The sequence below is a fragment of the Streptomyces sp. NPDC050658 genome (assembly GCF_044457025.1).
Lineage (GTDB): Bacteria > Actinomycetota > Actinomycetes > Streptomycetales > Streptomycetaceae > Streptomyces.
The window spans coordinates 475,562-532,289 of the sequence record NZ_JBITGM010000006.1; the positions used below are offsets into that span (position 1 = coordinate 475,562).

46 protein-coding genes, 1 tRNA gene and 1 pseudogene (1 of these 48 only partly in view) are annotated in these 56,728 nt (G+C 70.6%); 30 read left to right on the forward strand and 18 right to left on the reverse strand.

The window, feature by feature from the left end; genetic code table 11:
- Positions 1 to 1,799, reverse strand: the 5' portion of a protein-coding gene (locus ACIBKX_RS23475; protein WP_363273787.1) for a transglycosylase domain-containing protein. The gene continues 454 nt to the left of window position 1, outside the view; the window shows 1,799 of its 2,253 coding nt (coding positions 1–1,799); the start codon lies at positions 1,797 to 1,799; its stop codon lies beyond the left edge, outside the window.
- A gap of 80 nt (positions 1,800 to 1,879) precedes the next feature.
- On the reverse strand, positions 1,880 to 2,149 hold the full coding sequence (locus ACIBKX_RS23480) for a hypothetical protein (RefSeq protein ID WP_363273786.1): 270 nt from the start codon (positions 2,147 to 2,149) through the stop codon (positions 1,880 to 1,882).
- 430 nt (positions 2,150 to 2,579) lie between these two features.
- Here ACIBKX_RS23480 and ACIBKX_RS23485 point away from each other — a divergent pair, with 430 nt between their 5' ends.
- A complete protein-coding gene (locus ACIBKX_RS23485) occupies positions 2,580 to 2,924 on the forward strand; it encodes a WhiB family transcriptional regulator (protein ID WP_167828965.1) in 345 nt (114 codons plus the stop codon).
- 90 nt (positions 2,925 to 3,014) lie between these two features.
- On the opposite strand, the gene ACIBKX_RS23490 is transcribed toward ACIBKX_RS23485, so the two are convergent.
- Together ACIBKX_RS23490 and ACIBKX_RS23495 are read right to left on the reverse strand one after the other, a co-directional pair.
- Positions 3,015 to 4,520 (reverse strand): ArsA family ATPase, encoded by a 1,506-nt coding sequence (locus ACIBKX_RS23490; protein ID WP_363273785.1) that lies wholly within the window; start codon positions 4,518 to 4,520, stop codon positions 3,015 to 3,017.
- Positions 4,517 to 5,497 carry an ArsA-related P-loop ATPase gene (locus tag ACIBKX_RS23495; protein WP_363273784.1) on the reverse strand — a complete coding sequence of 327 codons (981 nt, stop codon included), beginning with the start codon at positions 5,495 to 5,497 and terminating at the stop codon, positions 4,517 to 4,519. Before ACIBKX_RS23495 ends, ACIBKX_RS23490 begins: the two co-directional genes overlap by 4 nt.
- A 103-nt stretch (positions 5,498 to 5,600) precedes the next feature.
- On the opposite strand from ACIBKX_RS23495, the gene ACIBKX_RS23500 reads away from it, so the two are divergent.
- From ACIBKX_RS23500 to ACIBKX_RS23515, 4 genes are all read left to right on the forward strand, one after another.
- Entirely contained in the window at positions 5,601 to 5,759 is a 159-nt protein-coding gene (locus tag ACIBKX_RS23500) for a DUF4177 domain-containing protein (protein WP_009189813.1), read from the forward strand.
- Positions 5,756 to 6,226, forward strand: coding sequence for a RidA family protein (locus tag ACIBKX_RS23505; protein WP_363273783.1), 471 nt, complete (start codon positions 5,756 to 5,758; stop codon positions 6,224 to 6,226). The genes ACIBKX_RS23500 and ACIBKX_RS23505 overlap by 4 nt, the downstream gene beginning before the upstream one ends.
- A 194-nt stretch (positions 6,227 to 6,420) precedes the next feature.
- On the forward strand, positions 6,421 to 7,287 hold the full coding sequence (locus ACIBKX_RS23510) for an NUDIX hydrolase (protein WP_363273782.1): 867 nt from the start codon (positions 6,421 to 6,423) through the stop codon (positions 7,285 to 7,287).
- Positions 7,284 to 8,114: an MBL fold metallo-hydrolase gene (locus ACIBKX_RS23515; RefSeq protein ID WP_363273781.1), complete on the forward strand. Its 831-nt coding sequence runs from the start codon at positions 7,284 to 7,286 to the stop codon at positions 8,112 to 8,114. The genes ACIBKX_RS23510 and ACIBKX_RS23515 overlap by 4 nt, the downstream gene beginning before the upstream one ends.
- Before the next feature lie 84 nt (positions 8,115 to 8,198).
- On the opposite strand, the gene ACIBKX_RS23520 is transcribed toward ACIBKX_RS23515, so the two are convergent.
- Positions 8,199 to 8,873 (reverse strand): Crp/Fnr family transcriptional regulator, encoded by a 675-nt coding sequence (locus tag ACIBKX_RS23520; protein ID WP_016642758.1) that lies wholly within the window; start codon positions 8,871 to 8,873, stop codon positions 8,199 to 8,201.
- A gap of 311 nt (positions 8,874 to 9,184) precedes the next feature.
- On the opposite strand from ACIBKX_RS23520, the gene nth reads away from it, so the two are divergent.
- The 3 genes from nth (at position 9,185) to ACIBKX_RS23535 (ending at position 12,351) form a co-directional block, all read left to right on the forward strand.
- The gene (gene nth / locus ACIBKX_RS23525; protein ID WP_363273780.1) at positions 9,185 to 10,246 is read left to right on the forward strand and encodes an endonuclease III; all 1,062 of its coding nucleotides are present in this window, start codon (positions 9,185 to 9,187) and stop codon (positions 10,244 to 10,246) included.
- Between the two features lie 124 nt (positions 10,247 to 10,370).
- Positions 10,371 to 11,099 (forward strand): CoA pyrophosphatase, encoded by a 729-nt coding sequence (locus tag ACIBKX_RS23530; protein WP_363273779.1) that lies wholly within the window; start codon positions 10,371 to 10,373, stop codon positions 11,097 to 11,099.
- A 49-nt stretch (positions 11,100 to 11,148) separates the two neighbouring features.
- Positions 11,149 to 12,351, forward strand: a complete 1,203-nt coding sequence (locus ACIBKX_RS23535) for a MarP family serine protease (protein WP_363273778.1) — start codon at positions 11,149 to 11,151, stop codon at positions 12,349 to 12,351.
- 100 nt (positions 12,352 to 12,451) lie between these two features.
- Here the strand turns inward: ACIBKX_RS23535 and ACIBKX_RS23540 are convergent, their stop codons facing one another.
- The 6 genes from ACIBKX_RS23540 to ACIBKX_RS23565 form a co-directional block, all read right to left on the reverse strand.
- A complete protein-coding gene (locus ACIBKX_RS23540; protein WP_363273777.1) occupies positions 12,452 to 12,640 on the reverse strand; it encodes a hypothetical protein in 189 nt (62 codons plus the stop codon).
- Positions 12,641 to 12,767: 127 nt separating this feature from the next.
- Positions 12,768 to 13,715: an alpha/beta hydrolase gene (locus ACIBKX_RS23545; protein WP_363273776.1), complete on the reverse strand. Its 948-nt coding sequence runs from the start codon at positions 13,713 to 13,715 to the stop codon at positions 12,768 to 12,770.
- Positions 13,712 to 14,209 carry a phage holin family protein gene (locus ACIBKX_RS23550; protein ID WP_363273775.1) on the reverse strand — a complete coding sequence of 166 codons (498 nt, stop codon included), beginning with the start codon at positions 14,207 to 14,209 and terminating at the stop codon, positions 13,712 to 13,714. The genes ACIBKX_RS23545 and ACIBKX_RS23550 overlap by 4 nt, the downstream gene beginning before the upstream one ends.
- A 127-nt stretch (positions 14,210 to 14,336) precedes the next feature.
- Positions 14,337 to 15,734 carry a Na+/H+ antiporter NhaA gene (gene nhaA / locus ACIBKX_RS23555; RefSeq protein ID WP_363273774.1) on the reverse strand — a complete coding sequence of 466 codons (1,398 nt, stop codon included), beginning with the start codon at positions 15,732 to 15,734 and terminating at the stop codon, positions 14,337 to 14,339.
- Between the two features lie 257 nt (positions 15,735 to 15,991).
- A complete protein-coding gene (gene acs, locus ACIBKX_RS23560; protein WP_363273773.1) occupies positions 15,992 to 18,010 on the reverse strand; it encodes an acetate--CoA ligase in 2,019 nt (672 codons plus the stop codon).
- A gap of 49 nt (positions 18,011 to 18,059) precedes the next feature.
- Complete coding sequence (locus tag ACIBKX_RS23565; RefSeq protein WP_399375952.1) at positions 18,060 to 20,435, reverse strand: bifunctional SulP family inorganic anion transporter/carbonic anhydrase; 2,376 nt, start codon at positions 20,433 to 20,435, stop codon at positions 18,060 to 18,062.
- Between the two features lie 410 nt (positions 20,436 to 20,845).
- Between ACIBKX_RS23565 and ACIBKX_RS23570 the strand changes: the two genes are divergently transcribed.
- A complete protein-coding gene (locus tag ACIBKX_RS23570; RefSeq protein ID WP_363273772.1) occupies positions 20,846 to 22,129 on the forward strand; it encodes a hypothetical protein in 1,284 nt (427 codons plus the stop codon).
- Here the strand turns inward: ACIBKX_RS23570 and ACIBKX_RS23575 are convergent.
- A complete protein-coding gene (locus tag ACIBKX_RS23575; RefSeq protein ID WP_363273771.1) occupies positions 22,119 to 23,123 on the reverse strand; it encodes an ATP-binding protein in 1,005 nt (334 codons plus the stop codon). The two genes, ACIBKX_RS23570 and ACIBKX_RS23575, sit on opposite strands and share 11 nt — an antisense overlap.
- A 101-nt stretch (positions 23,124 to 23,224) precedes the next feature.
- Between ACIBKX_RS23575 and ACIBKX_RS23580 the strand changes: the two genes are divergently transcribed.
- Positions 23,225 to 24,079, forward strand: coding sequence for an oxidoreductase (locus ACIBKX_RS23580; protein ID WP_363273769.1), 855 nt, complete (start codon positions 23,225 to 23,227; stop codon positions 24,077 to 24,079).
- A gap of 335 nt (positions 24,080 to 24,414) precedes the next feature.
- Here the strand turns inward: ACIBKX_RS23580 and ACIBKX_RS23585 are convergent, their stop codons facing one another.
- A complete protein-coding gene (locus ACIBKX_RS23585) occupies positions 24,415 to 25,254 on the reverse strand; it encodes an HAD-IB family hydrolase (protein WP_363273768.1) in 840 nt (279 codons plus the stop codon).
- 521 nt (positions 25,255 to 25,775) lie between these two features.
- Here ACIBKX_RS23585 and ssd point away from each other — a divergent pair.
- From ssd to ACIBKX_RS23620, 7 genes and pseudogenes are all read left to right on the forward strand, one after another.
- Positions 25,776 to 26,924 carry a septum site-determining protein Ssd gene (ssd, locus tag ACIBKX_RS23590; protein WP_363273766.1) on the forward strand — a complete coding sequence of 383 codons (1,149 nt, stop codon included), beginning with the start codon at positions 25,776 to 25,778 and terminating at the stop codon, positions 26,922 to 26,924.
- Entirely contained in the window at positions 26,921 to 28,081 is a 1,161-nt protein-coding gene (locus tag ACIBKX_RS23595) for a TadA family conjugal transfer-associated ATPase (RefSeq protein ID WP_363273765.1), read from the forward strand. The genes ssd and ACIBKX_RS23595 overlap by 4 nt, the downstream gene beginning before the upstream one ends.
- On the forward strand, positions 28,078 to 28,944 hold the full coding sequence (locus ACIBKX_RS23600) for a type II secretion system F family protein (RefSeq protein WP_363273764.1): 867 nt from the start codon (positions 28,078 to 28,080) through the stop codon (positions 28,942 to 28,944). The genes ACIBKX_RS23595 and ACIBKX_RS23600 overlap by 4 nt, the downstream gene beginning before the upstream one ends.
- A complete protein-coding gene (locus tag ACIBKX_RS23605; protein WP_363273763.1) occupies positions 28,941 to 29,726 on the forward strand; it encodes a type II secretion system F family protein in 786 nt (261 codons plus the stop codon). The genes ACIBKX_RS23600 and ACIBKX_RS23605 overlap by 4 nt, the downstream gene beginning before the upstream one ends.
- A 99-nt stretch (positions 29,727 to 29,825) precedes the next feature.
- Positions 29,826 to 30,020 (forward strand): DUF4244 domain-containing protein, encoded by a 195-nt coding sequence (locus tag ACIBKX_RS23610; protein ID WP_363273848.1) that lies wholly within the window; start codon positions 29,826 to 29,828, stop codon positions 30,018 to 30,020.
- Positions 30,007 to 30,435, forward strand: a complete 429-nt coding sequence (locus ACIBKX_RS23615; RefSeq protein WP_363273761.1) for a TadE family type IV pilus minor pilin — start codon at positions 30,007 to 30,009, stop codon at positions 30,433 to 30,435. Before ACIBKX_RS23610 ends, ACIBKX_RS23615 begins: the two co-directional genes overlap by 14 nt.
- A gap of 104 nt (positions 30,436 to 30,539) precedes the next feature.
- Positions 30,540 to 30,755: pseudogene (locus ACIBKX_RS23620) on the forward strand (Rv3654c family TadE-like protein); the annotation flags it as partial.
- Positions 30,756 to 30,854: 99 nt separating this feature from the next.
- On the opposite strand, the gene ACIBKX_RS23625 reads toward ACIBKX_RS23620, so the two are convergent.
- Positions 30,855 to 33,308, reverse strand: a complete 2,454-nt coding sequence (locus ACIBKX_RS23625; RefSeq protein WP_363273760.1) for a DEAD/DEAH box helicase — start codon at positions 33,306 to 33,308, stop codon at positions 30,855 to 30,857.
- A gap of 80 nt (positions 33,309 to 33,388) precedes the next feature.
- On the opposite strand from ACIBKX_RS23625, the gene bldG reads away from it, so the two are divergent.
- From bldG to ACIBKX_RS23680, 11 genes are all read left to right on the forward strand, one after another.
- Positions 33,389 to 33,730 (forward strand): anti-sigma factor antagonist BldG, encoded by a 342-nt coding sequence (bldG, locus tag ACIBKX_RS23630; RefSeq protein WP_003975386.1) that lies wholly within the window; start codon positions 33,389 to 33,391, stop codon positions 33,728 to 33,730.
- A gap of 110 nt (positions 33,731 to 33,840) precedes the next feature.
- Positions 33,841 to 34,272: an ATP-binding protein gene (locus tag ACIBKX_RS23635; RefSeq protein ID WP_363273759.1), complete on the forward strand. Its 432-nt coding sequence runs from the start codon at positions 33,841 to 33,843 to the stop codon at positions 34,270 to 34,272.
- Between the two features lie 324 nt (positions 34,273 to 34,596).
- On the forward strand, positions 34,597 to 37,005 hold the full coding sequence (locus ACIBKX_RS23640) for a sodium-translocating pyrophosphatase (protein ID WP_363273758.1): 2,409 nt from the start codon (positions 34,597 to 34,599) through the stop codon (positions 37,003 to 37,005).
- Positions 37,006 to 37,232: 227 nt separating this feature from the next.
- A complete protein-coding gene (locus tag ACIBKX_RS23645) occupies positions 37,233 to 37,814 on the forward strand; it encodes a small secreted protein (protein ID WP_363273756.1) in 582 nt (193 codons plus the stop codon).
- Positions 37,815 to 38,071: 257 nt separating this feature from the next.
- The gene (locus ACIBKX_RS23650) at positions 38,072 to 39,592 is read left to right on the forward strand and encodes a class I SAM-dependent methyltransferase (RefSeq protein WP_363273754.1); all 1,521 of its coding nucleotides are present in this window, start codon (positions 38,072 to 38,074) and stop codon (positions 39,590 to 39,592) included.
- Between the two features lie 324 nt (positions 39,593 to 39,916).
- Positions 39,917 to 40,114 carry a hypothetical protein gene (locus ACIBKX_RS23655; protein ID WP_135334443.1) on the forward strand — a complete coding sequence of 66 codons (198 nt, stop codon included), beginning with the start codon at positions 39,917 to 39,919 and terminating at the stop codon, positions 40,112 to 40,114.
- Between the two features lie 306 nt (positions 40,115 to 40,420).
- A complete protein-coding gene (gene topA / locus ACIBKX_RS23660; RefSeq protein WP_363273752.1) occupies positions 40,421 to 43,249 on the forward strand; it encodes a type I DNA topoisomerase in 2,829 nt (942 codons plus the stop codon).
- 233 nt (positions 43,250 to 43,482) lie between these two features.
- Complete coding sequence (gene tmk, locus ACIBKX_RS23665) at positions 43,483 to 46,629, forward strand: dTMP kinase (protein ID WP_363273750.1); 3,147 nt, start codon at positions 43,483 to 43,485, stop codon at positions 46,627 to 46,629.
- Between the two features lie 124 nt (positions 46,630 to 46,753).
- The gene (locus tag ACIBKX_RS23670) at positions 46,754 to 47,959 is read left to right on the forward strand and encodes a DNA polymerase III subunit delta' (RefSeq protein ID WP_363273749.1); all 1,206 of its coding nucleotides are present in this window, start codon (positions 46,754 to 46,756) and stop codon (positions 47,957 to 47,959) included.
- Between the two features lie 173 nt (positions 47,960 to 48,132).
- A complete protein-coding gene (locus tag ACIBKX_RS23675; RefSeq protein WP_363273747.1) occupies positions 48,133 to 49,674 on the forward strand; it encodes an alpha/beta hydrolase in 1,542 nt (513 codons plus the stop codon).
- Positions 49,675 to 49,793: 119 nt separating this feature from the next.
- Positions 49,794 to 49,867 (forward strand) — tRNA-Thr (locus ACIBKX_RS23680).
- Between the two features lie 249 nt (positions 49,868 to 50,116).
- Here ACIBKX_RS23680 and ACIBKX_RS23685 read toward each other — a convergent pair.
- Entirely contained in the window at positions 50,117 to 50,734 is a 618-nt protein-coding gene (locus ACIBKX_RS23685) for an SHOCT domain-containing protein (protein WP_363273746.1), read from the reverse strand.
- 224 nt (positions 50,735 to 50,958) lie between these two features.
- Here ACIBKX_RS23685 and ACIBKX_RS23690 point away from each other — a divergent pair, with 224 nt between their 5' ends.
- A complete protein-coding gene (locus ACIBKX_RS23690) occupies positions 50,959 to 51,525 on the forward strand; it encodes a Uma2 family endonuclease (RefSeq protein WP_363273744.1) in 567 nt (188 codons plus the stop codon).
- Positions 51,526 to 51,819: 294 nt separating this feature from the next.
- On the opposite strand, the gene ACIBKX_RS23695 is transcribed toward ACIBKX_RS23690, so the two are convergent.
- Together ACIBKX_RS23695 and ACIBKX_RS23700 are read right to left on the reverse strand one after the other, a co-directional pair.
- Positions 51,820 to 53,343 (reverse strand): multicopper oxidase domain-containing protein, encoded by a 1,524-nt coding sequence (locus tag ACIBKX_RS23695; protein WP_363273743.1) that lies wholly within the window; start codon positions 53,341 to 53,343, stop codon positions 51,820 to 51,822.
- A gap of 76 nt (positions 53,344 to 53,419) precedes the next feature.
- Positions 53,420 to 54,142 carry an SgcJ/EcaC family oxidoreductase gene (locus ACIBKX_RS23700; protein ID WP_363273742.1) on the reverse strand — a complete coding sequence of 241 codons (723 nt, stop codon included), beginning with the start codon at positions 54,140 to 54,142 and terminating at the stop codon, positions 53,420 to 53,422.
- A gap of 92 nt (positions 54,143 to 54,234) precedes the next feature.
- On the opposite strand from ACIBKX_RS23700, the gene ACIBKX_RS23705 reads away from it, so the two are divergent.
- On the forward strand, positions 54,235 to 54,687 hold the full coding sequence (locus ACIBKX_RS23705) for a MarR family transcriptional regulator (protein WP_363273741.1): 453 nt from the start codon (positions 54,235 to 54,237) through the stop codon (positions 54,685 to 54,687).
- A gap of 89 nt (positions 54,688 to 54,776) precedes the next feature.
- On the opposite strand, the gene ACIBKX_RS23710 is transcribed toward ACIBKX_RS23705, so the two are convergent.
- A complete protein-coding gene (locus ACIBKX_RS23710) occupies positions 54,777 to 56,600 on the reverse strand; it encodes a protein kinase (protein WP_363273740.1) in 1,824 nt (607 codons plus the stop codon).
- Positions 56,601 to 56,728: the final 128 nt, after the last annotated feature.

The following is a 56,728-nucleotide window of genomic DNA, read 5'->3' on the forward strand; positions in this document are numbered from 1 at the left end:
CGGGAGCCGAGGCCCGCCTGCTGGCCCGTGCCGTCCTCGACGACGCCCTTCAGGAGGGTGTTGATCGTGTCGGCGGTCTTCTGGGACATCGCGCGCGAGCAGGACGACTTCGGCACGGGGAGCGACTTGCCGCCGGGGGCGGAGATCGACTCGATCGCGATCGGCGTGCAGTACGTGCCGCGCGAGGCGAACGTCGCGTACGCGCCCGCCATCGTCAGGGGCGACATCTCCTGGGTGCCGAGCGCGATCGACGGTGCCTGGACCATGTCCTTGCCGTCGGCCCGCTGGACGCCCATCTTGTCGGCCATCTTCGTCACCGGGCAGATGCCGATGTCGCCGATCATCTCCACGTAGTAGGTGTTGACCGACTTCGCGGTCGCTTCCTTCATGGCGTAGGGGCCGACCTCGGACTCGTTCTCGTTGGTGAGCTTCGCGCCGCCGGAGTTCACCCACTTCTTGCCGTCACAGGCGTCGACGCTGCTGGGATACGGCATCTCGTACGGCGAGCCGTAGCTCTTCGTAGGAGGCATTCCGCCCTCCAGGGCGGCCGCCGCGACGATGGGTTTGAAAGTCGAACCCGGCTGGTAGCCCGCGCCGCCGCCCATGGCGTCGTCTACGGAGAGGTTGATCGTGGTCTCGTCCTTCTTGAAGCCGTAGGGCCGCGACTGGCCCATGCCCAGGATCTTCCCTGTGCCCGGCTCGACGATCGTGGCCGCCGTCGCCACGTCGTCCGTCTGGTTGACGTGATCCTTTATCGAGGCCTGCACGGACTGCTGTGCCTGCGGGTCGAGCGTCGTCCTGATCTGCAGACCGCCCTGGTTCCAGACCTTGGCCCGGTCCTCCTTGGTCTTGCCGAAGACCGGGTTGGAGAGGAAGACCTCGCGTACGTAGTCACAGAAGAACCCGGCGCCGCTGACGGCCGTGATGCAGCCGTTCTTGGGCTTGCTCACCTTCAGGCCGAGCGGCGTCTCTTTCGCCGTCTCGGCCTCCGTCTGCGTGATGTCGTGCGTCTCCGCCATGCGCTGGAGGACGACATTGCGGCGCTTGGTGGCCTCTTCCGCGTCGTTGACCGGGTCGTACCGGCTGGGGGACTGGACGATGCCGGCGAGCAGCGCGGCCTCCTGGACCTTCAGGTCCTTGGCGGGCTTGGAGAAGTAGCGCTGGGAGGCCGCCTCGACGCCGTACGCCTGCTGACCGAAGTACGTGATGTTCAGGTAGTTGCTGAGGATGCGCTTCTTGCCGAGCTTGTCCTCGATCTGGATCGCGTACTTCAGCTCGCGGATCTTGCGCCCGAGGGTCTGCTGGGTGGCCTCGGCGACCTTCGTCGGGTCGTCGCCGGCCTCTTCCACGAAGACGTTCTTCACGTACTGCTGGGTGAGGGTGGACGCGCCCTGGGAGACGCCGCCGCTCTGCGCGTTCTGGTTCAGCGCGCGCAGGATGCCCTTCATGTCGACCGCGCCGTGCTCGTAGAAGCGGGCGTCCTCGATCGCGACGATCGCCTTCTGCATGTACGGCGAGATCTCCTTGAGGGGGACCACGGTGCGGTCACGTGAGTAGACCGTCGCGATCGACCCGCCCTTGGAGTCGAGGATCGTGGTGCGCTGACTCAGCGGCGGCTGCTTCAGGTTGGCGGGGATCTCGTCGAACCCCTCGACCGACCCCTTGGCCGCGAGCCCGAGCGCCCCGGCCGCGGGCAGGGCGATACCGGCCAGCACAGCTCCCGCGAGCACGCTGACACCTAGGAACTTCGCGGCCTGCTGAGTTGGTGACAGACCACCGCCCGAGCGCTTCTTTCCCATGAGGGCAGCCTAATCCGTTGTTATGGACGTTCCGAGGGAGCGGTGGTTCCTCCGGGGTGTTCGAGTGCCGGATCGTGACATCAAACGCCGTCCGGACCGGCAGAAATGACCAGTCCGTGGGCACGCAGCCGGGGCAGACAGATCTCCAGCCCACCCGCTCGGACAGACGGCTCGCGCCGCAAGGGCCGGCAGTCGTCGTCCTGACGGCTGAGCAGCGGACGGCTGAGCAGCGGACTGCTGAGCAGCGGACTGCTGAGCAGCGGACTGCTGAGCAGCGGACTGCTGAGCAGCGGACTGCTGAGCACCGGACTGCTGAGCACCGGACTGCTGAGCACCGGACTGCTGAGCACCGGACTGCAGAGCAACGTGAGCCGCCTACGTTCTGATTCGCCGGACAGGCCTCAATGCCTTGGCCTAAGCTGCTCTCAACTGTCACAGCAGTGCGGTTCAGCAACAACCCCTCCGTCATCCCCGAATCTGACGAAGGGCCACCTCCTGCTCCTGGAGAGCTCGAGGGAGTGTCCGAATTCGCCTCATGCGCCATCCGGTGCCCGTTGTGACTCAACTGAAATGCCCGCCTTTGCCGGGTTCCTCACGCATGTCGTCAGCTCACTCCGTCGGGTGATCTGCCGCTTACGCATAGTCCGTTCGGGCCATTCAAGATTGGGCCCGAAGGGGGTGTTGCGCTGTCCCTACCTTCCGTAACGTCCTCAACTGGCGGCGGTGAATATGCCGCTGCCGCCGTGGGGGAGCCTCGATTCGGGAGAGGACGGCGCCGGTATGGGCTGGGTAACCGACTGGAGTGCGCAGGCGGCCTGCCGCACTACCGATCCAGATGAACTGTTCGTTCAAGGAGCAGCGCAGAACAGGGCCAAGGCGGTGTGCACCGGCTGCCCGGTGCGGACCGAGTGCCTGGCCGACGCGCTGGACAACCGCGTCGAGTTCGGCGTGTGGGGTGGCATGACGGAGCGGGAGCGCCGCGCACTGCTGCGCAGGCGTCCGACCGTCACCTCATGGCGCCGACTCCTCGAGACGGCACGCTCCGAGTACGAGCGTGGCGCGGGCCTGCTGCCCGTGGACTTGGAGGACGACGAGACGTACGAGAGCTACGCGGCGGTGGGGTAGCTCCCACGGCGACGGTGGTGACGGCGGGGCCGACCCCGCCACAAGGCCAGAGCCGACCCCGCCACAAGACCAGAAGCGGCTCCGGGCTGCTCAGGCAGCTCCGGCCGGATCACTGTGACCACCGGCCGCGAGCCGGTCACCGATGGCGCGAAGGCCCGCCAGGTCGTGCACATCGCCCGGCAGCGCGGTCACTTCGGCCACGGCCACCTCCGGGTGGAGCGCGGTGAAGCGGTCACGGGTGCGCTGTTCGCGCGCGAGCAACTGCATACGTTCCGCGTGCAGCCGCAGCAGACCGGCGGTGAGCTGATCGACGGACGGTTCGGGCTCTGCGGACGGTTCGCCGGCTGACTCGAGTTCTGCAGACGGCTCGTGCCCCACAGGTGGCTCGTGCCCTACAGGTGGCTCGTGCCCTACAGGCAGCTCGTGAAGTTCAGAAGGTGCTGGATTCTCGGGGCTTTCGGAAGTCTCGGAAGGCTCGGGCGTCTCGGGGGAGTCGACGGCAGCCTCATAGGAGGTACGCCCTCCAACCTTCCCGTCCCCCTGATCCACAATGCGGCTCTCATCAAGATTTTCCGCGGCGGCAAGTGCCCGCTCGGCCGAAAGCTGGGCGGCGCCGCTGCCGTGCACCCGGTTCAGCACGAGTCCGGCGAGCGGCATGTCGTCCGCCGCCAGGCGCTCCACGAAGTACGCCGCCTCGCGCAACGCGTCCCGCTCCGGCGACGCCACCACGAGGAACGCCGTGCCGGGCGCCTGAAGCAGCCGGTACGTCGCGTCCGCGCGGGTGCGGAAACCGCCGAACATGGTGTCCATCGCGGCCACGAACGTCTGCACGTCACGCAGCAGTTGACCCCCGAGGAGCTTGCCCAGGGCGCCCGTCATCATCGACATGCCGACGTTCAGGAACTTCATCCCGGCCCGGCCGCCCACCTTCGCGGGCGCCATCAGGACCCGGATCAGCTTGCCGTCCAGGAACGAGCCGAGGCGCTTCGGCGCGTCGAGGAAGTCCAGGGCCGAGCGCGAGGGCGGAGTGTCGACGACGATCAGGTCCCACTCGTCACGGGACCGCAGCTGCCCCAGCTTCTCCATCGCCATGTACTCCTGCGTGCCCGCGAAGCCCGCCGAAAGCGACTGGTAGAAGGGGTTGTTGAGGATCGCGCTCGCCCGCTCCGCGTCCGCGTGCGCCTCGACGATCTCGTCGAAGGTGCGCTTCATGTCGAGCATCATCGCGTGCAGCTCGCCCGCACCGTCCACGGCCTTCACCCGGCGCGGGACGTTGTCGAGGGAGTCGATCCCCATGGACTGGGCGAGCCTGCGCGCCGGGTCAATGGTCAGGACGACGACCTTGCGGCCCCGCTCGGCGGCCCGCAGGCCGAGCGCGGCGGCCGTCGTCGTCTTGCCGACGCCTCCGGAGCCGCAGCACACCACGATGCGGGTCTTCGGGTCGTCGAGCAGCCCGTCCACGTCGAGGCCGGGCGCCGGGTCCAGAGGTCGTACCGCGTGATCGCTTCGTACGGCGTGGTCTTCGCGGACGGAGCCGTCTCCACGTACCGCTCCACGTACCGCGTGCTCGTCGCGTGCCGGGTCGGACGTCGTCATGCGATCCCTTGCCTCCGCAGTTCCGTCGCGAGTTCGTAGAGGCCCGCCAGGTCCATCCCTCCGGCGAGCATCGGGAGTTCGTGCCGGGGCAGGCCCAGTTCGCCGAGCACCGTCCGCTGGTCGCGCTCCAGGGCGTACCGCTCGGCGTACTCGGCGGCCTGCTCCAGGAGCGGGTCGACGAGCCGCTCCGCGTTGCCGCCGCGCCGCGCGCCGCCCAAGCCCGCCGCGGAGAGGGACTTGGCGATGGCTGTGCGGGGGGCCTGCTCCAGGCCCAGGTCGAGGGAGGCCTCGTCGAGCAGGGCGGGCCGCACCATGTTCACGATGACGCGGCCCACGGGCAGCTGCGCGGCCCGCAGCTCGGCGATCCCGTCGGCGGTCTCCTGGACCGGCATCTCCTCGAGCAGCGTCACCAAGTGGACCGCCGTCTCCGGGGACTTGAGTACGCGCATCACGGCCTGCGCCTGATTGTGTATCGGGCCGATCTTGGCCAGCCCCGCGACCTCGTCGTTGACGTTCAGGAAGCGGGTGATGCGCCCGGTCGGCGGGGCGTCCATCACGACGCAGTCGTACGTGAACCGCCCGCGCTTGTCCTTGCGGCGCACCGCCTCACAGGCCTTGCCGGTGAGCAGGACGTCCCGCAGACCCGGCGCGACGGTGGTGGCGAAGTCGATGGCGCCGAGCTTCTTCAGGGCGCGTCCGGCGCTCCCCAGCTTGTAGAACATCTGGAGGTAGTCGAGCAGCGCCAGTTCGGGGTCGATGGCGAGGGCGTACACCTCCCCGCCGCCCGGAGCGACGGCGATCTTCCGCTCCTCATAGGGCAACGCTTCGGTCTCGAAGAGCTGCGCGATGCCCTGTCTGCCCTCGACCTCGACGAGGAGGGTGCGCTTGCCCTCCGTCGCGAGGGCGAGCGCTAGGGCGGCGGCCACCGTGGTCTTGCCGGTACCACCCTTGCCGCTGACGACCTGGAGCCTGCTCACACTTGTGAGCCTAACCAGTCGCCGTCCGGACTACGCAGGAGGCCACCGTGAGCAGTACCTCACCGCGGCTGAGCAACCCCTCACAACGGCTACAGTCGGCCACATGACCAAGTGGGAATACGCAACCGTGCCGCTGCTCGTCCATGCCACGAAGCAGATTCTGGACACCTGGGGCGAGGACGGCTGGGAGCTCGTCCAGGTCGTGCCCGGGCCGAACCCTGAGCAGCTCGTGGCCTACCTGAAGCGGGAGAAGCAGGCATGAGCGGCGTCGTCGATGCTCGCCTCGCCGAGCTCGGACTGACCCTGCCGGAGGTCGTGCCGCCGCTGGCGACCTACCAGCCGGCCGTCCAGTCCGGTGTGTACGTCTACACCTCGGGGCAGCTCCCGATGGTGGAGGGCAAGCTTCCGGTGACCGGCAAGGTCGGCGCCGAGGTGACCCCCGAAGAGGCCAAGGACCTGGCCCGCACGTGCGCGCTGAACGCGCTTGCCGCGGTGAAGTCGCTGGTGGGCGACCTGGACCGGATCAAGCGTGTCGTGAAGGTCGTCGGCTTCGTGGCCTCGGCCCCCGACTTCACCGGCCAGCCCGGAGTGATCAACGGCTCCAGCGAGCTGCTCGGCGAGGTCCTCGGCGACAAGGGCGTGCACGCCCGCAGCGCCGTCGGCGTCGCGGTCCTGCCGCTGGACGCGCCGGTCGAGGTCGAGATCCAGGTGGAGCTGACGGAGGCATGATCGTCTTCCAGGTGGAGCTGACGGAGGCGTGATCGCCCTCCGGGAGGAACGAGCGGTGGCGTGATCGCTTTCCGGGAGGAACCGGCGGTGGCGTGATCGCCTTCCGGGAGGTGCCAGCGGTGGCTGCATCGCTGCCTCCTGGCACCCGGTAGTTGCCTCTCGAACATCAGCCCACCAGGAGATAGCCTCCGCCCATGGCTAATGGGCAGTGGTATCCCCCGGAGTGGCCCGACCGCATCCGTGCGCTGAGCAGCGGCGAACTGACGCCGGCTGTTCCGCGCCGGGCCGCCACGGTCATGCTCCTGCGGGACTCCGCGACGGGCCCCGCCGTGCACATGCTGCGCAGACGCGCCTCCATGGCCTTCGCCGGAGGCGCGTACGCGTATCCGGGCGGCGGAGTGGACCCGCGTGACGACGACCGCCTGGTCAGCTGGGCGGGCCCGTCCCTGGCCTCCTGGGCTGCGCGGCTCGGCGTCGACGAGTCCGGCGCCCAGGCGATCGTGTGCGCGGCGGTGCGCGAGACGTACGAGGAGGCGGGCGTGCTCCTTGCGGGCCCCACCCCCTCGACCGTCGTCGGCGACACCACCGGCGACGACTGGGAGGCCGACCGGGAGGCCCTGGTGGCCCGTGAGTTCTCCTTCGCCGAGTTCCTGGACCGGCGTGGCCTTGTCCTCCGTAGCGACCTGCTTGCCGCCTGGGCGCGGTGGATCACTCCGGAGTTCGAGCCCAAGCGGTACGACACGTTCTTCTTCGTGGCCGTGCTCCCGGAGGGGCAGCGCACCCGCAACGCCTCTACGGAGGCCGACCGGACAGTGTGGATCGCTCCGGAGAAGGCCACGGAGGGGTACGACAAGGGCGAGCTCCTGATGATGCCGCCGACCATCGCCACGCTGCGCCAACTGAGCGCCTACGGAGCCGCCGCCGACGCCCTGGCCGCCGCCCCGGAGCGCGATCTGACGCCGGTCCTCGCCCAAGCCCGCCTGGAGGACGGCGAGTTGGTCCTGACCTGGCCGGGGCACGACGAGTTCACCAAGCACATCCCTACAGGGGGAGCCGCATGACCGAAGCCGCAGCCCTCCCCGGACAGCCCCGGGGCGGAGTCCTCAGCGGTCCCGCCACCGCCCGTACCGTGAACGTGCTGGCGCCCAACGCGTCCGCCATGACGCTGGACGGCACCAACACGTGGATCGTCGCGGAGCCGGACTCCGACCTCGCGGTCGTCATCGACCCGGGCCCGCTGGACGACGCCCACCTCCAGAACGTCATCGCCACCGCCGAGCGGGCCGGGCGGCGCGTCGCCCTGACCCTGCTCACCCACGGCCACCCGGACCACGCGGAGGGCGCCGCCCGCTTCGCCGAGCTGACCGGCACCAAGGTGCGGGCCCTCGACCCGGCGCTGCGCCTGGGCGACGAGGGCCTCGGCGCGGGGGACGTCGTCACGACGGGCGGCCTGGAGCTGCGCGTGGTCCCGACGCCGGGCCACACGGCGGACTCCCTGTGCTTCCATCTCCCGGCCGATCGGTCCGTCCTGACGGGCGATACGGTCCTGGGCCGCGGTACGACGGTCGTGGCGCACCCTGACGGCCGTCTGGGGGACTATCTGGACTCGCTGCGGCGGCTGCGCTCCCTGACCGTCGACGACGGCGTGCACACGGTCCTGCCGGGCCACGGCCCGGTCCTGGAGGACGCCCAGGGCGCGGTCGACTTCTACCTCGCCCACCGCGCCAACCGCCTCGCCCAGGTCGAGACGGCCGTCGAGAACGGCTACGTGAAGGCCGCGGACGTCGTCGCCCATGTGTACGCCGACGTGGACCGCTCACTGTGGCCGGCGGCGGAGCTTTCGGTGCGGGCGCAGCTGGACTATCTGCGTGAGCACGGGCTGATCTAGCGGGCCCCGGATACGCCGATGGGGTCCCGCCTCTCAGAGAGGCGGGACCCCATCGGCGTACGACGAAGTGTCGGTGAACCGGCGTCAGCGTGACCGCTTGGCCAGGCGCTCCACGTCCAGCAGGATCACCGCGCGGGCCTCGAGACGGAGCCAGCCGCGGCCCGCGAAGTCCGCCAGAGCCTTGTTGACCGTCTCGCGGGAGGCGCCGACCAGCTGGGCGAGCTCTTCCTGCGTGAGGTCGTGCACGACGTGGATGCCCTCTTCGGACTGCACGCCGAAGCGGCGCGACAGGTCGAGGAGCGCGCGGGCCACACGGCCCGGCACGTCGGAGAAGACCAGGTCGGACATCTGGTCGTTGGTCTTGCGCAGACGGCGTGCGACGGCACGCAGCAGCGCCGCGGCCACCTCGGGCCGCGCGTTCAGCCAGGGCTGGAGGTCGCCGTGGCCGAGGCCCAGCAGCTTGACCTCGGTGAGGGCGGACGCCGTGGCCGTACGCGGCCCCGGGTCGAACAGCGACAGCTCACCGATGAGCTCGCCGGGGCCGAGCACCGCGAGCATGTTCTCGCGGCCGTCGGGCGAGGTCCGGTGAAGCTTCACCTTGCCCTCGGTGACCACGTAAAGGCGGTCTCCGGGGTCGCCCTCATGGAAAAGCGCATCCCCGCGCGCGAGCGTCACCTCACTCATGGAGGCGCGGAGCTCCGCGGCCTGCTCGTCATCGAGCGCCGCGAAGAGCGGGGCGCGCCGCAGAACGTCGTCCACGAGTTCTCTCCTTGTCGACCTGCATCAGGGGACCGTGCTCCCCATCTTGCCGGACGGTCCAAACAGTGTGATCAGTCACAAGTCTGCCGCACCGGCGTCCGATGCTGTGCGGGAGGGGGCCAATTGGGGGCCGATCCATGGGGTCAGGGGCGGATGTCAGTGCCGGGCTCTAGGCTGGCCGGGTGTCCAAAAAGCCGGTGAGAGCACAGGCCGAGGGGGCTGGAAGGGTGAGCGCACGCCGTGATTCCGCTGTGGGCGAACAGACTTCCACTGAGTCAGAGAATGCGACAAAAGGGACAAGGGTGCCACCGGTGAAGAAGTCTTCGGCCAAGTCGGTCACCTCCGCCGAGAGGGGGTCGGGTACGCCCGCGAAGAAGGCGGCCGCGGTGAAGAAGGTGACCGCGGCGAAGAAGGTGACCGCGGGGAAGGGGACGGCACCCGCCAAGAAGGCGACCCCGGCAAAGCAGACCGCCTCCGCCAAGAAGGCGACCCCGGCAAAGCAGACCGCCTCCGCCAAGAAGACCGCCTCTGCCAAGAAGGCCACCCCCGCGAAGAAAGCCGCCCCCGCCAAAGCACTCAACCCTCTCAACCCCCCCGAACCCCCCAAAACCGAATCCCGCACCGCCCTCGTCCGCCGAGCCCGCCGCATCAACCGCGAGCTCGCCGAGGTCTACTCGTACGCCCACCCCGAGCTCGACTTCGAGAACCCCTTCGAGCTCCTGGTCGCCACGGTCCTCTCCGCGCAGACGACCGACCTGCGGGTGAACCAGACGACGCCCCGCCTCTTCGCCGCGTACCCCACCCCGGAGGACCTCGCCGCGGCCAACCCCGAAGAGGTCGAGGAGCTGATCCGGCCGACCGGGTTCTTCCGGGCGAAGACGAAGTCGATCATGGGTCTCGCCGCGGCCCTGCGGGACAACCACGGCGGCGAGGTCCCCGGCCGCATAGAGGACTTGGTCAAGCTGCCCGGCGTGGGCCGCAAGACGGCGTTCGTGGTGCTCGGCAACGCCTTCGGAGTCCCCGGAATCACCGTGGACACCCACTTCGGGCGCCTCGTCCGCCGCTGGAAGTGGACCGAGGAGACGGACCCGGAGAAGGTCGAGGCCGCCGTCGCGGAGCTCTTCCCGAAGAGTGAGTGGACGATGCTCTCGCACCGCGTGATCTTCCACGGCCGCCGCATCTGTCACGCCCGCAAGCCCGCCTGCGGCGCCTGCCCCATCGCCGGCCTCTGTCCGTCGTACGGAGAGGGCGAGACCGACCCGGAGAAGGCGAGGAAGCTCCTCAAGTACGAGATGGGCGGCCTGCCCGGCCAGCGGCTCAAGCCCCCGCCGGACTTCCCGGGAAAGGCGGCGCCCCCACTGGGCGCGGCATGAGCGGGCGACCGGCCGGGGAACGGACCGGCGAGGAACCAACGGAGGGTCCACAGGCGTTGTCCACAGTTGGACGGGGGTGCCGATGACGCACGCGAGCGATACCAGCGATACGAGTCATACGTACATGAGCAACGGGAACGGCTTCCAGGAGCCCGCCGGCGGCACCGGCCAGGACGGCCACAACGGCCACGTGCGCGTCAGCGCGGACGGCCTCCCCGCCTGGCTGACCCCCGTCGCCCGCGCCGCGGAGACCGTCGAGCCGACCCAGCTCAGCCGTTTTCTGCCCCCGGAGAGCGGCGCCGGCCGCCAGTCCGCCGTACTGATCCTCTTCGGAGAGGGTGCCCAAGGCCCCGAGCTGTTGCTCATGGAGCGCTCCGGCAGCCTCCGCTCGCACGCGGGCCAGCCCTCCTTCCCCGGCGGCGCCCTCGACCCCGAGGACGGCGATCCGCAGACCGACGGCCCGCTGCGGGCCGCGCTCCGGGAGGCCGAGGAGGAGACCGGGCTCGACCCCAGCGGCGTCCAGCTCTTCGGCGTGCTGCCCCGGCTCTTCATCCCGGTGAGCGATTTCGTGGTCACGCCCGTACTGGGTTGGTGGCGTTCCCCCAGTCCCGTCGGCGTGGTCGATCCGGCCGAGACGGCCCGTGTCTTCACGGTTCCCGTGTCAGATCTCACGGATCCCGACAACCGCGCGACGACCGTTCATCCGAGCGGCCACCAGGGCCCCGCCTTCCTCGTCGAATCCGCTCTGGTCTGGGGTTTTACGGCCGGAGTGATCGACAGGATCCTGCACTTCGCGGGCTGGGAGCGCCCCTGGGACCGCTCGAAGCAGGTCCCGCTCGACTGGCGCGCATGACAAGGTTGCGGGGACGTGGCGACCGCGATGCGAGGCGAGGATTGAATCGGTGAACGTGCTGGACATCCTGTTGGTGGTCGCCGCCGTGTGGTTCGCGGTGGTCGGCTACCGGCAGGGATTCGTCGTCGGCATCCTGTCGGTGATCGGGTTCCTGGGCGGCGGCCTCGTCGCGGTGTACCTGCTGCCCGTCATCTGGGGTGCCTTCACGGACGACAAGCAGGCGGTGGGCACGACGGCCGCCGTGGTGGCCGTCGTCATCGTGATCGTCTGCGCGTCGGTCGGCCAGGCCTTCACCACGCACCTCGGCAACAAGCTGCGCAGATACATCACCTGGCAGCCCGCCCGCGCCCTGGACGCGACGGGCGGCGCGCTGGTCAACGTGGTGGCGATGCTCCTGGTCGCCTGGCTGATCGGCTCCGCCCTCGCGGGTACGACGCTGCCGACGCTCGGCAAGGAAGTCCGTAACTCCAAGATCCTGCTCGGCGTCTCCCGCGCCCTGCCCAACCAGGCCGACACCTGGTTCGCGGACTTCTCCTCCGTCCTCGCGCGCAACGGCTTCCCGCAGGTCTTCAGCCCGTTCTCGAACGAGCCCATCACCGAGGTCCAGGCCCCCGACCCGGCGCTCGCCAAGAGCGCGGTCGCGACGCGGGCCAAGCGCTCCATCGTGAAGGTGCAGGGCGAGGCGCGCGGCTGCGGCAAGGTCCTGGAAGGCACCGGCTTCGTCTTCGCCGAGCGCCGTGTGATGACCAACGCGCATGTGGTGGGCGGCGTCGACGAGCCGACGGTGCAGATAGGCGGTGACGGCAGGACGTACGACGCGAAGGTGGTGCTCTACGACTGGGAGCGCGACATCGCCGTACTGGACGTGCCGACCCTCCAGGCCCCCGCGCTCCAGTTCACGTCGAAGGACGCGACCAGCGGCGCCGGCGCGATCGTCGCGGGCTTCCCGGAGAACGGCCCCTACGACGTGCGCCCCGCGCGCGTACGCGGCCGCATCACGGCCAACGGCCCGGACATCTACCACCGGGGCACGGTGCGTCGCGACGTCTACTCGCTGTACGCGACGGTCCGCCAGGGCAACTCCGGCGGCCCGCTGCTCACGCCGGACGGCAAGGTGTACGGCGTGGTGTTCGCGAAGTCCCTGGACGACCCGGACACGGGCTACGCGCTCACCGCCGACGAGGTCCGCGAGGACATCGAGGCAGGCCGCACCGCCAACCAGGAGGTCGACAGCGAGGGGTGCGCGCTCTAGCGCGGGGCGGGGCGCCGCTGGGACTCGGCCGCGCTGCCGGGACTCGGCGGCGCTGCCGGGACTCAGTCGCGCTGCCGGGACTCAGTCGCGCGGACGCGGCTCAGTCGCGTGTATGCCGCAGCCGCGCCGAGACCCAGCGGGCCCTGCGGCGCAGGATGCGTGGAATGCCGATGCCCTGAGCAGGGTCTTCGTGGCCCGGATCGTGTGGGCCACCCCCCTCGTGGCTGTTCACCGCTGTGGCCGAGCGGCGGTTGCGTGCTGCGTCACTGTAGTCGTGCGTCCAGCCCATACCCCGACGTGTGCCCGTGCCTCAAGGTCGGTAACCCCGCACAGGGGCCCCAATTGGCCTATGCAGGGGGCAAGTGGCCGTTCGAAGGACGGGTGTTCCCCACTCCGCCGTTCCGGGCCCCGGAGGCCTACCGATCCGGCTCGGGATCCTTCAACCAGTTGACCAGCTCGGTCGAGAAAGCAACAGGGTCTTCTTCGTGCGGAAAGTGCCCCAGGCCGTCGAACAGGCGCCAGCGGTACGGCGCTTCGACGTATTCGCCGGAGCCCGCCGCGCTCCTCGTACGCATCACGGGGTCGAGCGAGCCGTGGAGGTGCAGCGTGGGGACCCGCACCGGCCGCTTCATGCGCCGGTTGAACTGGATGCCGTCCGGGCGGGCCATCGACCGCACCATCCAGCGGTACGGCTCGATGGAGCAGTGCGCCGTCGAGGGGATGGTCATCGCCCGCTGGTACGTCTCCACCGTCTCGTCGTCCGGCAGCCGCGGCCCCGACCAGTCGCGGACCAGGCGGCCCACCAGCGCCCCGTCGTCCGCGACCAGTTGACGCTCCGGCAGCCACGGCCGCTGGAAGCCCCAGACGTACGAACCGGCGGCGGTCTGCCTGCGGTCCGACAGCATCGCCGAGCGCCAGCGCCGCGGATGCGGCATCGAGGAGACGGCGAGCCGGCGCACCAGCTTGGGCCGCATCACGGCCGCCGTCCACGCGAGATACCCGCCCAGGTCGTGCCCGACGAGCGCGGCGTCCGGCTCGCCGAGCGACCGCACGACGCCCGTGATGTCGAGCGCGAGGTTCGCCGGGTCGTAGCCGCGCGGCGTACGGTCGCTGCCGCCCACGCCCCGCAGGTCCATCGCGACCGCGCGGAAGCCCGCGTCGGCGAGCGCCACCAGCTGGTGCCGCCAGGTCCACCAGAACTGCGGGAAGCCGTGAAGGAGCAGCACCAGCGGCCCGTCACCCAGCTCGGCGATGTGGAAGCGCGCGCCGTTGGCGGCGACATCACGGTGCGTCCAGGGACCTTCGATACGTACGACCGAGGTCGGCTGGGCCGAAAGGGGGGCGGGCTGAGCGGGGTCCGTCATGAAGACGAGCGTGCCACAGCCGGAGCCTTGTCACCGACAGGGAGCTCGGGAGCACCCGACGGGCTCACCGCGCGGGGATGCGGCTTGACGTTCCCCAGTACGGCAGCCGTCTCCTTGGCCGAAGCGGCGGCCTTCTGCGGGCCGCGGCCCTTCTTGGCCTTCTTCGCGAAGATGACGCCGATCAGCGCGAGCACGACCGCGACCAGCACGTTCGCCGCGAACGACAGCACGAAGCAGATGGCCATGTTCCAGCCGCTCCAGGTACGGATGCCGTAGGCGAGGGCGAAGCTCAGCATCGGCAGCGAGAAGATCAGCACGGCACCGGCCGCGGCGAACGCGGCACCGCCGACCGCACCCCGCTTGACGTCCTGCCGCAGCTGGGCCTTGGCCAGCGCGATCTCGTCGTGCACCAGCGCCGACATCTCGCTGGTCGCGGCGGAGACCAGCTGCCCGAGGCTGCGCTCGGTGCCGACGGGCCCGTCGGGTGCGCTCATCGCGTACTCCCCTTTTCCGTAGGCCTGCATAAGCCTGCTCGGATACGTCTGTTCGGATACGACTGTTCGGATATGACTGCTCAGCCAAGTCTGCGCAGATTGGTCTGCGCAGCTAAGTCTGCTCAGATCATGCCGGACCCTCGTCATCGACGCGTGCCCCGCCCGACACTTCGGCAAGCCTGCGGTGTTCGGCGGCCTTCTTCTCGTAGATCGCGGCCATCCGCAGGTGGTACTCGGGCTTCTCCTGCTCATAGATGTCGGGGATGCCGTCGAGGTCCTCGTCCCGCTCCTCGTCGTCGACCATCGCCCGGTACTTCGCGTTGCGCACCTTGAGCAGGATCCCGGAGAGCACGGCCGCGATGAGCGAGCCCATCAGGACGGCGGCCTTGATCTCGTCGGTGAGCAGCGGGTCCTCGGTGAAGGCGAGCTCTCCGATGAGCAGCGAGACCGTGAAGCCGATGCCGGCTAGCGAGGCGACCGCGAAGACGTCCGGCCAGGCCAGGTCGTCGTTGAGCTCGGCCTTGGTGAACCGCGCCGCGAGCCAGGTGCCGCCGAAGATGCCGACGGCCTTTCCGACGACGAGACCGAGCACCACACCGAGCGTCTCCGGCTTGGTGAATACGTCGGCGAGCGCACCGCCCGAGACCGCGACACCGGCGCTGAACAGCGCGAACAGCGGCACGGCGAGGCCCGCGGAGAGGGGCCGCACCAGGTGCTCGATGTGCTCGCCCGGCGAGTGCTCCTCGTCCTCGCGGCGGGTGCAGCGCAGCATCAGGCCCATCGCGACACCGGCGATGGTGGCGTGGATGCCGCTGTTGTACATCAGGCCCCAGGTGACCAGGGCCAGCGGAACATAGACGTACCAGCCGCGTACGCCCTTGCGCAGCAGCAGCCAGAAGACCGCGAGCCCGAGGACCGCGCCGCCGAGGGCCGCGAAGTTGAGGTCGCTGGTGAAGAAGACCGCGATGATCAGGATCGCGAAGAGGTCGTCGACGACGGCGAGGGTCAGCAGGAAGGCGCGCAGCGCGGACGGCAGCGAGGTGCCGATGACCGCGAGGACGGCGAGCGCGAAGGCGATGTCCGTGGCGGTCGGCACCGCCCAGCCGTCCATGGAGCCGCCGCCGACCGTGTTGGTCACGAAGTAGACGAGGGCGGGCACGGCCATGCCGCAGAGCGCGGCGACGACGGGCAGCGCGGCGGCCTTGGGGTCGCGCAGATCGCCGGCGACCAGCTCACGCTTGAGTTCGATGCCGGCGACGAAGAAGAAGACGGCGAGCAGTCCGTCGGCCGCCCAGTGCTGAATGGAGAGGTCGAGCCCGAGCGAGCCGGGGCCTATGTGGAAGCCGCTCACCGACCTGTACGACCCGCCTGCCGTGTTCGCCCAGATCAGGGCGGTGACGGCGGCGACGAGGAGGAGGACACCGCCGACGGTCTCGGCGCGCAGCGCGTTCGCGACGAAGTTCCGCTCGGGCAGCGAGAGCCGTCCGAGGACCTTGCGGTTGTTGCTGGGTGCGGGCGCGGCCACGGGGGTCGACCTCCGGTCGGTAGGCAGGACGAATCACATGCCGACCAGACTTCCCGGCGCACCTAGGTATTTCTTGTCGCGTTGTTGTCGTGTTGCTTACGCGATCCTTAGCTTACCTAACATGCGGCCGGACGTATCCGGTGATCTTCACTTTATGCACAAGAGGGGCACCCGGCGCGGTGCCGAGTGCCCCTCTCGCGTACGTCTGCGCAGGTGCCCGAAGGGCTAGTCCTCGCTTGTGCAGGTGCCCCGAAGAGCTAGTCCTCGCTCGGCGCCGCCGGCAGCTTCGTCTGGATCAGGTCCATCACGGAGGAGTCCGTCAGCGTGGTGACATCACCCAGCTCCCGGTTCTCCGCGACATCGCGCAGGAGTCGCCGCATGATCTTCCCGGAGCGGGTCTTCGGCAGCTCCGCGACCGGCAGGATGCGCTTCGGCTTGGCGATCGGGCCGAGCGTCGCGCCCACGTGGCCCCGCAGGTCCGCGACGAGCCCGTCGTCCTCGGCGTTCGCCGTGCCCCGCAGGATCACGAAGGCCACGATCGCCTGGCCGGTCGTCTCGTCGGCCGCGCCCACGACCGCCGCCTCGGCGACGGCGGGGTGCGAGACGAGCGCCGACTCGACCTCGGTGGTGGAGATGTTGTGCCCGGACACGAGCATCACGTCGTCCACCCGGCCGAGCAGCCAGATGTCGCCGTCCTCGTCCTTCTTGGCACCGTCACCGGCGAAGTACTTGCCCTCGAAGCGCGACCAGTACGTGTCGATGAACCGCTGGTCGTCGCCCCAGATGGTGCGCAGCATCGACGGCCACGGCTCGGTCAGGACGAGATAGCCGCCACCGCCGTCCGGAACTTCCCGCGCCTCGTCGTCGACGACGGTCGCGGAGATTCCGGGGAGCGCGCGCTGGGCGCTGCCCGGCTTGGTCTCGGTGACGCCCGGCAGCGGCGAGATCATCATCGCGCCGGTCTCGGTCTGCCACCAGGTGTCCACGATCGGGCACTTGTCGGCGCCGATGTTCTTCCGGTACCAGACCCACGCCTCGGGGTTGATCGGCTCACCGACCGACCCGAGCACCCGCAGGCTGCTCAGGTCGAACTTCGCGGGGATGTCGTCGCCCCACTTCATGAACGTACGAATGGCGGTGGGCGCGGTGTAGAGGATGGTCACGCCGTACTTCTGGACGATCTCCCAGAAGCGCCCCTGGTGGGGGGTGTCGGGCGTGCCCTCGTACATGACCTGCGTCGCGCCGTTGGCCAGCGGGCCGTACGTGATGTACGAGTGCCCGGTGACCCAGCCGATGTCGGCCGTGCACCAGTAGACGTCGGTCTCCGGCTTGAGGTCGAAGACGGCGTGGTGGGTGTACGCGGCCTGCGTGAGGTAACCGCCGGAGGTGTGCAGGATGCCCTTCGGCTTACCTGTCGTACCCGACGTGTAGAGGATGAAGAGCGGGTTCTCGGCGTCGAACGCCTGAGGCGTGTGCTCGGTGGACTGGCGCTCGGTGAGCTCGTGCCACCACAGGTCGCGGCCCTCGGTCCAGGTACCCCCTGCCTCTTCGAGGGACTGGCCGGTGCGGCGGACGACGAGGACGTGCTCCACGGAGCTGCCCTCGCGCGAGACGGCGTCGTCGACGGCCGGCTTCAGGGCGGCGGGCTTGCCCCGGCGGTAGCCGCCGTCGGAGGTGATGACGACCTTGGCGTCGGCGTCCTTCACGCGGGTGGCGATGGCGTCGGCGGAGAAGCCGCCGAAGACCACTGAGTGCGCGGCGCCGATGCGGGCGCAGGCCAGCATCGAGATGACGGCCTCGGGGATCATCGGCAGATAGACGGCGACCCGGTCGCCCTGCCGGACACCCAGCTCGGTCAGTGCGTTGGCGGCGCGGCTGACCTCGTCCTTCAGCTCGGCGTAGGTGATGGCCCGGCTGTCGCCGGGCTCACCCTCGAAGTGGATCGCCACGCGGTCGCCGTTCCCGGCCTCCACATGGCGGTCCACGCAGTTGTACGCGACGTTGAGCTTGCCGTCGGCGAACCACTTCGCGAACGGAGGGTTCGACCAGTCGAGCGTCTCGGTCGGTTCGGTGGCCCAGGTCAGCCGGCGGGCCTGCTCGGCCCAGAAGCCGAGCCTGTCAGCCTTGGCCTGTTCGTACGCCTCCGCGGTGACGTTGGCGTTGGCCGCCAGGTCGGCCGGCGGCGCGAACCTTCGCTCTTCTTTAAGAAGGTTGGCCAGGCTTTCGTTGCTCACGACATCTCCCATTCCCAGGGTGTCCGTTGTGTCCCAAGCCACAGCTCATCAGACGGATACCCCCGGTGACAAGAGCCTGCCGAAAATTGGTTTAGACCTTTACTCCTGCCGGTGCTTCCTCCTCCGGTTCCTCCGGAGCCGGTGTCACCCGGTCGAAGACCTCGTCCTGCCTCTCCGTCAGCAGATATGCCTGTGCCTCACCGACGTGGAAGTACATCCCGTGCAGTTCAAGGGCCCCTTCGGCCATCCTCCGCGCCACCGACTCATGGCCGCGCAGATGCTCCAACTGCTGCACCACATTGGTCAGGCAGAGCTGCTCCACCGCGTCGGCGGGCGCCCGCCCGGCGAGCCTGGCCCAGGCCTTGTCGTCCTCGTGCGCGGCCATCCGCTCCAGGCTCGGTACGCCGTGCCGCAGCCAGCGCCGCAGGGGCGTCTGGGCGCCTCCCGGCGGCGTGTTGAGCAGCGCCTGCATCGCCCCGCAGCCGGAGTGCCCGCACACGGTGATGGACCGCACCTGCAGCACGTCCACGGCGTACTCGATCGCCGCGGCCACCGAGTCGTCCCCGCTCTCGGCGCCCGGCAGCGGCACCAGATTGCCGACATTGCGTACGACGAAGAGGTCGCCGGGGCCGCTCGACGTGATCATCGATGTGACGAGCCGGGAGTCCGCGCAGGTCAGGAAGAGCTGCGATGGGCTCTGCCCCTCGCGTGCGAGACGGGCCAGCTCGCCCCGCACATGAGGCGCCGTGTTCCGCTGGAACGCGCTGATTCCGCTGGCCAGTTGATGCCCGCTGGGGCGCGCGCCGGGCGAGGTCTCCTGGGGGCGGTCGCAGTGGTGGTTGCGCCAGGCCGTCCAGGGCCTGCAGCAGGAGTGCGAGGTGCTCGCGGGCTCGGCGATCCGCGTCCCCGCGCGGCCGGTCATCTCGACGGTGCCGCCCTGCGCGGTGTGTGCGTCCTGCCAGCACTGCAGTGCCTCGTACGCGGCGTGGTCCATGAATGATCCGTCCAACTCGACGATGGTGGCGCCCCCTTGGGGCACGAGATGCAGTGCCCGGCTGAGCCGGGGCACCGCGAGGAAGGTCAACTGCCCGCGCACCCGGACGTGGTGGACCCCGTCCTCCTCGGCGTGCGTGATCCGGGTGCGGGCGAGGCGGTGCAGCGCGACGGCCACGGCGACGGCGACGCCGAGCGCCACGCCTTCGAGTACGCCCAGGAGGACCACGCCGAGTGTCGTGATCGTGTAGACGAGGATCTCGCGGTGGCGGGTGATCGTACGGATGTGGTTCAGGCTCACCATCTGGATGCCGACGGCCATCACCAGGGCGGCGAGCGCGGCGAGCGGGATCAGCTCCAGGAGGGGGACCAGGAGCAGGGCGGCCACTACTACCCAAACGCCGTGCAGCATCGTGGAGTTCCTGCTGACGGCGCCGGCCCGCACATTGGCCACGCTGCGCACCGCGACCCCGGCGACCGGCAGTCCGCCGAGCGCCCCGGACATCACGTTGGCCGCGCCCTGGCCGAGCAGCTCGCGGTCGAGGTCGGAGCGGCCGACGCGGGACTGCCCGGCGGCCCGCCGGGAGGTGAGCTTGTCGACGGCGACCGCCCCGAGCAGCGACTGCACGCTGCACACCAGCGTGGTGGTGAGCACGGCGGCGACGATCCCGAGCACAGGCCCTTCCGGCAGCCCGGCCAGCGCGTGGCTGCGCCACGACGGCAGGTCGACCTTGGCGAGGGTGAGCCCGGTGACACCGGCGCAGAGCGTGGCGCCGGCCACCGCGACGAGCGGGGCGGGGACGATGCGCAGAACCCGCCCCGGGCGGCCGGGGATCCGCGGCCAGGCGAGCAGGATCGCCAGGGTCAGCAGGCTGATCGACAGGTCGGCCGGGTGCAGGTCGGCCAACTGGGCGGGCAGCGCGCGGAGGTTGTCGGGCACGGAGCTCTGCGGGGTGCCGCCGAGCACGATGTGCAGCTGGGCGACGGCGATGGTGACGCCGATGCCGGCGAGCATGCCGTGTACGACGGCGGGGCTGACGGCGAGCGCCGAGCGGGCCACCCGCAGGCAGCCGAGGCCGAGTTGGACGATCCCGGCGAGGACGGTGATGGCACAGGTGGCGCGCCAGCCGTAGCGCTGGATGAGGTCGGCGGTGACGACCGTGAGGCCGGCCGCGGGGCCGCTCACCTGGAGCGGCGATCCGCCGATCCGTCCGGCGACGATGCCGCCGACGGCGGCGGCGACGAGCCCGGCCTGGAGCGGTGCTCCGGTGGCGAGCGCGATGCCGAGGGAGAGCGGCAGGGCGATCAGGAAGACGGCGATCGATGCGGACAGATCGGCGCCGGCGATGCGGAATCCGCGGAGCCCGCGGAATCGGGGGGGCCGGGGGGACTTGCCGTCCGGCGGGCCGTGTGGCTCGTGGGCGCGTGATGCGTGGGTCGAGTCGGTGGCGTGCGTGGGGACATAAGCGGTCATCGTTTCCCGTCTCCTCCGGGGCAGCGCGGTCGCGGGACAAGGGGCCCTCCGGCGGTCTCCGGAGGGCGGGTCGCGGCCGTGGGTCACGGCGTTGCAGCGGCGGGATATCTCAACTCTCGGTAAATGAATCGTAATGGAGGGTAAAGGTCCGGGATGGATAAATAGGGCAAATGGGTCATCGAATCACCCCGGAGAGTGAATAAAGCTATTCGTCGGCTTGTCGGACCCCGTCTCCCGTGCCCCCGGTGCGACGTTGACGTCGTCGTCGGTGTTGCCGGTGTTGCCTGTCTTTTCGGTGCTATCGGTGTTTCCTGTGGTTTCGGCATTTCGAGCTGGTTGCCCCGCAATGCCTTCAGCGACGACCCCTGCTCCGATTCCGAGCCGACTCGAAGGAAGAAGGTGGGCGGAAGATGGCCGCCACCCAGAGGATCCAGCGGATCGCCGCGGGCATCACCGCCCTCGCGGCGTGCGTCGCGGCACTGGCCGGCTGCGCGACCGAGGACGCCCCCGCCAAGAAGGGCGCGCACGGCCCCGGCAAGGCGGCCCCCGCCGCCCCCGCGCCCAAGAGCGCGGTCCGCATGATCGGTGACGGTTCCACCGCGTTCACCGGACGCCAGCCGAACCTGCCGAGACCGGCGCGCCTCAAACCGGGCCAGAAACCACCGCAGTTCGTGGTCTTCTCCTGGGACGGCGCGGGTGAGGACGGTCAGAAGCTGTTCTCGCACTTCCGGAAGGTCGCCAAGCGGAACAACGCGACGATGACGTACTTCCTCAGCGGCGTATACATGCTCCCCGAGGAGAAGCGGAAGCTCTACAAGCCGCCGCAGCACCTGTCCGGCAGCTCGGACATCGGCTTCAACGACCGCAAGGGAATCAAGGACACCGTGGAGCAGCTCCGCGGCGCCTGGCTGGAGGGCAACGAGGTCGGCACGCACTTCAACGGCCACTTCTGCGGTACGAGCGGCGGCGTGGGCCAGTGGTCGGTCGCCGACTGGAAGTCCGAGATCGGCCAGGCCAAGTCCTTCGTGAAGGCCTGGAAGACCAACACGGGCATGAAGGGCGCCCAGCCGCTGCCCTTCGACTACGACAAGGAGCTGATCGGCGCCCGCACGCCCTGCCTCGAGGGGCAGAAGAACTTCATGCGGGCGGCCCGCGAACTCGGCTTCCGCTACGACACCAGCGGCGTCAACAACCAGCTGTGGCCCAAGAAGAAGGAAGGCCTCTGGGACCTGTCGATGCAGCTGGTCCCGGTCCCCGGCCGGAAGTTCGAGACGCTCACCATGGACTACAACTTCATGGTGAACCAGTCGGGTACGACGTCCCAGGGTGACCCGGACAAGCACGAGTACTGGGGCGACCAGATGCGCGACGGCCTGCTCCAGGGCTTCGCCCGCGCCTACAAGGGCAACCGCGCGCCGCTGATCATCGGCAACCACTTCGAGTCCTGGAACGGCGGCACATACATGCGCGCCATCGAGGAGACGGTCGAGTCCGTCTGCACCAAGCCCGAGGTGCGCTGCGTCTCCTTCCGCCAACTCGCCGACTGGCTCGACGCCCAGGACCCGAAGACCCTGGCGCGACTCACGAAGCTGCCGGTCGGCACGGCGCCGAAGGGCGGCTGGACGTCGTACCTCTCCGCCCAGCCGGCCCCGGCCCCCAAGGGCGTACCGGGCGCCCCGGCGGTCAAGCCGTAACGCCCGCCGGGGAGTTCACCCCGTCGGCGAAACGCTCCCGCAGCACGAAGTCGGGGTCGACCTGGGCAGCCAGATCGGCCCCCGTGCGTTCATTGCCCCAGCTCTGGGCGTTCTTCAGGTGGAAGTGGACCATCTGGCGGGTGTAGCGCTCCCAGTCCCGATGCGCGTACGTGGCGTCCACGGCCGCCTGAAGGGCCCGCAGCGCAAGGCTGTTGGCCTCTTCGAGGAGTTCGAAGCGGGGCGGGCGGCCCTTCTCCATGGCGCGCACCCAGTCCGAGTGGCCGACCGTCACCAGGAGGTCGTCGCCCACCTGCTCACGCAGGAAGTCGATGTCGTCCTGGCCCTGCACCTTGTTGCCCACGACCCGGAGGGCGACGCCGAAGTCCCGTGCGTACTCCTTGTACTGGCGGTAGACGGAGACGCCCTTGCGGGTGGGCTCGGCGACCAGGAACGTCATGTCGAAGCGGGTGAACATGCCGGAGGCGAAGGAGTCCGAACCGGCGGTCATGTCGACGACCGCGTACTCGTCGCGTCCGTCGACCAGATGGTTCAGACACAGCTCCACCGCCCCCGTCTTGGAGTGGTAGCAGGCGACACCGAGGTCGGCTTCGGTGAACGGCCCGGTGACCATCAAACGCACGGCGGCGTCGTCGAGTTCCACCGTCCTCGCGCACGCGTCGTACACCGGGTTGTCCTCGCGCACCCGCAGCAGCCGCGAACCCTCACCCGGTGGCGTGGTCTTGATCATCGTCTCCGTGGAGGCGATCCGCGGGTTGGAGCCGCGCAGATAGTCCTTGATGAGCGGAAGCCGAGCCCCCATGGCGGGCAGTTCCGCGGCGTCCGCCTCGTCGAGGCCGAGGGCGGGGCCCAGGTGCTGGTTGATGTCGGCGTCCACCGCGAGGACCGGGGCGCCGGTGGCGGCGAGGTGGCGGACGAAGAGCGAGGACAGCGTCGTCTTGCCGCTGCCGCCCTTCCCTACGAAAGCGATCTTCATGTTCACCAAGGGTAGCCGGATGATCACCCGACGTATCCATTCGGCGTGAAGAAGACCACTCCTTCGTGGGGGGAGCGTGCGGTGTGCGTAGGGTCGTACTCATGAGTACGACAGCTGATCCTTCCCCAAGCTCTCGACATAGCTCGAGCAGGGGAGACCCCATCGCCACCCTGGCCGCACTCCCCGGAGTGAGCGATTCCGTGGATTCCGTGCGCAAGGCCGTGGACCGCGTCTACGGCCACCGGATCATGCGACGCCGCAGCAACGAGGTCACGTCCGAGGCGGCCCTGCGCGGCGCACGCGGCTCCGCGGCGCTCTCCGGTGCCGAGTGGGCGCTCGAAGAGGTACGCCGGCGCAGCGACTTCAGCGGCGACGGCGACGCCCGGACGATGGGCGCGGCCCTGCGGCTGACCGCCGAGGCGGGTCAACTCCTGTCCATCTGGCGGCAGTCGCCGCTGCGGGTGCTCGCCCGGCTGCACCTGGTCGCCGCCGCCGAGGCGGACGAGGCCGCGGGACGGCCGCGCCTCGCGGGCGAGCCGGTCGACGAGCCGCTGGTCGAGCTGCCGGTGCCGGACGCCGACGAGGTGGCCGGACGCCTGGAGGGCCTCTCCCAGCTGATCATCGCGGGCAGCTCCGCGCCGGCCCTGGTGACGGCGGCCGTGGTGCACGGCGAGCTGCTCAGCCTGCGCCCCTTCGGCTCGAACAACGGCCTGGTCGCGCGCGCCGCCGAGCGCATCGTTCTGGTGGGCAGCGGGCTCGACCCGAAGTCCATCTGCCCGGCGGAGGCGGGGCACGCCGAGCAGGGCCGGGCGGCGTACGTGGCGGCGCTCGAGGGCTATGCCTCCGGCACTCCGGAGGGGATGGCCGCCTGGATCGCACACTGCGGGCGGGCGGTCGAGCTGGGCGTCAGGGAGTCGACGGCGGTCTGCGAGGCGCTGCAGCGCGGCGCGGCTTAAGCGGCGCGGCTTAAGCGGCGCGGCCTAAAAGGTCCCCGCACAGGGTTGCGGCGGTACGAGGACTCGTACCGCCGCTGGCATGTTCACCGTGTTACCAAGCGTCCTCGAAGGTTGCCCATCAGGTCGGGAACATTGCCCGTCACCTGGTGCGGCTGGCCCGTAATCGACGGGTCGACGTCGCGTGGGTGCTCGGTGTTCATGCTTCGGTCCGTGGGGCCTTGGTTGCGTTTAAAGGTAATCCTCTCGGATGTCCTTGGTCTCGCGGGCCGTTGACTCCTTTGTACTCCTGTCCTGGGGTAAGCGGAAGTCCTGGCCCTACTTCTTTACTTTTAGGTTCAAACAAGGGTGAATCGGGCGCGGGCCGCCCGACGCCTGCTGACCAGCCACACCAGGCCCGCGGTGGCCGCCGCGGCGCCCACCGCCGCCACCGCGACGAGCGCGGGCCGGGACGGCGTGGCCCGCCGCTCCTTGAGCCGCACCGGGCGGTGGAAGTCGAGAATCGGCCACCCGCGCGCGACGGCCTCGCGGCGCAGCGTCCGGTCCGGATTGACGGCGTGCGGATGCCCGACGGACTCCAGCATCGGAAGGTCGGTCGCCGAGTCGCTGTAGGCGTGGCAGCGGTCCAGGTCGTATCCCTCGGAGACCGCGAGCTCCTTGATGGCGGCCGCCTTGGTGGGGCCGTACGCGTAGTACTCCACCTCGCCCGTGAAGCAGCCGTCCTCGCCCACGGCCATTCGGGTGGCGACCACCCGGTCCGCGCCGAGGAGCTCCCCGATCGGCTCGACGACCTCTGCGCCCGAGGTAGAGACGATGACGACGTCCCGTCCGGCCGTGTGGTGCTCCTCGATGAGGGAGGCGGCCTCGTCATAGATGATCGGGTCGATCAGGTCGTGCAGCGTCTCGGCGACGATCTCCTTCACCTGCTGTACGTTCCATCCGCGGCAGAGCGCGGACAGGTACTGGCGCATCCGCTCCATCTGGTCGTGATCGGCGCCGCCGGCCAGGAAGACGAAGTGTGCGTATGCGGTCCGGAGTACCGCCCTGCGGTTGATCAGGCCGCCTTGGTAGAACGACTTGCTGAAGGTGAACGTGCTCGACTTCGCAATGACCGTCTTGTCCAGGTCAAAGAAGGCGGCTGTGCGAGGCAAGGAGTGGTTTTCCACGAGCCCGAGCATAGGCGCCCACCATTCGGCGTAAGGTGAGGCGCGTGGGTTTGCCTGAGAAGGCTCTCGGGTACACCATGGAAGTCACGGATCGTTCGCGACCGTGCTAACCCGGTCTGGCTCCTCCCCCCCCGAGTCGGACCGTGGGGACGACCCCCGCTCTCCCCCCCGGCGGGGGTCGTCGCATGTCCGGATGGGTTTTCCCGGGCTCGTACGACCCTGATCCGATCACCTGAGGTCACTTGGCCGCCGTCTCGGCGGTCCTTCGGCATGCCCAAGATCCGTCACTGTGCGTAGTTGCTGGGCTGCTCTGTGGAAAGTCGTCGGGATGTCACCGGTATGGGTGAAGGGGATATTCACAGCCCACGTCTTGTCCACAGTTATTGACCAAGATCCACACGAAATCCGGGATCGCTGCACGCTGATTCCGCTCGTTCTGCGCACGAAGTTCATGGCCGGATTGCTTTGGCCGGTTCTTCGCCGATGTGGAACGCGGCATTCACGGGGCTTGGAGTGAGAGGGGGCCGGAGATCGTGGCTGGAGTGATTACGGACGACAGGCCGCCGCCGTCCGGCGGACGGCAGAGCGGACCGCTGATCGTGACGGAGGACGTGGACCTGCTGGACGACCTGCTGCGGCTGTGCGCCGCCGCCGGCGCCCGGCCGGAGGTGCGGCACGGCGTGCCCGAGCGCGGCGGCGGCTGGGACGCCGCCCCGCTCGTCCTGGTCGGGGACGACGCGGTGGACCGGGTGAGAGGAGCCGCGCGCAGACGCGGGGTCGTGCTGATCGGCCGGGACCAGGACGACTCGGGGGTCTGGCAGCGGGCGGTGGAGATCGGCGCCGACCATGTCCTGGTCCTGCCCGACGGCGAGCGCTGGCTCGTCGACCGCATCGCCGACGTGGCCGAGGGCGTGGGGCGGCCCGCGCTCACCGTGGGGGTGATCGGCGGCAGCGGCGGCGCGGGAGCCTCGACGCTCGCCTGCGCCCTCGCCGTCACGGCGGCCCGCGCCGGGCGGCGCACGATGCTCATCGACGCCGACCCGCTGGGCGGCGGACTCGACGTACTGCTGGGCGGCGAATCGGCGGACGGGCTGCGCTGGCCCGCGTTCGCGCAGTCCAGGGGGCGTGTCGGTGGCGGAGCCCTGGAGGAGTCGCTGCCCGAGCTGCACTCCCTGCGGGTCCTCAGCTGGGACCGGGGCGACACGGTGGTCATTCCCCCGGAGGCCATGCGGGCGGTGATCGCGGCGGCCCGCCGCCGGGGCGGCGTGGTGGTCGTGGATCTGCCCCGCCGGGTGGACGAAGGGGTGGCAGAGGCGCTGGCCCAGATGGACCTCGGGCTGCTCGTGGTGCCGGCGGAACTGCGCGCGGTGGCGGGCGCCCGGCGGGTCGCGTCGGCGGCGGGGATGGTGCTGCGGGATCTGCGGGTGGTGGTCGGCGGGCGTGCAGGGCCGGCCGGTGGCGGCGGCCTCGGCGGCTTCGGTGGCCTCGGCTGCTTCGACGCGGAGGAGGTCGCGCGGCTGATCGGACTGCCGCTCGTCGGGGAACTCCCCGTGGAGGCAGGGATCTTGGCGGCGCAGGCGGGCGGAATGCCGCCCGGAGGTGTCGCTCGGGGGCCGCTCGCGCGGTTCTGTACGGCCTTCTGGGAGCGCGTCCCGGTCGACGCCACCGGAGGTGCCTCATGAGCGCGGTCGTCGGGGCCAGGATGCTGGACGGAGTACGCCAGTGGCTCGCCGAGAGCGGCACCGAGCCGACCCCCGCCCGCGTCGCCGAGGCGCTGCGGGCGCAGGGCCGGGTGCTCGGGGACGCGGAACTCCTCGGCGCAGCACAGCAGTTGCGCTCGGAGCTGGTGGGCGCGGGACCGCTGGAGCCGCTGCTCGCGGACGCCTCGGTGACCGATGTTCTGGTGTCCGCCCCCGACCGGGTCTGGGTGGACCGGGGCGGCGGCCTGGAGCTGACCGCCGTGTCCTTCCCGGACGCGACGGCGGTGCGGCGGCTCGCACAGCGGCTCGCCTCCGTGGCGGGGCGGCGCCTGGACGACGCGAGGCCCTGGGTGGACGCCCGCCTCCCGGACGGCACCCGCCTCCACGCGGTGCTGCCACCGGTCGCCGTCGGGACGACCTGCCTCTCCCTGCGGGTCGTACGGCCACGGGCCTTCACCCTCGCCGAGCTGGTCGCGGCGGGGACGGTGCCGCCGGGCGGGGACCGGGTGCTGCGGGCGCTGCTGGACGCCCGGCTCTCGTATCTGATCAGCGGTGGGACGGGCTCAGGGAAGACGACCTTGCTGAGCGCGCTGCTCGGTCTGGTCGGGCCGGGGGAGCGGATCGTGCTCGCCGAGGACTCGGCGGAGCTGCGCCCCGAGCACCCTCATGTGGTGCGCCTGGAGGCCAGACCGCCGAATCAGGAGGGCAGCGGGCGGGTGGGTCTGGACGACCTGGTGCGCCAAGCCCTGCGGATGCGGCCCGACCGGCTCGTCGTGGGCGAGGTGCGGGGCGCGGAGGTGGTCCATCTGCTGGCCGCGTTGAACACGGGGCACGAGGGCGGCTGCGGCACGGTGCACGCGAACGCGGCGGGGGACGTGCCCGCCCGTCTGGAGGCGCTGGGGACGGCCGCGGGGCTCGACCGGGCCGCCCTGCACAGCCAGTTGGCGGCCGCGCTCTCCGTGGTGCTCCATCTCGTGCGGGACCGGGCGGGGCGGCGGCGGATCGCCGAGGTGCACGTCCTGGAGCGGGACGCTTCGGGCCTGGTGGTGACGGTGCCGGCGCTGCGGTGGGGCGCGAAGTCCTTCGTCCGCGAGCGCGGCTGGCAGCGGCTCGACGGACTCCTGGGAGGTGCGGCGTGAGCACGGGGTGGACGGCCGCACCGGTCTGGGCGGCGGCTCTGTGCGCGGGCGCGGCGGCCTGGCTTGCGGCCGGGCGGGACCGGGCGCTGCGGCGGGCGAGGAAGGTCCTCGCGGGCGGCGATGCCGTGGCGGGGACGGTGGCGTGGCGGGCGGCGGCCGTGGTGGGCACGCGGGTGCGGCACGAGTGGTGGTGCCTGGCGGGCGGGTCGGCCGTGGCGCTCCTCGGGGAGTCCTTGGTGCCGCTGGTCCTGGGCGCGGCGGGGGTGCCGTTGATACGGCGCGTGCGGCGGGCCCGGGAGGCGCGGATCGGGGCGGACCGGCGGGCCGCCGAGGTGATCGCGCTGTGCGGGACGCTCGCGGGGGAGGTGCGGGCGGGGCGGCAGCCGGGGGACGCGCTGCGGCTCGCGGCCGGGGAATCCGGGGGTGGCGTCGGTCTCGGCGAGGCGCGGGCCGCGGTGCTCGCGGCGGCGCGGTTCGGCGGGGACGTGCCCGGTGCGCTGGAGGGGGCGGCGCGGGAGCCGGGGGGCCAGGGCCTGTTGGGGCTCGCGGCCTGCTGGCGGGTGGCCGTGGACCGGGGCGCCGGACTCGCGGTCGGCCTTGAGCGGCTGGAGGGCGCGCTGCGGTCGGAGCGGGAGCAACGCGCTGAGCTGCGGGCGCAGTTGGCGGGGGCGCGGTCGACGGCGGTGATGCTCGCCGGGCTGCCGGTGCTCGGGCTGCTCATGGGCAGCGCACTCGGCGCACAGCCGCTGCGGGTGCTGCTGCACACGGGGGCGGGGCTCGGGTGCCTGGCGGTGGGCGGCGCGTTGGAGGGCGCGGGCGTGTGGTGGGCGCTGCGGATCGTACGAGGGGCGGAGGAGCGATGAGCAGCCTGGTCTTCACCCAGTGGGACCTGGTCCTGTGGGGCGTCGTGGGCGCGCTGTGGCTGGTGTCGGCGGCGCTGGCTGCGCGGCGTGAACGGGCTGCGCGGTGCCGGGCGGCCGCGGTGCTTGGGGAGCGGTCCGCCGAGGGCCGGGCGCGGGGGCGGCCACCGTGGATGCGGGACGACGTGCGCGGGTGGCTGGCGGCGGCCGGTGCGGTGAGCGCCGGGTGGGCCTTGGTGGGCGGGGTTCCGGGAGTGCTGCTGGGGGTGGGCGCCGGGTGCGGGGTGCTGCGGTGGTGGCGCGGGCGGGCCGCTGCCGGTGATCCGGGATTCGATGCCGCCGAGGCTTCGCGGCAACTGCCGCTTGCGGCCGATCTGCTGGCGGCCTGCGTCGCTGCGGGTGCCGGGCCTGTGGTGGCGGCGCGAGCCGTGGGAGAGGCGCTGGAGGGGCCGGTCGGCGAGCGCCTGGCACACGGGGCGGCGGAGATGCGGCTCGGGAGTGAACCGGCCGATGCCTGGCGGAGATTGGGCACGATACCGGGAGCGGGACCGCTGGCCCGGCTCCTTGAGCGGGCGGGCGAGTCGGGGGCTCCGGCGGCGGAACCGGTGGCGCGGCTGGCCGCGGACTGCCGGGCGGACCGGGCCCGAGCGGCGACGGCGGCCGCACGCCGGGCGGGCGTGCTGATGACGGCACCGGTGGGGCTGTGCTTCCTGCCCGCGTTCATCGCGGTGGGGGTGCTGCCGGTGGTGATCGGGCTCGCGGAGGGGTTGCTGAGCGGCGGCTGAGCGGCTGTGCGGTTGAGCGGTGGCTGGGTGCGGCCCGGCTGTTTGGGCTGGCGACGGGTTTCTTGAACTTGAACTGGCGTGACTTTCATGGGGGTTGAGATGTGGGGACAGCTGTGTGCGCGGGCGCTGCGACGCCGGGCGCGTGGGGACGCGGGGATGGTCACTTCTGAGTACGCGATGGGGCTGATCGCGGCGGTGGGGTTCGCCGGACTGCTCTACAAGGTGGTGACGAGCGGGCAGGTCAGGGCGGCGCTGCAGGCGGTCGTGGAGAAGGCGCTCGATGTCCAGTTCTGAGGGAGAGCCGCGCGGGCGTCCCTGGGAGCGGGGGCGGGGGCGGGGCCGGGGGCGGGACCGGGGTTTCGTGACCGCCGAGGCGGCCGTGGTGCTGCCGACGCTGGTGCTGTTCACGATGGCGCTGGTCTGGGCGCTGCTGACCGCGTCCGCGCAGATCCAGTGCGTGGACGCGGCGCGGGCCGGTGCCCGTGCGATGGCCAGGCAGGACCCCGAGAGCGCGGCCGTGGCGGCGGCACGGCAGGCGGCACCGCGCGGTGCGCAGGTCGCGGTGCGGAGGGACGGCGACCTGGTCCGGGTGGAGGTCGTGGCCGAATCGCCGGGGCCGGAGGCGCTGGGGCTCGGGCTGCGGCTTCGCGCGGAGGCGGTGGCGTTGGCCGAGGAGACGGTGGGGGAGACGGCGGGGGTGGGGACGTGACGGGCGGGGGTGCTGTGAAGGACTCCCGGTCCGACCCGGATTCGGGTGGCGCATCCGCATCCGCATCGGACCGGGGTGCGGCCACCGTATGGGTCGTCGTCGTGATGGCTGTGCTGTGTGTGATCTGCGGTGCGGTTCTCGCCATGGGGCAGGTGGTCGTCGCCCGTCATCGGGCGGGCGGCGCGGCCGACTTGGCGGCGCTCGCGGCGGCCGACCACTGGATGGAGGGGCGCTCCGGGGCCTGTGCGCGCGCCGCGCGGGTGGCCGAGGCGCAGGGGACGCGGATCGTGCGCTGTGCGGTGGAGGGGGAGATCTCGGACGTAACGGCGGCCGCGGAGTTCGGGCCGTTCGTGGCGGAGGTCAGGTCGCGGGCGGGGCCCGCGGGACCGGTCGCTCCGGGTCCGTGGGCGCCGGCGGCGTCAGTGGGTCGGCGCGTCCTTGAGGAGGACCGACAGGAGGCGGACGGCGCCGCGTTTGTGGAGGGGGTCGTTGCCGTTGCCGCACTTCGGGGACTGGATGCAGGACGGGCAGCCCGCGTCGCACTCGCAGGAGGCGATGGCCTGCCGGGTGGCGGTCAGCCACTCGCGGGCCGTGTGGAAGGCCCGCTCGGCGAAGCCCGCGCCGCCGGGGTGGCCGTCGTAGACGAACACGGTGGGCAGGAGCGTGTCCGGATGCAGCGGCACGGAGACGCCGCCGATGTCCCAGCGGTCGCAGGTGGCGAAGAGCGGGAGCATGCCGATCGACGCGTGCTCGGCGGCGTGCAGGGCGCCGCCGAGGATCTCCGGGTTGATCCGGGCGGCGTCCAGCTGGTCCTCGGTGACCGTCCACCACACCGCACGCGTCCGCAGGGTGCGGGGCGGCAGGTCCAGCTTGGTCTCGCCGAGGACCTCGCCGGTGATCAGCTTGCGGCGCAGGAAGGAGACGACCTGATTGGTGACCTCGACGGAGCCGTAGCAGAGCCGGCCGTCGCCCCACGGGATCTCGACGTCCGTCTCCAGTACGGAGATGGCGGTGGTGTCGCGGGCGGTAGTGGAGTACGGCGGCTCGGCCTGCTCGATCAGGGCCACCGAGTCCTCCAGGTCGAGTCGGCGCACCAGATACGTACGCCCTTGATGCAGGTGGACCGCGCCCTCGTGCACGGCGGTGTGCGCGGCGGAGGCGTCGACGGTGCCGAGCAGCCTGCCGGTCCCTTCCTCGACGATCTGGACGGGGCTGCCGCCCTCGCCGCGGATGTCGGTGAGGTCGGCGGCCCGCTCCCGGCGCGTCCAGTGCCAGGCCTTGGTGCGGCGGCGCAGCAGCTTCGCGGCCTCCAGCTGCGGGAGCAGTTCCTCGGCGGCGGGGCCGAACAGGGCCAAATCCTCGTCGACCAAAGGCAGTTCCGAGGCGGCCGCGCAGAGGTGGGGCGCGAGGACGTACGGATTGTCGGGGTCGAGGACGGTGGACTCGACGGGCTGCTGGAACAGCGCTTCGGGGTGGTGCACGAGATAGGTGTCCAGCGGATCGTCGCGGGCGACCAACACCGCCAGGGCCCCCTGCCCGGAGCGTCCCGCGCGGCCCGCCTGCTGCCAGAGCGAGGCGCGCGTGCCCGGATAGCCGGCGATGACGACGGCGTCCAATCCCGAGACGTCGACGCCGAGTTCGAGGGCGGTGGTGGCCGCGAGGCCGAGGAGTTCGCCGGAGTGCAGGGCCCGTTCCAGGGCGCGGCGTTCCTCGGGGAGATAGCCGCCCCGGTAGGCGGCGACGCGGCGGGCGAGGGAGCGGTCGACCTCGGAGAGGCGTTCCTGGGCGATCACCGAGATCAGCTCGGCGCCGCGCCGGGACCGTACGAAGGCGACCGAGCGGACGCCCTGGACGGTCAGGTCGGTGAGCAGGTCGGCCGTCTCGGCGGTGGCGGTACGGCGGACGGGGGCGCCCTTTTCGCCGTGGAGTTCGGTGAGCGGGGGCTCCCAGAGCGCGAAGACGAGATCGCCGCGGGGCGAGGCGTCGTCGGCGACCTCCCGGACGGGGCGGCCGATCAGACGCTCGGCGGCGACGGCCGGATCGGCGGAGGTGGCGGAGGCGAGGAGGAAGACGGGCTCGGAGCCGTAGCGGGCGCAGAGGCGGCGCAGGCGGCGCAGGACCTGGGCGACGTGGGAGCCGAAGACGCCGCGGTAGGTGTGGCACTCGTCGATGACGACGTAGCGCAGGGAGCGCAGGAAGGAGGACCAGCGGGGGTGGGAGGGGAGTATCCCGCGGTGCAGCATGTCGGGGTTGGTCAGGACGTAATTGGCGTACTGACGTACCCATTCGCGTTCTTCGACCGGGGTGTCGCCGTCGTACACGGCGGGGCGGATCGCGTTGCCCAGCGGCGCCGCGAGCTCGCGGACGGCGCGGCGCTGGTCGGCCGCCAGAGCTTTGGTCGGGGCCAGGTAGAGGGCGGTCGTGCCGCGGCCGTTGGGGGCCTCGGAGCCGTCGAGCAGGGCCGAGAGGACGGGGGTGAGATAGGCGAGTGACTTTCCCGACGCGGTGCCGGTGGCGACGACGACCGAATCGCCGTCCAGGGCGTGCTCGGCGGCTTGCGCCTGGTGGGCCCAGGGGTGCTCGATGCCCGCTGCCTGGACCGCGGCGATGACCTCGGGGCGGATGCGATCGGGCCAGACGGCATAGCGGGCCTCGCGCGGGGGCAAGTGCTCCGTATGAGTGACGCGCGCAGCACGGCTCGGTCCCGCGGTGAGCCGGTCGAGGACCGTCCGGGGAGACGTGCGTTCCGGGGTGCCCGTGGCGGGCCCTCCGGGAGGGGAAATGTTGGCCATCGGCACCGAGTGTGTCACTGGCGGGATGGACAATGGTCCCAAGGCGTCGTGCACGCCTGCCGGTAAGTGATTGAATGCCATCGCGGCTGGCGATCCGTCCTGGGGGCTCTGCCGAGGTGTCCCGAGGGATGACCGCTCGATAGCAAGGTGCTGGAGGATCCGTGGACCTGTCCCTGTCGACCCGTACCGTCGGCGATCGTACGGTCGTCGAGGTCGGTGGCGAAATCGATGTCTATACCGCGCCCAAGTTGCGCGAACAGTTGGTCGAGTTGGTGAACGACGGCAGTTTCCACCTGGTCGTCGACATGGAGGGCGTGGACTTCCTCGACTCCACCGGGCTCGGCGTGCTGGTCGGCGGCCTGAAGCGGGTGCGTGCCCATGAGGGCTCGCTGCGCCTGGTCTGCAACCAGGAGCGCATTCTGAAGATCTTCCGCATCACCGGCCTGACCAAGGTGTTCCCCATCCACACCTCGGTCGAGGAAGCGGTCGCGGCCACCGACTGACCGTCGGATGCCCCGGGTCGGCCGTAGGCCGGCCGGGGGCGGCAGAACAGCAGGGGACCGGGCCCTCGGCCCGGCCCCCTGACAGCACGCCCGTATGTCGAGGGGGATGCATGGCCACCGTCGAACTCCGCTTCAGCGCGCTGCCCGAGCACGTCAGGACCGCCCGTCTCGTGGCGGCGGCGGTCGCGCGCAGGGCCGGGGTGGACGAGGCCGTCCTCGACGAGGTCAGGCTCGCCGTCGGCGAGGCCTGCACGCGAGCGGTCGGCCTGCATCAGAGCAACGGCGTGACGGAGCCGGTGCGGGTCGCGCTGATCGAGGACGAGAAGCAGTTCTCCATCGAGGTCGGCGACGAGGCCCCCCGTTCGGCCCCCGGTGACCGGGCGCCCGGCGCGCAGGGCGGCGAACCGGACGATCTCGAGGGCGAGGACGAGATGGGTCTGGCCGTCATCAGCGGGCTCGTGGACGACGTGGAGGTCACCGCGGGCGAGTCCGGCGGTCTGATCCGCATGACCTGGCCGACGACTCCGGCAACGCTGCGCTGACGCCGCGCGCGGCTCTTCCGTACGCCCTGACTCCGCCGGCCTGCCGCCGCGGGTCCCTCAGCTGCGTACTTCTCTGATCATTACTCTCCGATCATTATCGTGATCGTCACTCTGATCATTTCTCCGTGATATTGCCACGGTCATTTGCCGCACCCCTGTCAACGGTTTTGGGGCATTACCGCTTTCGGGGGTATTCCTCAGTCGCGATCATTTGCTGGGAAGCAATCTCTCGCCAATTCCGTTTGCGGTGCTCTGTTTTGATCAGGTTCCGCTCCCTACAATCCGTCCACATCTTGAGCTCAGCCCAAGCGTCAAGGAGGACGAATGGCGGGGCTTTCTACCCCTCATCAGTTTGACCACCCCTCAACCTTCGCAGCCGCGGTTCTGACCGACGACAACCGCCTCATCGTGATGGTCATCGCGGCCGTCGCGATCGCGGCTCTCGTCGTCGCCTGGGTGCTCGTGCGCCAGGTGCTCGCGGCCGACGAGGGCACCGACAGCATGAAGAAGATCGCGAAGGCGATCCAGGAGGGCGCCAATGCCTATCTGGGCCGGCAGTTGCGCACACTCGGCGTATTCGCCGTCGTGGTGTTCTTCCTGCTCATGCTGCTGCCCGCGGACGACTGGAATCAGCGTGCCGGCCGATCGATCTTCTTCTTGATCGGAGCGGCGTTCTCGGCGACCACCGGCTATATCGGCATGTGGCTCGCCGTACGCAGCAACGTCCGCGTCGCGGCCGCCGCCCGAGAGGCCACTCCCGCGGAAGGTGAACCGGAAAAGGATCTCACCGCCGTATCGCACAAGGCCATGAAGATCGCTTTCCGCACGGGCGGCGTTGTCGGCATGTTCACGGTGGGGCTCGGTCTTCTGGGCGCCTCCTGTGTGGTGCTCGTCTACGCCGCGGACGCGCCGAAGGTCCTCGAAGGATTCGGCCTCGGCGCCGCGCTGATCGCGATGTTCATGCGTGTCGGCGGCGGCATCTTCACCAAGGCCGCCGACGTCGGCGCCGACCTGGTCGGCAAGGTCGAGCAGGGCATTCCGGAGGACGACCCGAGGAATGCCGCGACCATCGCCGACAACGTGGGCGACAACGTCGGCGACTGTGCGGGCATGGCCGCCGACCTCTTCGAGTCGTACGCCGTGACCCTGGTCGCCGCGCTGATCCTCGGCAAGGTCGCGTTCGGCGACTCCGGACTCGCCTTCCCGCTGATCGTCCCGGCCATCGGCGTCGTGACGGCGATGATCGGGATCTTCGCGGTGGCGCCCAGGCGCTCCGACCGCAGCGGCATGAGCGCCATCAACCGCGGCTTCTTCATCTCCGCGTTCATCTCGCTGGCGCTCGTCGCGGCGGCCGTCTTCGTCTATCTCCCGTCCTCGTACGCGAAGCTGGACGGCGTCACGGACGCGGCCATCAAGGGCCACGACGGAGACCCGCGGATCCTCGCGGTGGTCGCCGTGGCCATCGGCATCGTGCTGGCCGCACTGATCCAGCAGCTCACCGGCTACTTCACCGAGACCAACCGGCGGCCCGTCCGGGACATCGGCAAGACCTCGCTCACCGGTCCTGCCACCGTCGTCCTCGCGGGCATCTCGATCGGTCTCGAATCGGCCGTCTACACCGCGCTGTTGATCGGACTCGGCGTGTACGGGGCGTTCCTGCTCGGCGGTACGTCGATCATGCTCGCCCTGTTCGCGGTGGCGCTCGCCGGAACGGGCCTGCTCACCACGGTCGGCGTGATCGTCGCCATGGACACCTTCGGTCCGGTCTCCGACAACGCGCAGGGCATCGCCGAGATGTCCGGCGACGTCGAGGGCGCGGGCGCGCAGGTCCTGACCGACCTGGACGCCGTCGGGAACACGACAAAGGCCATCACCAAGGGAATCGCCATCGCCACGGCGGTGCTCGCCGCCGCGGCGCTCTTCGGCTCGTACCGGGACGCCATCGCGGAAGCGGCCAAGGACGTGGGAGAGAAGCTGGGCGACGGGGCTCCGATGAACCTCGTCATGGACATCTCGCAGCCCAACAACCTGGTGGGCCTGGTCCTCGGCGCCGCGGTCGTCTTCCTCTTCTCGGGGCTCGCGATCAACGCGGTGTCGCGGTCGGCCGGATCGGTGGTCTACGAGGTGCGTCGGCAGTTCCGCGACCACCCCGGGATCATGGACTACTCCGAGGAACCGGAGTACGGCCGTGTCGTGGACATCTGCACCAAGGACGCGCTGCGCGAACTGGCCACTCCGGGTCTGCTCGCCGTGCTCACGCCGATCGCGGTCGGCTTCTCGCTCGGCGTCGGCGCGCTCGGCTCGTTCCTGGCCGGCGCGATCGGCACCGGCACGCTGATGGCGGTCTTCCTCGCCAACTCCGGTGGCGCGTGGGACAACGCGAAGAAGCTCGTCGAGGACGGTCACCACGGCGGTAAGGGCAGCGAGGCCCACGCCGCGACGGTCATCGGTGACACCGTCGGCGACCCGTTCAAGGACACCGCTGGTCCGGCGATCAACCCCCTCCTGAAGGTGATGAACCTGGTGGCGCTGCTCATCGCGCCCGCAGTCGTCCAGTTCAGTTACGGGGATGACGCGAGCGCCGGGTTGCGGGCACTGATCGCGGTGCTGGCCATCCTGGTCATCATCGGCGCGGTGTACGTCTCCAAGCGGCGCGGCATCGCCGTGGGCGACGAGGAGAACGGAGGCGAGGAGCGGGTGGCGAATTCGGCCGACCCCGCCGTGGTCTCGTAACACTCGGTCTGAACCGGTGTCTCGTGACACCGGGTCAGACTCTGCCCAACACACGGGCGGACGGCGCGTCTTGACGCGGCGTCCGCCCGTTGTGTGTGCCGTGCGCCTGTGTCGTGAGCCTTCTCTCGCTCTGTCCGTGTGGTGCAAATGGCTTCAATAGGGGTCGTATCAGACCCCTGGCATGCGGTTGTAGCCCAGTTGGCGTGTAAGTTCCGGGGCCGAGAGCCATGGAAGGGACCAATCCGGTGAACAAGAAGCTTGCTGCCGCACTGTCCGGCGGTGCGGTACTGGTACTGGCGCTGTCGGGCTGCAGCGACGACGGGAACGAGAAGCTGGACTCCTGGGCCAAGGACGTCTGTGACTCGGTACAGCCGCAGTCGAAGAAGATCGCTGACGCCAACGCCGCGATCCAGAAGGAGACCTCGGACAACAGCTCGCCGGAGGACGTCCAGAAGACCGACTCCAAGGCGTTCCAGGACATGTCCGACGCCTACAAGGCGATGGGCGCCGCGGTGAAGGACGCGGGGGCTCCGCCGGTCGACGGTGGTCAGAAGAAGACGGACGACGCGGTCAAGGAACTGAACGCGATCTCCAAGTCGTACGGGGACCTGAAGAAGAAGGTCGACGGGCTCGACACCAAGAACCAGGCGGACTTCGCGGACGGGCTGAAGTCGATCGCCGGGGAGTTGGACAAGCTGAGCAAGAGCGGGAACGAGGCGCTGGAGAAGTTGCAGGAGGGGGAGGTCGGCAAGGCGATGAGCAAGCAGGACAGCTGCAAGAGCGCTTCCGCTTCGCCTTCCGGGTCCTAGTTGCCCCTTGTGCCTTGCTGCCCCGGGCTGGGGGGAGACCTCCCGGCGCCGGGGCAGCGTTGTGTCCATCGGTACCCCGCGTTGTGGGCTGTGCCCACCCGTTCCGCCCTGCGGAACGCCTGCCCACAGCAGTGGCGGCTGTCGGGTGGGGGTGGCGTGCGGAACGCCTGCCCGCAGCGGTGAGGGTTGTCGGGTGGGGGTGGCGTGCGGAACGCCTGCCCGCAGCGGGCCTGGCGGGTGCGGGTCACAATGGGGCTGTGAGTATCGCCAGTGCCCCCCTGCCCTCGTCCGACCGTATCGATGTTGCCGCTCAGTTGCGGGACGGCCTGTTGGGGGTCGACTTCACCGCTGATGGGCTGCTCGAGCTGCTCGGGGCGCCCGCCTATGCCGCGCTCGCCCGCAGCGAGACCGTGCCCGCGCTGCGCGCCACGCGCGGTGACGGGGCCCTCGAAGCCGTCGTACGCCTCTTTCTGTTGCAGGAAAACGTGCCCCACGCGCGCGTGGCGGATGTTCTGCCGGTCGACGTGCTCGTAGAGGCCGGTTGGCTGGTCGAGGCGGACGGCGGTCTTGCCGCGACCGTCGACGTGCGGCCCTATGGCGGGCCCGACGGCGAGGACTGGTTCATCGTCTCCGACCTGGGGTGCGCCGTCGGTGGGGCCGGCGGCATCGGCAGCCGTGACGAGGGTGTCGTGCTCGGCGTCGGCGGCGCGTCCACGACACTCGCGGGACTCACCGTGCGTACGCCGGTGCAGAGCGCCCTCGACCTCGGCACCGGCTCCGGGATCCAGGCGCTGCACGCCGCGCAGCACGCGACGCGGGTGACCGCGACCGACCTCAACCCCCGGGCGCTGCACATCACGCGGCTCACCCTCGCGCTGTCCGGCGCCCCCGCGGCCACCGTGCGCGAGGGCTCGCTCTTCGAGCCCGTGGGAGAGGAGACGTACGACCTCATCGTGTCCAATCCGCCCTTCGTGATCTCACCAGGCGCCCGGCTGACCTACCGGGACGGCGGGATGGGCGGGGACGATCTGTGCCGGTCGCTCGTTCAGGAGGCGGGGGAACGACTGAACGAAGGGGGGTACGCGCACTTCCTGGCCAACTGGCAGCACGTGGAGGGCGAGGAGTGGACCGAGCGGCTCCGCTCCTGGGTGCCGCGTGGCTGCGACGCGTGGATCGTGCAGCGCGAGGTGCAGGACATCACGCAGTACGCCGAACTGTGGCTGCGGGACGCCGGTGACCACCGGACGGACCCGGCCGAGTACGCGGCGCGGTACGACGCGTGGCTCGACGAGTTCGACGCCCGCAAGACGCGCGCGGTCGGGTTCGGCTGGATCACCCTGCGCAAGGCCCCGGCCGGGGCGGACGAGCCGTCGATCACCGTGGAGGAGTGGCCGCACCCCGTCGAGCAGCCGCTGGGCGAGACCGTGCGGGAGTTCTTCGCGCGGCAGGACTTCCTGCGGGCGCACGACGACGCGGCGCTGCTCGCCGGGCACTTCAAGCTCGCCGACGAGGTGGTGCAGGAGCAGGTCGGCCTTCCGGGTGCCGAGGACCCGGAGCATGTCGTGCTGCGCCAGCACCGCGGGATGCGGCGCGCCACCAAGGTGGACACGGTGGGGGCGGGCTTCGCCGGGGTGTGCGACGGGACGCTGAGCGCCGGGCGGATCCTCGACGCCATCGCCCAACTGGTCGGGGAGGACCCCGTCCTGCTGCGGGACCGGACGCCCGCGCAGATCCGGCTGCTCGTGGAGCAGGGGTTCCTGGAGCCGGTCGGGGCGTAGTCGTCGCGGTGGCCTCGTGCGCGTAGTCCTCGTACGACAGGTCCCGTAGTGCGGCAGGTCCCGTATTCGGTCGCGCGCCGACCGGGCGACCGCGTCGGGTCGGTACGGGCTCCGGCGGGCGCGGCCGTGCAAGGTGGTCGGCAAGAAGGGGCGTACGGCGCGAACGCGCTCCGTGGCGACGAGTTCCGGTCGAGTTGGCGCTAGGCGGGAGCCCGGCGGCCGGTGACGCGCGCCGGGCGCCCGCCGTTCACCCGGGGTTCGCGCCCCGGCTTCCCTGGCGTGCCAGTTTCCCAAGCCGGGAAGTCGGTACGGGGAGGAAAAGCCATGGAGAGTGGACCAGCGATCTTCGCGGGCACGGTGTTCGCGCTGTTCGGAGCCGGACTGCTGCTCTGGACCGGGGCCCGCGTGGCACACCGCGCGCCCGTCGCCCACGGTGTGAACCCTGTCGCATCGGCGACGCTCGCCGCGCTCGCCGGAGCGGGCGCACTGGTGCTCGGAGTGTGGTGCTTCACGCGGCTGTGAGGGTCGGGCTTCTCCCGGTCGTGGCGGTACGAGAGCGGTGGCCGCGCGGACGGAGTCGGCGGACGCGCGGCGGGACCGGGCCGTAGGCCCGCCGCCGGCGGTCAAGGGGCGGCTCGACACTCCGGGCGGCAGGAATGGCGGTAGTCGGGTTACCGTTCGAGTGGCCGTTGCGGGCTTTTCCCGTTTGACACGGGGGCGGGATGTACCGTCACACTCCGCAGCGACGGCGCAACTCAAGCGCACCGAGCGAGGCCGGCCAGTACGGCTGGTACGGCCACCGAGTACCGACCGGAGAGAAGAGCGAAGTTGTCCCCGACCAGCGAGACCGCAAAGGGCGGCCGCCGACTCGTCATCGTCGAGTCGCCTGCCAAGGCGAAGACGATCAAGGGTTACCTCGGCCCCGGCTACGTAGTCGAGGCGAGCGTCGGGCACATCCGCGACCTCCCCAACGGCGCCGCGGAGGTCCCCGAGAAGTACACCGGCGAGGTGCGCCGCCTCGGCGTCGACGTCGAGCATGACTTCCAGCCGATCTATGTCGTGAACTCCGACAAGAAGGCGCAGGTCAAGAAGCTCAAGGACCTGTTGAAGGACTCCGACGAACTCTTCCTCGCCACCGATGAGGACCGCGAGGGCGAAGCCATCGCGTGGCACCTGCTCGAGGTCCTGAAGCCCAAGGTCCCGGTCAAGCGCATGGTGTTCCACGAGATCACCAAGGCCGCGATCCAGGAGGCCGTCGCCAGCCCGCGCGACCTCAACAAGCGCATGGTCGACGCCCAGGAGACCCGCCGCATCCTCGACCGTCTCTACGGCTACGAGGTCTCGCCGGTCCTGTGGAAGAAGGTCATGCCGCGTCTGTCGGCGGGCCGCGTCCAGTCCGTGGCGACCCGCCTCGTCGTCGAGCGGGAGCGCGAGCGCATCGCCTTCCGCTCCGCCGAGTACTGGGACCTGACGGGCACGTTCGGCACAGGCCGCACCGGTGACGCCTCCGACCCCTCGCAGCTCGTCGCCCGCCTGACCACGGTCGACGGCAAGCGCATCGCGCAGGGCCGCGACTTCAACTCGGTCGGGCAGCTCAAGTCCGACACGCTGCACCTGGACGAGACGAACGCCCGCGCGCTCGCCGCGGCCCTGGAGAACACCCGGTTCTCGGTCCGCTCCGTCGAGTCCAAGCCGTACCGCCGCTCTCCGTACGCGCCGTTCCGTACGACGACGATGCAGCAGGAGGCCTCGCGCAAGCTCGGTTTCGGTGCGAAGGCGACCATGCAGGTGGCGCAGAAGCTGTACGAGAACGGCTTCATCACCTACATGCGTACGGACTCCACGACGCTCTCCGACACCGCGGTCGGCGCCGCTCGCGCGCAGGTCACGCAGTTGTACGGCGCCGACTACCTGCCGGACAAGCCCCGCACGTACGCCGGGAAGGTCAAGAACGCGCAGGAGGCGCACGAGGCGATCCGCCCCTCGGGTGATCGTTTCCGCACGCCCGCCGAGACCGGCCTGACCGGCGACCAGTTCCGGCTCTACGAGCTGATCTGGAAGCGGACCGTCGCCTCCCAGATGAAGGACGCGACCGGAAACTCGGTCACGGTGAAGATCGGCGGCACCGCCGCCGACGGCCGCGACGCCGAGTTCAGCGCGTCCGGCAAGACCATCACCTTCCACGGCTTCCTCAAGGCGTACGTCGAGGGCGCGGACGACCCGAACGCGGAGCTGGACGACCGCGAGCGCCGGCTGCCGCAGGTCAGCGAGGGCGACGCGCTCTCCGCCGAGGAGATCTCGGTCGACGGTCACGCGACGAAGCCCCCGGCCCGCTACACCGAGGCGTCGCTGGTCAAGGAGCTGGAAGAGCGCGAGATCGGCCGCCCGTCGACGTACGCGTCGATCATCGGGACGATCCTGGACCGCGGCTATGTCTTCAAGAAGGGCACGGCACTCGTCCCGTCCTTCCTGTCGTTCGCCGTCGTCAACCTCCTGGAGAAGCACTTCGGGCGGCTCGTCGACTACGACTTCACGGCGCGCATGGAGGACGACCTCGACCGCATCGCGCGGGGCGAGGCGCAGGCCGTGCCGTGGCTGAAGCGTTTCTACTTCGGCGAGGGCGACGACGCGGGCTCCGCCTCCAGCGCGGGCAACGGCGACGGCGACCACCTCGGCGGGCTCAAGGAGCTGGTGACCGACCTGGGCGCGATCGACGCCAGGGAGATCTCCTCCTTCCCCGTAGGGGAAGGGATTGTGCTGCGGGTCGGCCGTTACGGGCCGTACATCGAGCGGGGCGAGCGCGACTCCGAGAACCACCAGCGCGCGGACGTCCCCGACGACCTCGCGCCGGACGAGCTGACCGTCGAGTACGCGGAGGAGCTGCTCGCCAAGCCGAGCGGTGACTTCGAGCTGGGCGCCGACCCGGAGACGGGCCGCCAGATCATCGCCAAGGACGGGCGTTACGGCCCGTACGTCACCGAGGTGCTGCCCGAGGGCACGCCGAAGACCGGCAAGAACGCGGTCAAGCCGCGGACGGCCTCGCTCTTCAAGTCGATGTCGCTCGACACGGTGACCCTTGAGGACGCGCTGAAGCTGATGTCGCTGCCGCGCGTGGTGGGCGCCGACGCGGAGGGCGTCGAGATCACCGCGCAGAACGGGCGCTACGGGCCGTACCTGAAGAAGGGCACGGACTCGCGGTCGATCGACACCGAGGAGCAGCTCTTCACCATCACGCTGGAAGACGCCCTGGAGATCTACTCCAAGCCGAAGCAGCGGGGGCGTGCGGCCGCGAAGCCGCCGCTGAAGGAGCTCGGCGAGGACCCGGTCTCCGGGAAGCCGGTGGTCGTCAAGGACGGACGCTTCGGGGCGTACGTCACCGACGGCGAGACCAATGCGACGCTGCGGGCGGCGGACTCCGTGGAGGACATCACTCCGGAGCGGGGCTATGAGCTGCTCGCGGAGAAGCGGGCGAAGGGGCCGGCGAAGAAGACCGCCAAGAAGGCGGCGAAGAAGGCTCCGGCGAAGAAGGCCGCCGCCAAGAAGACGGCGGCCAAGAAGACGGCGGCTTCGAAGACGACGGCCAAGAAGACCGCCGCCAAGAAGACCACCGCCAAGAAGGCGGCGGCTTCCAGCAAGGCTGCTGCTTCGGAGGACTGAGCCACGTTTCACCTGCCGGGCGCCTTGCTTGATCGGTGCCCGGCAGCGGTGCGTTGTGCCCACCCGTTCCGCCTTGCGGAACGCCTGCCCGCAACGCGAGCGGCCGGTTGGGAGTCGCTGTGCGGAACGCCTGCCCGCAACGCGTGCGGCCGGCTGCCCGCAACCGGGCAGCCGGACGGTCGTATGTTCGGGTGGCGCCGCGGGGAAGGGTGGCGTCCAGATAGGCTGGACGGATGACGCGTGCCGAGCAGCCAACGGCCGGAAACCCGGCCCCCGACGACGCCCTGGTCGCAGATTCCCGAGAGCGTGCGGTCCGCGCCCTGCTGCGCACACCGCAGCTGAAGAGGCTGTGGAGCGCACAGCTCGTCGGCGGTGTGGGCGACGCCCTCGCGCTGCTCGTCCTGGTGGTGCTCGCCCTTCAGGCGGCCATCTCCGAGGCGGCCTTCGGGGGCGGCTACAGGGGGGTCGCGTTCGCCGTAACCGCTGTCTTCGGAGCACGCGTTCTCGCGACGCTGCTCTTCGGAGCGGTGCTTCTCGGACCGCTGTCCTCGCTCACCTCGCCCGACGGTCCGCTGGACCGCCGCTGGACGATGGTCGTGGCGGACGGACTGCGCGCCGCGCTGCTGATCGTCGCGCCGCTGTGGATCGACTGGACTCCGGAGAACGCCCTCGCGGTGCTGCTCGTCACCGCCTTCGTGGTGGGTGTGGCCGAGCGCTTCTGGACGGTGTGCAAGGAGAGCGCGGCGCCCGCGCTGCTGCCCGCGCCACCGCTGGAGGGCGCGACGGTACGGCCGCTGCCGGACCACATGGACGCGCTGCGGCGCCTGTCGCTGCGTACGGGATTCGTGGCGCTGCCCATCGCGGCCGCCACGCTCGTCGGCGTCACCCTGATCGGCAACCTGCTCGGCTCCGGACTCGAATGGTTCGAGCTGCACCAGGCGGGCCTCGGCTCGTTCGTCGCCGCCGGGCTCTTCGCGGCCTCGCTGTCGATCGTCTACTTCCTCGAACTTCCCGGCACGCAGACGCCGCGCCCGCGCAGCCCCCTCGAAGGCCTGCGCAGGCCGCGTACGGCGGGCGGCGCCGACAAGGGCCGCACCGGCGCGATCCCGCTGCTCGTCGCCGCCTGCGCCGCGATCGCCGGGGCCGTATCCGCCGCCGTGGCGGTCGCCGTGCTGCACGCCAAGGACCTGGACGGCGGGCCCGTCACGTACGGCCTGATCGTCCTCGCGCTGACCGGCGGCACCGCCGTCGGCATCCGTACGGCACCGTCCGTGCTGCCCGCCCTCTCGCGCCGCAGGCTGCTCGCGCTCGCCGTCGCCGTCACCGGCGTCGCGCTGCTCGCCGCGGGCCTCGTGCCCGACGTGACGACCGTGCTGCTGCTCCTCGCGCTCACCGGAGTCGCCGCGGGCATCGCCGCGCACACCGGGCACGCGCTGCTCGACCAGGAGGTCGAGGACTACCGGCGGCCCCGCACCACCGAGCACCTCCAGGCGGTCGTACGGCTCTTCATCGCGCTCGGCGCGCTGGTGGCCCCCGTGGTCGCCGCGGTGATCGGCCCGCACCGCTTCGTCAACGGCAAGTTCGTCTTCGACCACGGAGGCGCCGCCTTCACGCTGATGCTGGTGGGCGCGCTGCTCCTGCCGGTGGCCGCGTTGGTGCTGGCCAAGGGCGACGACCGGCAGGGCGTTCCGCTGCGGCACGACCTCAGGGACGCGCTGCGCGGCGGCGACGACCCCGTGCAGGCGCCCGCCGCCTCGGGCTTCTTCATCGCCCTGGAGGGCGGCGACGGCGCGGGCAAGTCCACGCAGGCCGAGGCGCTCGCGGAGTGGATCCGGGCCAAGGGCCACGAGGTCGTCGTGACGCGCGAGCCGGGGGCGACGCCGGTCGGCAAGCGGCTGCGGTCGATCCTGCTCGACGTGTCGTCGGCCGGACTCTCGCACCGGGCCGAGGCTCTTCTGTACGCCGCCGACCGCGCGGAGCACGTCGACACTGTCGTCCGCCCGGCCCTTGAGCGCGGCGCGGTCGTCATCTCCGACCGGTACATCGACTCGTCCGTGGCCTACCAGGGCGCCGGCCGTGATCTGTCGCCGACCGAGGTCGCCCGGATCAACCGCTGGGCGACCGGTGGCCTCGTACCGAACCTGACCTGCCTGCTCGACGTGTCGCCCGAGGCGGCCCGCGAGCGGTTCACGGAGGCGCCCGACCGCCTTGAGTCGGAGCCCGCCGAGTTCCACGCGCGCGTGCGCTCCGGTTTCCTGACGCTGGCCGCGGCCGACCCCGGGCGCTACCTGGTGGTCGACGCGGCGCAGGAGCCGGAGGCGGTCACGACCGTGATCCGGCACCGGCTCGACCTCGTGCTGCCGCTCTCCGAGGCCGAGGTGAAGGCCCAGGAGGAGGCCCGCAAGGCCGCCGAGGAAGAGGCGCGCCGCAAGGCCGAGGAAGAGGCCGCGCGGAAGGCCGAGGAGGAGCGGATCGAGCGCGAGCGCCAGGAACAGCTCGCCAAGCTCCGTGCCGAGGAGGAGGAGCGCAAGCGCCGCGAGCTGGAGGAGGCGCAGCGCCGCGAGGCCGAACGGCAGGCGGAGGAGGCCAGGCAGCGCGCCGAGGAGGCCAAGCGCAGGGCCGAGGAGGAGCAGGCGCGACTGCTCGCCGAGGAGAAGGTGCGCGCCGCCGAGGAGGCGCGGCGCCGTCGGGAGGCCGAGGAAGAGGCGCGGCTGCGGGCCGAGGCGGAGGAGCGCAGGCTCGAGAAGCAGCGCAAGGCCGAGGAGGCGTTGCTGCGGGCGGAGGAGGCGCGGCGGCTTGCGGCGGCGGAGGCTGAGGCCGCGGCTGCGAAGGCGGCGGCGGCGACTGCTCCGGCGGCTCATCAGGCTCCTCCGGCTCCGGCTCCGGGGCCCGCTCCTGCTCGTCCCGCCGCTCCGGCCGCTCCCGCTGGTCCGGCTCGGACCCCGGACAACGAGACGACCGTGCCCACGCCTGTCGTGCGGCAGCCGGAAGCGGGTGCGCCGAGCGCGGCCGAGGAGACCGCGGTGCTGCCTCCCGTGCAGGACGCGTACGGCTCGGAGGTCACCGAGGTGCTGCCGCAGCCGCCGGTGCCGGGTGCCGCGGACGAGACGGCGGTGCTGCCTCCCGTGCACGAGGACAAGGTGCCGCCGGGCTACTTCCGCGACGAGCGGCCGGTGCCCGCGCCGGACGGCGGCAACGACCGGACCCGTGAGCTGCCCCAGGTCGACGAGCAGGGCACGCCCCGGCAGCGGCCCCGCTCGGACTGGGCGGAGGAGACCCCGCTGGACGATCTGCCGTCGCTGGCGGACGAGTTGCTGGGGTCGCGGGACGACAAGGACGACGAGGGCGACGAGGGGCGGGGCGGCCGGAGGCGCCGCTGAGCTGGGCACATCGGCTCCCGCCCGTTCCGCCGCACGGCGTTGTCAGTGGCGTGCTCCACAATGAATTCGGCAGCGAGACGTGCTGTGGTCGACAGCGAGAAGTGCAAGGCGGAGGCGGTGACCCATGGCCGTATGGGATGACCTGGTGGGGCAGGAGCGGGTGAGCGAGCAGCTCGGGGCCGCCGCTCGGGACGCCGACGCCTTCGTCACCGCCGTGGCCACGGGAGGGGAGCCCCCCGAGGCGTCGAAGATGACGCACGCCTGGCTCTTCACCGGACCGCCCGGCTCCGGACGGTCCACCGCCGCCCGCGCCTTCGCCGCCGCGCTCCAGTGCACGAGCCCGGACCGCGCGCTCGGCGGCGCGCCGGGCTGCGGCTTCTGCGACGGGTGCCACACGAGCCTGGTCGGTACGCACGCGGACGTGGAGGTGGTGCGTACGGACCTCCTCTCCATCGGCGTCAAGGAGACCCGTGACCTCGTCCGGCGGGCCCAGCTCTCGCCCGCCGGCGGCCGCTGGCAGGTCATCGTCCTGGAGGACGCGGACCGCCTCACGGAGGGCGCGGGCAATGTCCTGCTGAAGGCCGTGGAGGAGCCCGCTCCGCGCACCGTGTGGCTGCTCTGCGCGCCGTCCCTGGAGGACGTGCTGCCCACGATCAAGTCCCGCTGCCGCCATCTGACGCTGCGTACACCTCCGGTGGACGCGGTCGCCGACGTACTCGTACGACGCGACGGCATCGAGCCGGATGTCGCCGCGTCCGCCGCGCGGGCGACGCAGGGCCACATCGGCAGGGCCCGGCGCCTGGCGACCGACCCGCGGGCGCGTGAGCGCAGGGCCGCCGTGCTCAAGCTGCCGCTGCGGGTCGAGGAGATCGGCGGCTGTCTGAAGGCGGCCCAGGAGCTGATCGACACGGCGGGGGAGGACGCGAAGCAGCTCGCCGAGGAGGTCGACGTCAAGGAGGCCGACGAGCTGAAGGCGGCCCTCGGCGCGGAGAAGGGCGGCCGGATGCCGCGCGGCACGGCGGGCGTGATGAAGGAGCTGGAGGACCGGCAGAAGCGTCGCAGGACCCGCACGCAGCGCGACAGCCTGGACCTCGCCCTGATCGACCTGACCGGTGTGTACCGGGACGTGCTGACCCTCCAGCTCGGCTCCCGCGTGGCGCTGGCCAACACGGAGGTGCAGGACATGCTGGAGCGCCTCGCGCGCGCCACCTCGCCCGAGTCGACGCTCCGCCGCATAGAGGCGATCGGCGCGTGCCGCACGGCCCTGGACCGCAATGTGGCCCCGCTGCTTGCGGTGGAGGCGATGACGGTGGCGCTGCGGGCGGGCTGATCCGACCCGCGGGCGGGTTGAGGGCTACGACCGACGGGCTGCTACGACCCGCCGGCGGGTTGAGGCGACGACCGACGGGCGGGTTGATGTGACCCGCGGGCGGGCCGGTTGACGAGGTCACCCATACGAGCACAGAAGGCGACCGACTGAACGCGGAGGGTTACTCTCGCCTGATGCGCATCAGAGGACTCCGCACCCCCGCCACCGTGTTCATGGCCGCCGGACTGCTGCTCTCCGGCTGCTCGGCCGGGAGTTCGACGGCGGACGCGTCCATGGCCGGGCAGCCCAGCGCGACTCCGGAGGGCCTGTCGCCCTACTACGGGCAGAAGCTGAAATGGCGCGAGTGCGGTGTCCCGGGCTTCGAGTGCTCGACGATGAAGGCACCGCTGGACTACGAGAAGCCGGACGGCGAGGAGATCAAGCTCGCGGTGGCCCGCAAGAAGGCCACGGGCCCCGGCAAGCGGCTCGGTTCGCTCCAGGTCAATCCCGGCGGCCCCGGCGGCTCGGCGATCGGCTATCTCCAGTCGTACGCGGCGCTCGGTTACCCGGAGGAGGTCCGCGCCCGCTACGACATGGTCGCGGTCGACCCGCGAGGGGTGGCCCGCAGCGAGCCGGTGAAGTGTCTGGACGGCAAGCGGATGGACGCGTACACGCAGACGGACATCACCCCCGACAGCGAACGCGAGACGGACGAACTCACTGCCTCCTTCAAGGAGTTCGCGGAAGGCTGCGAGAAGAAGTCCGGCGAGATGCTGCCGCATGTCTCCACGGTCGAGGCGGCCCGTGACATGGACATCCTGCGGGAGGTCCTGGGCGACGAGAAGCTGACGTACGTGGGCGCTTCGTACGGCACGTTCCTGGGGGCGACATACGCAGGGCTCTACCCCGACCGCGCCGGCCGCCTCGTCCTGGACGGCGCGATGGACCCGTCGCTGCCGGCCCGCCGGATGAACCGCGACCAGACGGCGGGATTCGAGACGGCCTTCCAGTCGTTCGCGCAGGACTGCGTGAAGCGGGCGGACTGCCCGTTGGGCACGGAGGACGCGCAGGACGCGGGCAAGCGCCTGAAGTCCTTCTTCGACGACCTGGACGCCGACCCGATCCCCGCGGGGGACTCGGCGGGCCGCGAGCTGGGCGAGGCGTTGGCCACGACGGGCGTGATCGCGGCGATGTACGACGAGGCGGCCTGGCCCCAGCTGCGCACGGCGCTGGCGGCGGCGCTGAAGGACAAGGACGGCGCGGGCCTGCTGTCCCTCTCCGACAGCTACTACGAGCGGGACGGCGACGGAACGTACGCGAACCTGATGTTCGCCAACGCGGCCGTGAACTGCCTGGACCTGCCCCCGGCCTTCGCCTCCCCGGCCGACGTACGCACATCCCTCCCGGACTTCGAAAAGGCCTCTCCGGTCTTCGGCGAGGGCCTGGCCTGGGCCTCGCTGAACTGCACGTACTGGCCGGTGAAGGCCACGGGCGAGCCGCACCGCATCGAGGCGGAGGGCGCCGCCCCGATCGTGGTGGCCGGCACGACCCGCGACCCGGCAACCCCGTACCACTGGGCCGAGTCCCTGGCCGACCAGCTCTCCTCGGGCAGACTCCTCACCTACGAGGGCGACGGCCACACGGCGTACGGCCGCGGCAGCGAGTGCATCGACTCGACGATCAACGCCTACCTGGTGAAGGGCACCGTCCCCAAGGACGGAAAGCGCTGCTCATAGCCCCTGCGCCCGGTGCGCGGACCGTCCCCGCCGGGCGCGGCCGGGGGGTGTACGGAGCACCCCCGGAAACTGTGTAGACTTGGCGACGTTGCTGATCGCACCATAGGTGCGGGACGCGCGCCGCCTTAGCTCAGATGGCCAGAGCAACGCACTCGTAATGCGTAGGTCTCGGGTTCGAATCCCGAAGGCGGCTCCGCTGAAGCCCCAGGACTCACTCGCCGTGACCTGGGGCTTTTGCTTTTAGCGGATGCGGCGACAGCGCTGAGAGCGGGCTGCGAGGGTGCTAGGGGTCTCAGCTCTGGTCTCAGTGGGGCCTGAATCCGGGTTCGGGGCGGGGCAGGGGGAGTGGGTAGGAAGAACTTGCCCATGCCCCGCATCGCCTCCTGTTGGGCCTCATCCGCCCGAAGGGGGGCGTGCGGCAGGCAGGAGTTTGAAGACAACATTACGTCCCGAGCAGCCGCGCCTTCTGCTGATCGAACTCGTCTTGTGTCAGAGCTCCTTGATCGACGAGGGCCTTGAGCTTGCCGAGTTCGTCGGCCACCGACTGGGGCTGAGGTTGAACTGTTTCGGGCGATGAAGCCGAGCCCGTTTCGTCGGCCAACTGCGAAGCGAGCACGTTGAACGCATTCACGTACTGGTTGGCGGCTCGCAGGGACGTGGAGTCTGGTTTCACGTTGTACGTCTGCGCAACCCCGTTGCCGAAGGTCACATTGATGACCGCCGCGCCCTTGTTCTTGCGTCCCGCCAAGGCGGAGACACCGCCCGTTGCGACTCCGCCAGCGAGCCTGGTTGCCGTCCAAGCCTTGTGCGCGCCAGCGTTGACGAACTCGGCCTGGCCGCCGAGTACTGGCCCTTGCCCAGTCATGCCGAACTTGGAGGACGGCCACAGACGCATCATCGCTGCGGTGTTCATCGTCTTCTCGGCAGGGTGCAACTTGCGCCAGTCCTTCAGCGCTTCCTTGTCGGCCTGCCGCTGTTCGGCGGCTTCTGTACGAACCTGCTGCTTTTCCTGGCGGGCAGCGGCCTTCTGTGCGGCTTTCTCCGGGTCACGCTTGAACATGATCCTCATCAGCCCCTTGGGAGGATGGGAGTGGGCCTCACGCCTCGGCCCAGTGTCGCGCGCTCCTCGTCCGGGGACTACACCTTCAACGCCTCCGGCACTGGGCACCCCCTCCAGACACGGTTACCTACACCGAAGACCACGTCTCCGAGTCGGGTGCTGGGACAGTACGCTGAACTCTGCGGGGCCGGTCCCGCGCTCGCATGGTGTCCAGGAGGTGCGTCATGACTGCCGAGACGGTGGCTCCTGCGTGGATGCACGAGCAGATCACGGCGGAGCAGTACGACTCCTGGTCCGAGGAGCAGTGTGCGGGGATCGAGATCGTGGACGGGATGGTCGTCGTGAGTCCCAGCGCGTCCAAGCGCCACAACCGGCTCGCCCGGATCCTGGCGAATGCCTTGGAGGGCGCCGCGGGGCCGGAGTGGAACGCCGATACCGACTTCGACGTCCGTCTGCAGGATGTTCCGCTGACCAATCGGCGTCCGGATGTTGTCGTGTATCGCGCGGACACGATCGATGTCTCGCCCACCCGGCCGGAGCACGTGCTGCTGGTTGCGGAGGTCGTCTCGCCGGGGTCGGAGACCACCGATCGGATCGTGAAGACGGACCAGTACGCCAAGGCCGGCATTGCCTTCTACTGGCGGGTCGAGCAGGCCGCGACCGGGGTCCCGCTGGTGTACACCTACGTGCTCGATCCGGCGACCAGGGCCTACCGTGACGGGGACGTCTTCACCGGTGTCGTCAAGGTCTCGGCGCCCTTCCCGGTCGAAGTCGACCTCGGTCGGATCTGAGCCGCACGTCGGCGAGCGGCATGCCAGTGTGCGTGAGCGCTGCGTGAGCGGACTGGGCAGCACGAGGCCAGATCAGCCAGTCATGCCGGTCGAGGTCACGTGCTCCTGACCAGTTGATACGTCATTGAGCAGCACGCCACGGCACCACCCGTCATGATCTTTTTAGCCCTCGTAATGCGTAGGTCTCGGGTTCGAATCCCGAAGGCGGCTCCACTGGGACCCCAGGTTACGTAACCCGTGACCTGGGGTTTTGTGTTGCTTGGGGTGTGGTGCGGCAGAGGGTCGGTCGGTGTGTCAGTGGTGGTGGGCGCCGGCTGGGGCGCGGCCCGGCTTCTCGCCGGGTTTGGTCACCAGGAACTGGCCCATCATGCCTTGGTCTTCGTGGTACAGGATGTGGCAGTGGTACATGTACGGCACGGTGCGATCGCTGTGGTCGCGGAAGCGTAGGGCGAGGCGGAGCCGGACGCCGGGGCGGGTGTGGACCGTGTCCTTCCAGCCCGCGAGTTCGGGGGGCGGCGGTTTGCCGTCGACGGAGAGCACCTGGAACTGCACGTCGTGCACGTGGAAGTTGTGCTGGGTGTCGTCGATGGCGGTGACCTCCCAGACTTCGGTGGCGCCCCGCCGCACGGTGAAGTCGATGCGGCGCATGTCCATGCTCTTGCCGTTGATCGCGAAACCGCCCAGCTCGAACTTCCGGTCGACGGCCGTGTTCCTGGCGGCCAGCGCCGGTGCTGCGGCGAGCTGATCCGGCAGCCGGGGTGAGGGCTTCAGCGTGCGCGCCGCGCGTAGTTCGAGGATGTCCAGGGTGTCGTCCCCGCCGGAGAACCGGTTGCTGAGGAAGTTCAGGCCGAGGTCCGGCGGGAAGCTGCGCAGCACGACCCGCTCGCCGGGGCGCATCGTGACGACGATCTCGGCGCGCTCGCCCGGGGAGAGCTGGATGCGGTCGGCCCTGTGCGGGGCCGGCAGTAGTCCGCCGTCGGTGCCGATGAGCGCGAAGGGGCGGTCGTCGGTGAAGCCGAAGCGGTAGATGCGGGCGCTCGAGGCGTTGAGCAGCCGCAGCCGGATCCGTTGGGTGGTGACCGGGAGGTACGGCCCCGTGGTGCCGTTGACGCAGATCACGTCGCCCAGGAGGCCGACCTCGCTGAGCCGCGGGTGGCTCTCGACGAGCTGGTTGCCGTCGTCGAGGCGCTTGTCCTGCACGACGACGGGGATGTCGTCGATCCCGTAATGGCTGGGCAGCGAGCTGCCGTCGGGGCCTGCGGGCTCCGTCTTCGGGTCGTCCAGGATGAACAGGCCCGCCAGCCCCCGGTACACGTGCCGGGCCGTTTCCCCGTGCGGGTGCGGGTGGTACCAGAGGGTGGCCGCGGGCTGGTCGATGGTCCAGGTCGGAGACCAGGTCCGGCCCGGCTCGACCGGCTGGTGCGGGCCGCCGTCCATGCGGGCGGGCAGGTGCATGCCGTGCCAGTGCAGGCTCGTCGGCTCCCGCAGGCCGTTGTGTACGTGCACGAGTACGGTCTCGCCACGGGCGGCCCGGAGCGTGGGCCCGAGGTAGGAGCCGTTGATGCCCCAGGTCTTTGTCGGGCGGCCGGCGCGCAGCCGGTGCTCGCCGCGCGCCGCACGGAGCTTGAACACCTTGCGGCCCTTGGCGTCGCGGCGTGCGGGTGCCGGCGGCGGGATGGCCAGGCGTCTGTTGAACGCGACGCGGCCGGCGGTGTCGATGTCGGCGGACGACCAGAACCATCCGAGCGTGCCGCCCGCGCCGAGCGCGGCGGTACCCACACCACCGAGACCGACCTTCAGCAGTGTGCGGCGCTTCACCGGTCCACCCCGGCGGTGCGGGTGGGGGCCGGTATCCGATGGGTCGGCATGCGATCGCTCCCGTGTTCTGTGGGGGTCACTTCTCGGCGGCGGGCTTGGTGTCGGGGGCGTAGATGAAGGAGAAGCGCTCCATGACGTTGCTGCGCTCGGTGTTGTGGAACGCGGCGATCCGCCAGGTGTCGTCGGTGTCGCGGACCAGGGTGAAGGTGGTCACCTTCGAGAGTTCGTCCGCGCCGGGCTTGTCACCGGTGTAGTCGGCGCCGCGGCTGGTGAGGACGGCGACGTCCTTGGTCAGGAAGCGCATGTCGAGGTACCTGGAAGCGAGCTTGCTGTCCTTGAGGAAGCCCTTGAAGAGCGCGCGGTGGCTCGCGGTGATGTCGGCGCGGCCCTCGTAGTGGCTGCCGATGTAGGTGGTGTACGTGCCGTCCTCGGTGAACTGGCGGCCGTACGCCTCCGCGTCACCGCGCTCCCAGGCGTCGGCGAGGGCGTCGAGGGTGGCGCAGACGGCCCTGCCGTCGCGGCGGTCGGCGTCGGCCGGGATCACCTCGGCGCAGGTTTCGGCACCGGTGCGCTGCACGTCGGAGGTGGCGTCGAGCCAGAAGTATCCGCCGGCGGCCATGACGGCGAGGGCGAGCGCGCTGACGCCCAGCACCCGTTTGACGGTGCGGCGGCGGTTCCTGGGCCGACGGGTCTCGGGTCGACGGGTCTTGGCGGCGGCTGTTTCGGTGGCGGCTGTTTCGGTGGCGGTGCTGTTTTCGCTGGTCTCGGCGGTCTCGACCGGGATCTGGGTGCTGGTCATGGGCGTGCCCTTCCCTTAGACTCTTCCTCAGAGAGCTTTCTTCGTTGAAGAAGCCTCTTCCTTGGAGAAGAGATTAGGGAGTGGGTGAGGGGATGTCAACGCCAGCCGATGCGTCACGCATCTACCGGCGGTATCTGAGCGCGGTGATGTTGCACGGCCATGCCAGTGCCAAGTCCTGCGGGCTGGGTGCGACCGACCTGTACGCGCTCAACACCCTGGAGTTGTCCGGACCCTTGACGCCCGGCGAGCTCGGCGCCCGCACCGGGCTGACCACCGGGCCCACCACCCGGCTGATCGACCGCCTTGAACAGGCCGGCTACGTCCGCCGTGCCCCCGATCCCACCGATCGCCGCAAGGTGATCGTCGAGCCCATCGGCCAGCCGGCCGAGCTCGACGAGGTGATGGCTCCCGCCCGCGAGCAGATCGCCCAGATCCTCCGCAGCTACAACCCCGACCAGCTGAAGGTCCTGTTCGACTACTTCCACCGCGCGGCCGACGCCTACCAGCACACGGCCGAACAGCTGCGCGGGACCCATCCCTCCTGAAGCCGCGGGCTGTTAGGGGGAGGGGGGAGAGGGGAGGGGGGAGAGGGTCGAGCGTCCTGGAGAAGGGGGATACCTCCTGAAGGAGGGGGCTACGTCCTCGCCCACTGCTGGGAGGCCTTGCCCGAGGCGCAGGTGGCCGTTGCGATGCCGCCTCCGTATGCCAGGTCCAGGCAGCCGCCGTTCGAAGTGCTCTTCAGGGTGTTGCCTCCGCCCCAGCGCCAGAGGCGGGACGAACCCTGGGTGCAGTCGCCGACGAAGACCGCCTGGCCGAGCATGTTGGCCACCAGGCAGGCGCCGGACTCTTTGTTGACCACCTTGAAGCTGTTGTTCTCCGCGCTCACCGTCTTCCATACGGCGCTCGCCTCGGAGCACGTGCCGTTGTCCGCGGCGCCGTATGTCTGGGTCAGGCAGACGCCGGTGTCGGCGTTCTTCAGGCGGAAGGTGCCTGTGGAGGGTGCCTGTGGGGGTGGGTCGGAGGCCGGTGGGTTCGGGGTGTCGCCGCCGGAGGCGTTGTCGTCGCCGTCACCGGGGGAGTTGTTGTCGGAGGAGGCGTCGCCGTCGCCGTCGCCGTCGCCGTCGGGTGAGCCTGAGTCACTGGAACCCGCCCCTCCGTCGCCGCTCGGCTGTTTCCCCTTCTCGTCCTCCGGGTTCTTCCCCTCCTTCCGGTCCTCGTCCTCCTTCTCCTTCTCCTTTTCCTTCTTGTTCGGCTTCTCCGAAGGGTGCTTCGTCTGCTCGCTCGCTCCCGGCGTCGGTGCCGTCACCTCGGCCGATGGTGTTGAGCCCGCCGCCTGGTCGGGAGTCGTCACGTACGGCAGGTTCTGGAGGGCCAGTGTTGTGCCTGCCGCGATCACGATCACCGGTAGTGCCGCCAGTGCGATGCGGGTGCGGCGGCGTTCTCGGCGTGGGGGTTGTGCCGTCTCGGCCGTCTTCGGCAGGGGCGGCGGCTCCTGCGGGGCCTTCTTCGCGAACGCCGAGCGTTCCGTCAGGATCGTGTTGATCGGGGGTGGCCAGGCCGTTGGTGCCGGTGCCGGTGCCGGTGCCGGTGCTGGTGGGGCGTGGCGGTCCGTCAGGGTCAGGAGATCCGCCGCCGTGGGGCGGGCCTCCGGGTCCTTGTCCAGGCAGGACGCGACCATCTCGGCCAGGCGGGGGTCGTACTCCCGTACCGGGGTCAGGTCCGGTTCGTCGTGCACGATGCGGTACAGGGGGCTGCCCTCTGCCCCGTCTGCGAACGGCCAGCGGCCGCCCGCCGCGTAGCCGGCCAGCAGGCCCAGCGTGAAGATGTCGGAGGCGCTGGTCAGGCCTCTGGTCCCGGTGGCCTGCTCGGGGGACATGTAGGCCGGAGTGCCGACTATCAAGCCGGTTCGCGTCAGCTGGCTCTGCTCCGCGGCCCTGGCTATCCCGAAGTCGATGAGGGTCGTGCCGTCGAGCGTCAGCATGATGTTCGACGGCTTGAGGTCGCGGTGCACCATGTCCAGGGCGTGCACCGCCTTCAGGCCCGCCGCGATCTCCCGCAGCAGGCGCCATACGGCGTCCCCCGGCAGGGCCCCGTGCTGCTCGACCGCCTCGGCCAGCGTGATGCCCGGTACGTACGCCGTGGCGAACCAGGGCGGCTCCGCCGTGCGGTCGCTCGCCAGGAGGGGTGCGGTGGCCTCGGCCGGCAGCCGGGCGAGGTTGTCCATCTCCTGGCCGAAGCGCCGCAGGAAGCCCACGTCCTCGGCGACCACCGACGCCAGCATCTGTTTGACGGCCGCGTATCTGCCGTCCGTGACGCCCAGGTACACCCGGCCCATGCCGCCGGTCCCCAGCCTGCCCACCAGCGGGATCGTCCCGATCCGCCGCGGGTCCTGTGCGCGCAGCGGCTCGGCGCCGCTGCCCGCGAGGTCGAAAACGCCGTCCCCGGCTGCCCCGTTCACGCTCTCCCCGTTCCCCGGCCTGCGCGGCCGGGCCCGTGCCGGTCCGTGCACTCCCCCCGTCCGCACGGACGGACACAGGTCCGGGCACAGGGTTCAGTTTGGATCAACGCCGTGGGGATTGGAAGAGA

Coding starts and splice junctions, on each gene's coding strand:
- ACIBKX_RS23585 (WP_363273768.1), bottom strand. CDS start 25,254: ATGCTCGGGCTCGTGGAAAACCACTCCTTGCCTCGCACAGCCGCCTTC.
- ACIBKX_RS23570 (WP_363273772.1), top strand. CDS start 20,846: ATGGCCGCCACCCAGAGGATCCAGCGGATCGCCGCGGGCATCACCGCC.
- ACIBKX_RS23610 (WP_363273848.1), top strand. CDS start 29,826: ATGTGGGGACAGCTGTGTGCGCGGGCGCTGCGACGCCGGGCGCGTGGG.
- ACIBKX_RS23685 (WP_363273746.1), bottom strand. CDS start 50,734: ATGTTCAAGCGTGACCCGGAGAAAGCCGCACAGAAGGCCGCTGCCCGC.
- ACIBKX_RS23655 (WP_135334443.1), top strand. CDS start 39,917: ATGGAGAGTGGACCAGCGATCTTCGCGGGCACGGTGTTCGCGCTGTTC.
- ACIBKX_RS23485 (WP_167828965.1), top strand. CDS start 2,580: ATGGGCTGGGTAACCGACTGGAGTGCGCAGGCGGCCTGCCGCACTACC.
- ACIBKX_RS23565 (WP_399375952.1), bottom strand. CDS start 20,435: ATGACCGCTTATGTCCCCACGCACGCCACCGACTCGACCCACGCATCA.
- ACIBKX_RS23595 (WP_363273765.1), top strand. CDS start 26,921: ATGAGCGCGGTCGTCGGGGCCAGGATGCTGGACGGAGTACGCCAGTGG.
- ACIBKX_RS23515 (WP_363273781.1), top strand. CDS start 7,284: ATGACCGAAGCCGCAGCCCTCCCCGGACAGCCCCGGGGCGGAGTCCTC.
- ACIBKX_RS23705 (WP_363273741.1), top strand. CDS start 54,235: ATGTCAACGCCAGCCGATGCGTCACGCATCTACCGGCGGTATCTGAGC.
- ACIBKX_RS23675 (WP_363273747.1), top strand. CDS start 48,133: ATGCGCATCAGAGGACTCCGCACCCCCGCCACCGTGTTCATGGCCGCC.
- ACIBKX_RS23540 (WP_363273777.1), bottom strand. CDS start 12,640: ATGGGCTGGACGCACGACTACAGTGACGCAGCACGCAACCGCCGCTCG.
- ACIBKX_RS23700 (WP_363273742.1), bottom strand. CDS start 54,142: ATGACCAGCACCCAGATCCCGGTCGAGACCGCCGAGACCAGCGAAAAC.
- ACIBKX_RS23490 (WP_363273785.1), bottom strand. CDS start 4,520: ATGACGACGTCCGACCCGGCACGCGACGAGCACGCGGTACGTGGAGCG.
- ACIBKX_RS23640 (WP_363273758.1), top strand. CDS start 34,597: ATGGCGGGGCTTTCTACCCCTCATCAGTTTGACCACCCCTCAACCTTC.
- ACIBKX_RS23615 (WP_363273761.1), top strand. CDS start 30,007: ATGTCCAGTTCTGAGGGAGAGCCGCGCGGGCGTCCCTGGGAGCGGGGG.
- ACIBKX_RS23635 (WP_363273759.1), top strand. CDS start 33,841: ATGGCCACCGTCGAACTCCGCTTCAGCGCGCTGCCCGAGCACGTCAGG.
- ACIBKX_RS23605 (WP_363273763.1), top strand. CDS start 28,941: ATGAGCAGCCTGGTCTTCACCCAGTGGGACCTGGTCCTGTGGGGCGTC.
- tmk (WP_363273750.1), top strand. CDS start 43,483: ATGACGCGTGCCGAGCAGCCAACGGCCGGAAACCCGGCCCCCGACGAC.
- ACIBKX_RS23545 (WP_363273776.1), bottom strand. CDS start 13,715: ATGACGGACCCCGCTCAGCCCGCCCCCCTTTCGGCCCAGCCGACCTCG.
- ACIBKX_RS23645 (WP_363273756.1), top strand. CDS start 37,233: ATGGAAGGGACCAATCCGGTGAACAAGAAGCTTGCTGCCGCACTGTCC.
- ACIBKX_RS23500 (WP_009189813.1), top strand. CDS start 5,601: ATGACCAAGTGGGAATACGCAACCGTGCCGCTGCTCGTCCATGCCACG.
- ACIBKX_RS23625 (WP_363273760.1), bottom strand. CDS start 33,308: ATGGCATTCAATCACTTACCGGCAGGCGTGCACGACGCCTTGGGACCA.
- ACIBKX_RS23690 (WP_363273744.1), top strand. CDS start 50,959: ATGACTGCCGAGACGGTGGCTCCTGCGTGGATGCACGAGCAGATCACG.
- ACIBKX_RS23530 (WP_363273779.1), top strand. CDS start 10,371: ATGAGCAACGGGAACGGCTTCCAGGAGCCCGCCGGCGGCACCGGCCAG.
- ACIBKX_RS23510 (WP_363273782.1), top strand. CDS start 6,421: ATGGCTAATGGGCAGTGGTATCCCCCGGAGTGGCCCGACCGCATCCGT.
- ACIBKX_RS23670 (WP_363273749.1), top strand. CDS start 46,754: ATGGCCGTATGGGATGACCTGGTGGGGCAGGAGCGGGTGAGCGAGCAG.
- ACIBKX_RS23575 (WP_363273771.1), bottom strand. CDS start 23,123: ATGAAGATCGCTTTCGTAGGGAAGGGCGGCAGCGGCAAGACGACGCTG.
- ACIBKX_RS23550 (WP_363273775.1), bottom strand. CDS start 14,209: ATGAGCGCACCCGACGGGCCCGTCGGCACCGAGCGCAGCCTCGGGCAG.
- ACIBKX_RS23505 (WP_363273783.1), top strand. CDS start 5,756: ATGAGCGGCGTCGTCGATGCTCGCCTCGCCGAGCTCGGACTGACCCTG.
- ACIBKX_RS23580 (WP_363273769.1), top strand. CDS start 23,225: ATGAGTACGACAGCTGATCCTTCCCCAAGCTCTCGACATAGCTCGAGC.